The sequence below is a fragment of the Methanolobus tindarius DSM 2278 genome, assembly GCF_000504205.1.
Classification (GTDB): domain Archaea; phylum Halobacteriota; class Methanosarcinia; order Methanosarcinales; family Methanosarcinaceae; genus Methanolobus; species Methanolobus tindarius.
In genome coordinates, this window is record NZ_AZAJ01000001.1 from 1903160 (window position 1) to 1960830 (window position 57671).

The following is a 57671-nucleotide window of genomic DNA, read 5'->3' on the forward strand; positions in this document are numbered from 1 at the left end:
CAACCAGCGTGGACGCGGTATAATCTCAATCGAAGTTATCGGAAACGTTTATGTTTCACTCGAGAGAATCATTGAAATTATCGAAAAGTCAATGAGTGCAAGTGTCTTTGAGCTTCTTAAAAGGGCTGATGAGGCAAATGTTGTTCAGACTGCTCACAATAATCCAAAGTTTGTTGAGGACTGTGTCAGAACAATGGCAAAGAATGTTGTCAAAGACTTCGAACATCTTCCTGATGAAGCAGTTATCACTATCAAGCAGATAAATGAAGAAAGTATCCACAGGCACAACGCCTTTGCCGAAAGGGTTGCAACCATTGGTGATCTTCGTCTTGAGATCGCTCAGGATGCTTAACTATTAAATCTGTAAGGCTCATATATCTTCAAAGTAACGATTTAAGGAGTTATATTGTGGACGATTCAGAAAAGATCGAGGCTTTAAGTATGGATGGCAGTCCCATTGAAGTTGGTTCTGTTGTTAGATACCTGAACACAGGTACTGTGGGAATAGTTACCGATCTTACTAAAGATGAAGAAGGTGTCTGGGTATTACTTGACAGTACCGGCTTGTTCTATAAGCCGGAGGTACTTGTCATTACAGATGAAAGTGAACTAAAAGGTGAAATGAAAGAGCGCACCTCTGCAGAGGCTGCAGAATCTTATATGCGTTCTTATAATGCCGAAAATGAGGCTGGTTATGATATCGGCCAGGTAACAGGCGGTGGCTAAACCGCCTTTATGTCTTTTTTAAAATTTAAAATTAAAATTGGTTTCTAATTTTGTATCTCAAATAAATCTTTCTTTTTCAAGCAGTGTAAGTGAACGAATCCATTCGCCCTTTGGTTCCCTGGAAGTGCCAACTACAAGTCTTTTGATGTCTCCTACCTGTTCCACAACACCTTGAGCTTCAATGGTCTCTCCTTCAAGAGCTTGTCCTGCATAAGTGTGAGTATACGAAAGCACATGGTCAATTTCATCGTGGTCCACTTTGTAAACAGAAGGGGCATCAAATGCAAGATCGGCATTTGTAACTTTTGCTTCTATCTTCATTGTGCCAATGTCCTCGCCTCTCTGAGTAGGGTGCTTAATCTGTTCCCAGTCCCTGACAAAAAGAAGATCAAAATAAGTACCTTCTACCATTCCACGATTTCCTTTTCTCTTCTCGTGGACCATAAATTCTTCAAAAGATATCTCCGGGATGCGCTTATTGTATATACGTTTCCACATGTTCAAATCTATATCCTCTATAGGCCCATCTTCTGATTTTGCTTTTGCGATAGCATCCCTTGCAACGAACCACTGTTCACCGTAAACAACAAAATCAATGTCTGAACCTTCGTTCTGAAGTCCCGGCAGGAGTGATCCTGTTATTCCCATCATATCCCTGCTGATTCCGGCTTTTTCAAGGGTGTCCACAACAACTGTCACTCTGCTGTCAACACCGTACCACTTTTCGATGGCACTTGATGGGGGAAGTACTTTTTTGATTTTATCTTCAGGGACTACATGTACATCTTCTACCCATTCAGGGCGGTTCTGGCGCATAAAATCAAAAGCAACATCAAAATCATATTTCTTGTAGTGTTTCCCGTCAAGTTCGCGCTCTCCGTTTTCATCCGGCACGTACCTTAATGTGGACCTGACTCCATGTGGGTGGAAATAATCGGAAACTGCAAAGATCCAGTCATCTTCTGTTACAAGGAAATCCCTGAGTCTTGTTTTTGTCATATTTAGCCTTCCTGTTAGTATTCAACTCTGTACAGGTAACTGCCTTTTCACATAAAAATAGTACGACTTTTATTCTCCACGTTCTGCTCAGATAAAATCTAATATATACTTCAGCAACATGTCTATCTATGGTTTTATGTTGATAGTCTCTGAAGTGGTTTCTACAATGGTTTCTATATTTGTAATTTTTAAAAATATGTCTGCATGAATGGTGATAAAATTTGCAATCATTTGAAAAATGGGTACGTGAGATCCGAAGAGAGTTCCACCAAAATCCGGAGCTCAGTTTTCATGAGTACGGTACGCAGTCAAGGATAATGTCCGTACTGAGGGAACTCGGGATAGATTGCAGAAAGATCGCTGATACGGGTGTAATTGCAGAAGTTAGAGGCGCTTCTTCCGGTCCATGCATTGCCATACGTTCTGATATTGATGCCCTTGCGGCACACGAGGTGCCTTCTCCAGAAAACCATGAATATATTTCCCAGAATCCTGGTGTCATGCATGCTTGCGGTCATGACGGGCACATGGCTATTGTTCTGGGTGTTGCCCGCATGGTGAAAGAGAATCGAAAGAAAATATGCGGTACTGTCAGATTCATTTTTCAGCCAGCAGAAGAAGTCCCTCCAGGGGGCGCTATCAGGGTAATAGAGGAAGGCGGCCTGGAAGGTGTGGATGCTATAATCGGATTGCATATTTTTGGTGATGTGGATGTAGGTCAGATAAACGTGCGCTCCGGGCCTTTAATGGCAAGTTCCAACCGGTTCACTTTAAAGATATTCGGAAAAGGCGGTCACCATGCAACACCCGATATGTGCATCGACCCGATTCAGATTGCTGCTGAGTTTATTTCTGCTTTAAAGCCTGCTGTTTCCCGGAAAGTGGATATTTCCGATCATGTACTCGGATTTGGTACTGTGAACAGTGGTAAGCAATTCAACAGAACCCCTGATGAACTTGAACTTGTTGGTAGTTTCAGGACGTTTGATGATAATGACATTGATATTATAGAACAGATAATGTACGATTTGCTTGATTCGCTAATGCATTCGTATACAATGGCGGATCTGGAAGGAGTTCCTTCATATGACCTGAATGTTTATCGTGGTTATCCTGTACTTTTTAATGATCCGCTTTTCACAGAAAGAGCCTCTTTACTTCTTAAAAGTAAATTTGAACAAGTAAACACCCATGCAAAACCAATATTCGGTGCAGAAGATTTTGCTTACTACCTGCAGGAAGTTCCAGGTATGTATGCAATAATAGGCACAAGAAATATTGAAAAAGGAATCGTGGAAGGGAATCATTCTTCAAGTTTTGATATTGATGAAGACGTGTTGCTACATGGTGTGGAATTGTTGTATTCTGTGGCAATGGATTTCCTTAAAAACTCCGGGGAATATCTTGAATGATTGTTTTGCCGTTCTCAAATGAATATTCTTCAATGGTAAAGTCATTTGTAATAGCTGTACTTGCCGGAGAAGGTTTTGATTATGATCCGGTTAAGGATTTTGATCTCGATGATATTCAGGGAATATATCTTGAAAAAGGCGGTGCTTTTTTTATGTGTCTTTCAGATGATGAAATTGTAGGGACATCTGCAGTAAAGAATATTGGCTCAGATGTATGTGAGATTAAAAGACTTTATGTAAAAAAAGAGTGCAGGGGTGAAGGTCTCGGTTTTACTCTTTTTCAGAAAGCCCTGAATTATGCTGAGATTAATTATACTAAGGTTAAGCTGAAAACAGATTCTTCTCTGAAAAAAGCCATATCTATCTACCTTAAAAATGGTTTTTCAGTAGTAAAAGAAGAGAGTGGGACGGTTTATTTTGAAAAGTCCCTGCAATCAGATAAAAGTGAATGATGTTTCATACTTCTTTCATCATTGCTACTTCATCGCAGTTCGGGAATTTGGGACACTTGATGCATCCGGTCCATACTTTATGTGGAAGCATCTGCTTGTCTATTATCTCAAATCCCTGTTTTTCAAAGAAAGGAACTGCATAAGTTAGTGTGAACACTTTGTTTATTCCAAGTTCATCTGATTCTTCCAGACAGGCTTTGACAAGTTTTGTTCCGATGCCTTTGTCTCTGTATTCCTTCTTAACTGCAAATGATAAAACTTCTGCCATGTCCTCCCAGCTAACCTGAAGGGCACAGCACCCGATTATTTCCCCGTCAATCTCGCAGACGTGAAAACTGCGAGTAAATTCATACAGCTCGCTCAATGAACGGGGGAGCATCATCTCCTGTTTTGCGTAGATGTCTATGATGCTTTTAATTGCAGGAATATCATTAACTTTAGCCTTTCTTATTATCAACTATCAATCTCCGGTAATTGTTAAAAAGAGAAATAGCGAGCGTGAAGGGATTTGAACCCCCGGCTTGCAGCTTAGGAGGCTGCCGCCATATCCTGACTAGGCCACACGCTCATGTTGTGCTACTCACGTAATAACATTCAATATCTTAAAGTTATTGGTGAAAAACCTTTCTCGCAGGGAAACCAATTGATTTTTATTGTATATTTTCTAAAATCAGGAATCAAGAATTGTTATAGGATTCTATGATTCTATCCGGGAGTCCAGAAGTTCCATGAGTTTCCTGTTCTTTTCAATGCCCGTGTCAATTCCAAGCAGTTCGGGGGGCAATCCAAGTGCAATTCCAAGAAGTTGTGTGTAGTGGAGTACTGGTATTTCAAATTCAGTTCCTGTTAGCTCCTTGATTTCATCCTGGCCGCTGTCAAGCTGCATGTGGCAGAAAGGGCATGAGTTTACTATACAGTCCACACCTGCTTCCTGTATTTTTGCAAGTTTTGCCTCTGTCATTTTCAGAGATCTTTCTTTCATAGCAGAACGAACACCTCCGCCAGCTCCACAGCATGCCATCTTGTCCGGGTATTCCACACTTGTTGCACCAAGTGCAGTTATAAGTTCATCAAAGAATGCAGGCCTTTCAGAACCTCCAAGCCCTCTTTCTTTTGTAGGCTTAATCAAGTGACAACCATAATGGACTGCAATTCTGATGTCCAGCGGCCTTTGCACAAATGAACTGATCTTTTCTGTCCCAAACTCCTGATAAAGATACTCTATTATATGTCTGACATCAATATTGCCTTTAACTTCCCTGCCTATCTTTTGCAGATGAGAATTCACCTCATCTTTTGCCAGTTCATCTTTCTGGATAATGTGGTTTGCATCAGCAAGTGTGCTAAAACACCCGTTGCATATTGTGAGGATATCTCTTTCCATTTCTTCTGAAAGGACTATATTGCGACTTGCAAGTGTGAGCCAGGAACTTTTATCGAAAGAACGGAACACTCCCGGGGCAGGACAACAGGATGCACCTGGAAGATCGCTGCAGTCAATGTCTAATGTGGCAAGACATAATTTGGTGGCAAGTTCAATGCCGGGATACCTGTTGGGCACAAGGCATCCGAGGAAAAGTGACAATCCTTTCATGCTGTTTTCTCCGTATTCTCATTATAGTCTGTATTCTTTTCAGTGAATATCTCAAAACCACATGACGTAAGAAGTTTTTTTACTTCGTTAAGTGAATCTGTGTATTTATGTACGGTTTCCGGCAGTTCTTCCAGACCTATCTCTGTTCTTTTAATTTTGTTTTGATCATTAATGGGGACTGCATGCCCGTATTTGATAAGCATCTGGCAGACTTCTCTGTGTTCGGGAAAAATAATTCCATGCTGGGCTGAAATTGATCTTATGTTCAGTAATGTATCTACGATATCAATTCCACGTGGACATCTTTCCTGGCAGTTGTAGCAGGTCGTGCACATCCATACTTCTTCATTTTTTATTATGTCCGGATTTCTGCCTGCAATTTTCACAAGTTTGCGGATATTAAGACTGGTATGCCTTCCGGACGGGCAACTACTGCTGCAAACTCCACATTGCATGCAACGGAGAGCGTTAGTAGATGCTTCTCTCAATTGTTTTTTTATATTTGAGTACTCCTCTGGTATTTCGTCCATGTTTGCTCCTGCCTGTTAAAATTATTATTTTTGCAATGCTGATAAAGTTTCCGAAGCTTGGCAATAGTTGCGGCAACCTGTGGCATAAATGTCCTTATTTCTATCTTTTAACTTTTATCAGTCGTATTTTAAGGGATCAACATATTATCTTTCAATGCGATTCATTATTTTCCGGAAATTTGTTCACGCATATTTTTATATCAATTAATGGATAAGATTTTAATAATATTCGCTTTTTTTATTTTTTGGAGAGTGGTGTGTTTAGTTCATACCAAATAGTAATTTATATATATGACCTGATAGGTAATGGGTTACTCACACCCCTTAGTGAATAGAGGAGTAGTCAAAATGGTAATAGCAAATCCAGCAACAAAGGAAGAAGTTTTACAGACTGTAAAAGAGTGCGATGTTAAATTCATTAGAATCCAGTTTACCGACACAATGGGTATGATCAAAAGCTGGGCAATCCCTGCAGAAGATCTCGAAGGTGCATTTGAGAACGGTGTAATGTTCGATGGTTCATCAATCGAAGGTTTCACAAGGATCGAAGAATCCGATATGATTCTCATGCCAGACCCAACAACCTTCAGGATTCTCCCATGGAGACCACAGGAAGGCGCAGTCGCTCGTATCATTGGTGATGTATACAGGCCAAACGGTAAGCCATTCGAAGGTGATCCTAGGTATGTCCTCAAACAGGCAATTGAAAAGGCAGCCGAAAAAGGATACACAATGAATATCGGTCCAGAACTTGAGTTCTTCCTCTTCGAGCTCGATGAGAAAGGTCACCCAACCACAAACCTCACAGACCAGGGAGGATATTTCGACTTTGCACCTCTTGACAAAGCACAGGATGTCAGGAGAGCAATCGACTTCGCTCTTGAGGAAATGGGATTCAAGATTGAAGCATCCCACCACGAGGTAGCTCCATCACAGCACGAGATCAATTTCAGATTCGGTGATGTACTTACCACATGTGACAACATTGTAACATTCAAGTATGTTGTAAAATCCATTGCAGCACACATGGGCTACTACGCAACATTCATGCCCAAACCACTCTTTGGTGTAAACGGTTCAGGTATGCACTCCAACCAGTCCCTCATGAAGGACGGAGAGAACGCATTCTATGACCCAAGCACATCTGACCAGCTCTCAATAACTGCAAAGCAGTACATTGCAGGTCTTCTTACTCACATCCGTGAATTTGCAGCTATCACAAACTCAACTGTCAATTCATACAAGAGGCTTGTACCAGGATATGAGGCACCTATTTACTGTACATGGTCTGCATCAAACCGCAGTTCCCTTATCAGAATACCTGCATCTAGGGGTAAGGGTACAAGGGTAGAGCTCAGATGCCCAGACCCAGCATGTAATCCATACCTTGCATTCGCTGCAATGCTCAGTGCAGGTCTTGACGGTATTGAGAAGGGAATGGAAGCACCAGCATCAACTGATGTTAACATCTTCAAGCTCACCGAGGAAGACAGAGAAGCAAGAGGAATTGAGTCCCTCCCAGGCAACCTTAAGGAAGCTATCGACCTCATGGCAGCTAGCGAATTCGTAAAGGGTGTAATTGGAGAACACGTCTTTGAGAACTACATTGAGTCAAAGAAAGCTCAGTGGGATGACTACAAGGCTCAGGTCCACCAGTGGGAACTTGACACATACCTAAGCATACTGTAAGGGGAATCTTTTCCCTTACTTTCACTTTATTTAAACGATATTTCCATATACTTCGGTCAGCTGCTTTTCAGGCTGATAAAACGTGAATATAAGTTGTTCACGAAAAACCGGGCTTTTCCTGAACGAATTTTTGCATGGTTAAGTTCATATCAGGTAAATACTATCTCATAGCCCCAAGACTAAATACTCATAGTGATCAACATGTGCGGAATTATAGGCGTAATCGATCGGACCATGTCCAGAATGGACGGCTCACATATTAAGAGAGCTCTAAGTCTGATGGATGAAAGAGGAAGTGGAGAAGGCGCAGGATATGTAGCATATGGCATTTATCCTGATTATGCTGACTGCTATGCCATCCACGTATTTTTTGATAATCTGTTAGAACCAAAGACCAAGGTTGACGCAATACTTAAACAGTGGGGAAGGATAGTTCATCAGGAAGAGATCCCAACCTATGAACAGCCAGGTCTCAAGAAAGAACACATACCATGGAGATATTTCTTCAAACCTTATGCTGACCTTATGGTTGGAACCACAAATCCTGATGATGATAATGTCACAAATCTTGTGATGAAGATCAATTCAGAGATTGAAGGTGCTCTTGTTTTCTCATCTGGTAAGAACCTTGGAGTCTTTAAAGCTTCAGGATGGCCTGAGGATGTAGCAAACTTTTACAGAATTGAGGATTATGAAGGTTACATATGGCTCGCTCACAACCGCTATCCAACAAATACATCCGGTTGGTGGGGAGGGGCTCACCCGTTCAATCTGCTTGACTGGTCAGTTGTTCACAATGGTGAAATTACATCATATGGTACAAATCGTAGATACGTTGAAGGTCATGGTTACCAGTGTACAATGTTAACTGACACAGAAGTAGTAGCTTATCTTTTTGACCTTCTTGGCAGAAAACACGGTCTTCCATCAGAAATGGTAGTTGAGGCACTTGCTCCTCCATTCTGGGATGAGATAGACGAGATGCCAGAAAAGAAGGAAGAATTCATGAAGGCACTTCGCCTTACATACGGCCCTGCTCTGATGAATGGTCCTTTTGCAATTGTTGTTGCAACAAAGGACGGAATTGTAGGCTTCACAGACAGGATTAAGCTGCGCCCTCTTATTGTAGGAGAGAACGGCTCAAAACTTTACATCTCAAGTGAAGAGGCAGCAATTCGTACAATGGACCCCGATGTAGATACAATATACATGCCAAGGGCAGGAGAACCTGTTATCGGGAGGGTTGTAGAATGAGTCTCGGTAGTGTACCACTCAAGTACAAGATCAACATCGATCGCGATCAGTGTATGAAATGTATGCGCTGTGTCGATAACTGTTCCTATGGTGTTTACAGAGTAGAGGATGACAAGATCCTCATAGACTCACGCAAATGTACTGCATGCCACCGCTGTATTTCCATGTGTCCAAGGGACGCAATTATGCTCAAGGAGAGGCCAGTTGACTACCGCAGTCATCCGCTCTGGACAGTTGAAGCACGTGAAGATGTTATTAACCAGGCACGTACAGGAAAGATTATCCTTGCGGGAATGGGTAATGCAGTTGATTATCCTATTATATTTGACAGGCTGTTACTTGACGCATGTCAGGTAACAAACCCAAGTATCGATCCTCTGAGAGAACCAATGGAACTGAGGACATACATTGGAAAGAAGCCTGCAAAACTCGAATTTACAAAGAACAATGGAGACATTGATCTTAAGACCAAACTGACTCCGAATCTTAAACTCGACACCCCTATTATGGTCGGTCACATGAGCTATGGTGCTATCAGTCTTCCAGCCCAGCTCAGTATTGCAAAGGCAGTAAAGAAGACTGGAACCTTCATGGGAACAGGTGAAGGAGGAATGCACGAGGCGATCTATCCATATCAGGATCATTCAATAGTTCAGATCGCATCAGGACGTTTTGGTGTGGATATTGACTATCTGGAGCGCGGCGCAGCAATTGAGATCAAGGTGGGTCAGGGTGCAAAACCAGGTATTGGCGGTCACCTTCCAGGAGAAAAGGTCTGTGCAGATGTATCATGCACACGTATGATTCCACTGGGTTCTGACGCAATCAGTCCTGCTCCTCATCATGATATTTACAGTATAGAAGACCTTGCCCAACTTGTGCGCAGTCTTAAGGAAGCCACAAACTGGGAAAAGCCTGTCTTCGTAAAGATAGCTGCAGTACACAATGTAGCCGCAATTGCAGCAGGTATCGCAAGATCATCTGCAGATGCTGTTGTAATTGATGGTTTTAAGGGTGGTACAGGTGCAGCACCAAAGGTATTCAGGGACAACGTAGGTATCCCGATTGAAGCAGCAGTTGCTGCAGTAGACCAGAAGCTCAACGACCAGGGTATCAGGAACGAGGTTTCCATCATAGCCAGTGGTGGTATACGCAACAGTGGTGACCTTGCAAAGTCCATAGCACTTGGTGCTGATGCAGTCTATATCGGAACTGCTTCACTTATAGCACTGGGATGTCGTGTTTGTGGTAACTGCTACCGTGGACTCTGTCCATGGGGTATTGCAACCCAGAAGCCGGAACTTGTCAGCCGTATTGATTCTGATGTTGGTGCAGAGAATATTGCAAACCTTATCCACGCATGGACACTTGAACTGAGTGAACTCATGGGTGCAGCAGGTCTTAACAGCATTGAGAGTCTGCGCGGCAACCGTGAACGTCTGAGAGGATACATGCTTGATCAGGGATTACTTGATGTACTCCAGATAGAATCCATGGGGGCCTGAAGATGGCGGAACCTTTGGTTATAGATGTAAAGGGTATGCACTACTCTCCATTGAATAAACAGATCCGTGCAGCAGTAGCTTCCGGAGTAAAGGAGATAGTGCTCAATAATGTTCTTGGACAGCGTTTCATAGGAAACGGCGTAAGAGGCGACGCAAAAATTACCATTAATGGTGTTCCTGGTGGGGACCTCGGAATGTTCATGAGTGGTCCTGAATGCGAAGTATTCGGAAATGCAGAACATGCTCCCGGTAACACAATGGATAGAGGCTCATTGATAATCCACGGAAGTGCCGGGGATGCTGTTGCACACAGCATGCGTGGCGGAAAGGTATTCGTGGAAGGAAACATCGGCTACCGTGGAGGAATTCACATGAAGGAGTATGAGGGTAAACGTCCGATTCTCGTAATAGGCGGTACATCACATGCATTCCTTGGTGAATACATGGCTGGCGGGCTGATCCTTGTTCTTGGTATAGATAATGAACCGGCAGTACAGGACCGCGGTATCGGCAGTGGTATACACGGCGGAGAGATCGTCATAAGGGGCGATGTGGATGATAATCTGCTTGGTGTCGGAGCCAAGAAAGTCGAGTTTACCGATGATGACCTGGTAAGGCTGTCTCCTGTGATAGAAGAGTTCTGTGGTAGGTTCGATATAGACCCTACTCCTTTCTTAGACACGAACTATTCAAGAATTATCCCTGCAAGCGCCAGGCCATTTGCAGGTAAATACACATGGGAGTGATCACAATGGCAGGTAAAAATTATCTTGATCTTAAGGCAGAAATCTGGGAAACAGATAAATGTGCAGCATGTGGTGCATGTGTAGCTGTATGCCCGGCAGATGCAATTTACTTTAAATTAGGAGAAGACTCCACACATCCACTTAACAGTGGTTACTGCAAGGATGTCAATGACGGAGTTCCATGCGGTGCATGCTATGAAGTATGCCCAAGGAATAAAAAAGCGCCATCTGAGGTTCTTGGAGAATACCTTGAAATCAAGACCGCAAAGGCTGAGATGAATGTTCCAAGAAAACAGAGTGGTGGTGCTGTAACAGCAATACTTACCAATGCTCTTGAAGAAGGCATGATCGATGCGGTCGTCACTGTTGCTGAAGACCAGTGGACCCTTAAACCTTCATCTGCTGTGATTACTTCCACAGATGTACTGGTTCACCAGGCAGGAAGCCGTTACAACTGGTGGGTTCCACTTGTAGCCTCCCTTAAGGAAGCTGTTATGACACGCAAGTTCACAAACATAGCAGTTGTCGGTGTTCCTTGTGTTACACAGGCTATGAGGCAGATGAGACAGAGCGACCTTGACCTGTTGCGTCCATTCAGGAAAAATATCCGTTTTGTAATGGGACTTTTCTGTACAGAGACTTTTGACTATGAGAAACTCGTGCAGGACAAGCTCATCACAGAACGCCAGATAAATCCTCTGGATATCATACACTTTGATGTCAAGGGTAAACTTGAGATTACCTTAAAAGACGGAAGTATGACAGTGATCTCCCTGAAAGATGTAGATGATTGTGTACGTCCCGGATGTCATATCTGTACTGATTTCACAGCTCTTGATGCTGATGTATCTGCAGGTTCAGTTGGCAGTTCCAAGGGTTATACAACCCTTATAATACGCAACCCCGTTGGTAAGCAATTTGTAGAAAGTGCAGTAAACAACGGAAAACTGTCACTTAACGATGATGTAAATCTGGAATTGGTTGAAAAGCTCTCCAAAAAGAAGCTTGAACGAATGCCAGAGGAGTAAATAAAAACGAAAAATGATGTTTATGGACACGGTGCCTATCCACTTCCTCTATTCTTCCTAACCATGCAATAGGCACTCGTGTCCTGTCTTTTTTCAATCAAAGCGGTCTGACTTCCAGATATTAATCTGTCAGGTTTTCCGCGATGATAAGGATTTCAGGAAGAGCCCTCTTATCGAGACTCTGATGATATATTATTGTTTTGCATCATAACTGCATCTTAAATTTTTTTCTTATAGTAAATAGTATCAACTCCCTTTCCTCTATGATTCAACACAACAGAATAGGCGCTGTATCCCAGTTTTTCATAGAAATTCATTGCAGCAGGATTGCTTGACCATGTGCAAAGATAGATTCTGTTAAATCCTTGTTTTCCTAGTAACAATTCAAGTTCTCTGTTTAGTGCTTTACCGACTCCATTTATTCTATATTCCTGATGAACCGCAAGGAAATTCACATAGGCACTGCTTTCATCTTTCCAGTTCTTTGTACATCCTATCATTCCTATAATTCCACCAGGTAGATCGGAAAGATCTTTCTCATTTAATCTGGCAATCAGGTAGTTCGCTTCAGGAGTGTCCAGGCATCTCCGGACTCTTTCGGGAATACCTCCTCCCCTTTGGCTCAGGGGAGGATAAAAATCATGGTCGACAAGTTCAATGAATCTTTGAACATGCAAATTGTCTGATTTTTTTGCTTCCCGAATGGAATAAATATGCTTCATACGTTTTTCATATTGTATTCAGGTAACGCTGAATCTCCCAGTCATGCACTTGGGTTCTGTACGCATCCCATTCTGCCCTTGCAATACGCAGAATGTTATCATGGACATGCGCACCAAGAGTCTCTTTCAGGAGTTCGTTTTTTTCCAGGTAGTCTGCACTTTCATTGATAGTTGAGGGAAGAGTCTCAATTCCTCTTTCAACACGCTCTTGCTTTGTCAGGTCAAAAACATTGTAATCCATCATTTTTCCAGGATCAATCTTGTTCTTGATACCGTCAAGTCCTGCCGCAAGAATTGCTGCAAAAGTCAGGTATGGATTGCATGAAGGGTCCGGACTTCTCAGTTCGACACGGGTACTTTTTCCCCTTGCGGAAGGGATACGTATCAGGGAGCTTCGATTTGCACCTGACCATGTAATATATACAGGAGCCTCGTATCCGGGGATGAGTCTCTTGTATGAATTCACAAGTGGATTTGAGATGCAGGATATGGCTTTGATATGTTTCAAAACACCTGCAATAAACTGTTTTGTGGTATCACTTATTTCCATTTCACCGTCCGGATCATAAAATGCATTTTCTTCTCCCTTTGAAAGTGAGAGGTTTACATGCATTCCTGACCCGTTCTCCGATGCAATTGGTTTTGGCATGAATGTGGCATGAAGGCCGTGTAACTTTGCGATTGTCCTTGTAACATACTTGAAAGTCATCACATTGTCTGCTGTTGTCAGGGCATCACCATATTTAAAGTCAATTTCATGCTGCCCAAAAGCAACTTCATGGTGGGATGCTTCAATATCAAAATTAAGGTCAGTGAGTGTCAGAACAATTTCTCTTCTGATATCCTCTGCAAGATCAGTTGGTGCAAATTCAAAATACGTACCATAATCATGAGGGATTGTTGTTGCTTTTCCATCGACCTTTTCAAAAAGGAAAAATTCCAGTTCAGGGCCTACATTCAGGGAAAATCCCATCTTTTCAGCTTCTTTCATTACCTTTTTGAGAACATAGCGTGGGTCAGCTTTGAACTGGCTTCCATCTGGCATCTCTATATCGCATATTATCCTTGCCACTCCACCTTTATCTTTACTCCAGGGAAGTATTGCAAAAGTTTTAATGTCTGGTTTTAAGACCATGTCCGATTCATCGATCCTGACAAAACCTTCTATTGATGATCCGTCAAAGGATATTCCTGTGGTTAATGCTTTTTCTATCTGGGTAACAGGGATTTCAACATCCTTGACAACTCCCTGTATGTCCGTAAACTGCAAACGTATAAACTTCACGTTATTAGTTTCAATGGCTTTGATAACGTCTTCCTTATTGCAAATTATCATTTGATCGCCTGCTATTCTTCCTCTATATCTTGCACATGCAATGCAAAATTATTTTAGGCTATCTAAGTTCATGAAGTTATAGTTTGCTGTATGAATATTTGTTTTATATGGAATATTGTTTGTAGTTTTCAAAATAACATAAGTTTTAGTTCAACAAGAATATGTTATTTTACTACTTGAGGCATAATATATATGCTAACTTTATATTTTCTGGTAATTATACATAGGTATTTGTATATATGAGAAGTCAGCAAGCAGTTGCTGGATGGTGATATCCTCCTGGTAAACACTCATGGAAATAAAAATCTTTATATATTTGCACAAGCCAACCGTAATCCTACTATTAGTTTTCCAGGATGGTTAGGAAAGGGTCGGAGGTAGGAAGACCGGCTTGATAATAGTATCGTAAAAATAGAGGAAGTGACTAAAACATGGGTAACCTTAGGAGACCAAACTCTAATGACGCTACTCAGACCTTCAACAGGTCAAAAAGCGTGGTACCGATGTCAGGACTCTGTACACGTTGTGTTGATGGATGTCGTGGCAACTGTGAAATATTTAAATCATCTTTCAGGGGACGTGAAGTCCTGTACCCCGGACCTTTCGGAGAGGTCACAGCTGGTGCAGATAAAGACTATCCTATAGACTACTCCCACATAAATATCCAGGGATATGCTGTTGGAGCCATAGGTATGCCAGATGATATGGTGCCAGGTCCTGAAACTGCACGATTCCCAAACGTCAGTACTGAAACTGAATACGGATGGGACAAAAAAGTAAAGATGAAGGTTCCGATATTTACCGGGGCACTTGGTTCTACTGAAATTGCAAGAAAGAACTGGGAACACTTTGCAATTGGTGCGGCAATTTCAGGTGTCACCATAGTTTGTGGTGAAAATGTTTGTGGTATAGATCCTGGTCTTAAAAGAGGCAGTGATGGGCTTGTCACAGAATCTCCGGAGATGGATCGCAGGATTGAGCTTTACAGGAAGTTCTACGATGGCTACGGTGAAATGCTGGTGCAGATGAATGTGGAAGATACAAATCTTGGTGTTGCAGAATACCTTTCCGGCAAACATGAAATGGACACCATTGAACTCAAATGGGGACAGGGTGCAAAATGTATTGGTGGAGAAATAAAGGTCAAAGAACTTGACCGTGCAATCGAGCTTAAGAAAAGAGGTTATATTGTCACTCCTGATCCTGAACTTGCATCAGTACAGGAAGCCTACAAGGTAGGTGCAATAAGAGAATTTGAAAGACATTCAAGGCTTGGTTTTGTAACTGAAGAAGGATTCCATGCTGAGTGTGACAGGCTAAGAGATCTTGGATTTAAGCGCATTACTTTAAAGACCGGTGCTTATTCAATGGCAGAAACTGCAATGGCACTCAAGTACAGTTCCGATGCAAAGATTGACCTGCTGACATATGACGGTGCACCAGGTGGAACCGGAATGAGCCCATGGCCTATGATGGAAGAATGGGGAACACCAACATTCTACCTGCAGTCGCTTGTATATGAGTTTGCAGAAAAACTTAATTCCAGGGGCAAGAGAGTACCAGACCTTGCAATGGCCGGTGGATTCTCAACAGAGGATGGGATTTATAAGGTAATGGCAATGGGAGCTCCATATTTCAAAGCCGTATGTATGGGACGTGGCCTGATGATTCCTGGAATGGTTGGTAAGAACATCGGTAAATGGCTTGAAGATGGAGATCTTCCAAAGACGGTATCCGAGTTTGGACACAGGAAGGAAGAGATCTTTGTTCACTATGAAGAACTCGAGGAACGTTATGGAAGCGACATAGATGAGATCCCACTGGGTGCTATTGGTATTTACTCATACGCCCAGAAAACAAAGGTAGGACTCCAGCAGCTAATGGCAGGTTCCAGAAGGTTCAATACCAACACACTCTCACGCAAAGACCTCATGGCACTTACTGAAGAGGCAGCAAAGGTTTCCGGCATAGATTATGTCATGGAGGCATACAGGGATATTGCAGAAGAGATTCTTGACGGATAATTAAGTAAGCTTAATGCTTACTTTTTCTTTTTTAATCTTGCATGATAAGTTCACTTCCTCATTCGATTTCAGTTTTCTCCGGGAAGTGATTGATTAAAAAATGAAAAAAATCAGAACCACAATCAGATGAATTTCAGACTAACATCCTTCATCTCATTTCTTGCGGCAACGTTGATAAGCAGTGGTGTAAGGGACTCAATCATTCCTGCAGTTTCAAGAGGTCCGATGTCAAGTGGCCTCATGTTGGAAATATCATTTACAAGGCCAAAAACAATTTCCTTTGCATGCATGGAGTTACCACATACTCCAATATCATAATCAAGTTCCATGTCAAGGTTTGCCAGTTTTCTTGCAGGTACTGTGTGGAAAGCTGCCACAAGCTCAGTGTTATCAGGTATCATGGTAAAAATTTCCTGAGCGGCACTACCAAGTTCAGGCATTGAGAAACAGAAATACTCAGTATTGAAATCCTTGCTCTCTATGGGAGCTCTTGGATAACTGCTTCCCGGACTTATGTAACACATATTCCTCTCCATGGGAACAACGACACTGATGACGATCTTGTTCTCTATGACAGGTCTTATAAGGTCCATTACAGGAGCAAGCTGGTTATACCTAATGGCAACAACGATTATCTCTGCTTTTTCGGCAGCTGTTTTGTTATCAGTACCTGTAATACTTGTTTTATGACCATATTTTTCAAGTATTTCATTGTATTCTGATGCAACCGCTTTGGCTTTATCCTGTTCTCTGGAACCAATGATTATCTCATGTTTCTGGCCCCATCGCAGTGCAAAACCCTTGCCTATATTACCTGTGCCTCCAAGTATTGCAATTTTCATGACATTTCTCCTGCTGTAAGTGGAATATTACCATAATCTATTGTATGTTAATGTTTTTGGTATTATCCTTAGAGAGTAATAGACTGTGTTAATCAGTGTCATGGTATTTATAGTAACTCCTGTTAATTTCGTTCTAACAACAGAAATTCAAAGCTCCTTCAAATTTTCCATCAGCACCATATATCAAACAAATAATAGTTAAATCTCAGTCAGTTAGTATATGTTATATTATATATGATACTGCATTATATAACTTATCAGAGCAAGATATCAATCAGAAAACCAATATCATTTGACATGTTGTAATATTGTCAATGTAAGTTTAGTTATGAACATTATCTAAGTCTTAATGGGCAGTTTAAAAAGAACTTATTTGTATATATTTTCACTCAAAATAAATTAAGAAACTCTTTTTAAAAATAGAATATTATGAAAAAAGGTCTGCCTGATCAATGATATCAGGAGAATATAGTAAATATCAGGCAAACCCGGATTATATAAAAGTCATTGTTTCAGAACAATGACTTAAGCATGTTGATCAGACCACTGAGAAGTCCTGTACTTTCTTCAGTTGAGTCTGTAGTGGAATCTGAACTGCCGGAATCATCTTCTGCAGATTCTCTGTCCGGCCTTTCCATCTGAGTTCCATCATCCATGCTTCCATTACCAGGGAATTCTCCATCTGGTGCTCCTTCAGGTGCCTGCATGGTTCCGTTACCCATCATTCCTTCACCGTCCATGCCTCCCATGCCGCCTTCGCCGCCAGGCCCATTCTGCACCAGGGATTCACGTACTTCATCAGGTGCATCTTCCATCAATGATCTGAAATCTTCCATTATGTCCTCAACAGCATCTTCGTCATCTGTATCTTCAAGTTCTGTTTTCAGTGATTCCATCTGTTCAAGAAGACTGTCTATGGCTTCTAATGTGTCATCATCGTCTGTTTCAGACTGAAGGGTGGTAAGTGCATCTATATTGTTCTCTATCATTTCAAGTGTCATTTCTTTCATTTGTGCAGCATCCATTTCCGGCCTTTCCATGCTGTCGCTGTCTTCCAGTGCATAAACACCTGGTATGGCGGTGCTGAACATTATCATTAGTAAAGCAAATGATATCGTTAACTCTCTTCTCATGTTAAAACTCCTTTAAGAATAGTATATGAGATAGGAATAAATCCTATCTCATAGAGGTTGGTGGTAGTGATTATATCACAGACTATTCCTTTTCTTCTTACTCTTCGCTTACCTCTTCCTCAAGTTCAGGAGCATGGCTCATAGGTCCGTGTTCTCCTCCATGTCCATGTGGCTGAGGGTTGTTTTCCCTGTATTCTTCCAGAATCTCTTTGAGCTCGTCAAGTGTTGTTGCACTTTCGATATCTGCAAGAAGATCTTCAAGCTCAGTCATTTGCTCTTCTATTGAGTCTGATGTGATGTTCTCATCTTCTATCTCATCGATATTGTCAAGCATTTCCTGAAGCATTTCAAGTCTCTTGTTTATCGATTCTGTTTGTCTTTCTACAAGGAACTCCATTTCCTCTTCGTCTGAATCAAATTCCATTTTCTCCATTTCCGGTTTTTCACCCTTTTCAGGCTTGTTTTCCATCATGGATTCTCTGGCTGCTTCCAGAACTTCTTTGAGCTCATCAAGAGTTGTTGCACTTTCGATGTTTTCAAGAAGCTCCTCAAGTCCGGCTATCTGCTCTTCTATTTCTGCCTGCTCCTCTTCATCTTCAGTTTCTGCAAGCTTTTCGTCAAGCATTTCTATTCTTTTAGTGATGTGTTCAGTTTCTCTTTCTACAAGATATGCCATTTCTTCATCATCTGAAGCGAACTCCATATCTTCCATTTCCGGTCTTTCACCCTTTACCGGATTCTCCGTCATCATAGATTCTCTGGCTGTTTCCAGTATTTCTTTTAGTTCATCAAGTGTTTCTGCACTTTCAATGTCTTCAAGAAGCTCCTCGAGTTCAGCTATCTGCTCTTCTATTTCTGCCTGCTCTTCTTCATCTTCAGTTTCTGCAAGCTTTTCATTTAGCATTTCGATTCTTTTGGTGATGTGTTCAGTCTCTTTTTCTACAAGGAACTCCATCTCTTCTTCTTCGCTGTCAAAGACTGGTGCTTCCATGTCCTCGTCTCCCATTTCAGGAGCTCCTCCAGGACCGTGCATCATCTTATGATCACCGAATTCTTTCGCTTCATCGGCTGTTCCTGTTTCATCGGCAAAGGCACCTGGTGTTATAGCACCTAACACCATTGCTGCCAATGAAATACAGGCCAGTACTTTCAGGATTTTGTGTTTCATTGTTTCTGATTCTCCTTTTTTCTCTGCCCTGCCAGATAATTTCCTCAATTATTGGCGTGCTTCTGACATTTTCCAGATTTGCAGGCTTAAATATAAGGATACTTAATAAAAAGAAGCTCAATTATGGCTTTAAATTGAAAAATAAAACTTCCATAAAGGTTTATTATCAAAGAGAACCTTTGAAACACTTAAAATTAATAAGTATGTTTAATTTTTTCTATAGGACATAGCTAATGTGTCTGCAGGAATCTGTATGATAGAATTCTCTGGCAGAAAAAAGAATTTCTGTATTTCCCAGATATTATCAGTTTTTTCTGTCAGTCCATGTTTGTTCAATCTCAATTGGGATAGGGTAATAAGTTTTTGAAATTTTCAGATAATCAATAAAATGCCAGGTTCATTTCATAATTATTTCTATCATTATTTCGATATGGTTCTTTTATTCATTTCTCTTCAGAAATTATTATATCAAGCAATTTCACAATATCTCTAAAATATCTCTGTTCTGATTAAAAAGATAATTTATTAGCTATTATCTATTTTTAGCTATTAATATAGTTTTAAATTTGTTTTTCATTGTCAAAAAAGCTTCATAAAGCTTAAAATGCCACTTTATTGCTTACTATTTTTCAGAAAATCTCTTTCCTTTTAAGTATGTTTATATTTTAATCTCCCAATTCAGAGTGTAATTCAAAAAACGTCAAGGTGCATTATACTATGTTAAATATGCTATATAGAATACCACAACAGGAGAATAACCAGATGAGGTGATATCCGTGAAGAAGTTACCACTTATAATACTGGGTATTCTCATACTGATGGTATTGATATCAGGTCTGTCAGATTCTGACAGGCATTCAGGCAAGGAAGGTCCCAAAATGTCTTCCGGCCAGCCAGGATATATCAATAAAGAATTATATGAAGAGGTGCCCTCTTCTATTTCAGAAGAAAAACTGAAGCCACAGGATGAAAATGAATTTCTGGAAGATAATATACAGAAATCCGATGAAATAATTCTTCGTCTTGAAGACTCAATAGAACGTCTGGAAACGGAAGGAAATGATGTGAGCGATCTTGAGGAAATGGTAGCAGATTATTCATCACTTGTTTCAGATGCCGGTTCATATCTTGAAAAGGCAGACAGTGCTGATTCAGTTTCAGAGGAAAGGAAATACGTTGAATTATCCAAAGAAAATATGGTTCAGTCAGATATCTTATTGAAAAAGATATTTGTGGCAATGCATAACTATATGCCGGGACCTGTTGAACTTGAAGGAAATGAAAGTCTGGACGCAAGTGGAAGCGGAGTAATGATTCTCACCGGTGATCTGGATGTAAATCTCAGCATGTCTTCAGGAAAGTTCTCTGTAGTAGACTTTGAAGGAGATATGTCCGTAGACACAGATGGCTTAATGAATCTGAATATGGTAACCGAATCCGCAGTATCAACTTCAGTGAGTGAGGATCTTCATCATATGATATCATATGTGGATGTTCAGGGCAACGTTAGCCTCTCAGGTTCAGGAATGACAATCGCTGTGATGGGTGACAATACCACTCTCCATGTAACAGGTGTTGGAGAAATCCAGCTCTATGGTAATGGTAATTATTATCTGGATGATTCCGGTTCAATAAAGGAAGGAGTCTGGTTAGCACCTATATTTGAAACCGTATGACAATGAAATAAAACCACCTCTGGATGGTAGTGTAACATGAAAGTGACATCCTGTGCAGGTTGCATCACCATCCTTCTTCTTCTTCTTTTGTCTCCAATCGCTGCTGCAGAGGACACTGCAACAGTTCACGGAGTGGCTTATGACTGGAGTACTCTTGCTCCTCTTGATAACGTTGTAATTGAAGTAAATTCCACACCTGTGCAATCTATGGTTGCAAAATACGGGATGTATTCTTTTGAGCTTCCACAAGGGAGTTATTGTGTCACTGCAAGTTATTACGTAAATGGCGATCTCATCTGCTATGATGAGGAAAACATTACGATTGCAGACGAAGGAAATTATGTTGTTGACCTTCTTCTTGTTCCTTCATATTCGGATGAAACTAATGACACAGAAGAAACCGTTAGCTCCACTCCTTCACTTTCTTCCTCTAGCCTTTTGATAGTATTTGGTATCATCATTTTGATACTGCTTCTTTCAATCATTTTCAAGATACGAAGTCCCGAGGAAAAAGATATTGTAAAGAAAAAACCGGATGATGTTTTTAATATTCATGTAAACAAGACAGATAAAGCTCATTCAGCTCCTGTCACTTCAAAAGATAAAGTTCCATACAATAAAATGCCGTCACAGCAAGCATTAGTAAATTTGAGTTCTGAGCACCTGGAAATACTGGATATTATTCGTTCAGCCGGTGGAACTATGCCGCAAAAAGAATTACGTAAACACCTGAGTTACTCTGAAGGTAAGGCAAGTGTAATGATTTTGGAACTCGAAAAAAAAGGTCTTATAAAGAAAGTGAAAAAAGGCCGTGGTAATCTCCTCTTTCTAACAGGAATGGAAGTTTGATCTGGGTGATACAATGGACAAATACCTGTTTCTTTGCGTTTTTTGGCTATTTTTAAGTAATCACCTCCTTTTGGGCAGGATATATCTGAATCAATGTCAGAATATTGAATGATATTACCACTATTAAAGAGGGGGTATGTGCTCTTTGAAGGTTTCAGGTAGCTCTGATAAGTGTTAAAAGCTCTATTTACATTTTTTTTTCAATTAGATGTGGCTATAAAGTATTAATGTCCATATTTTATGAATAATCCTTTTTCTTGTAAGTATGCTTTTATTTAAAATTACCAATTGGTGAATTGCCCGACAACTAATACGTTGGAGGGTACCACCCCACTTAGGTGGCACCTAACCCCCAACCACATCCAGCCTAAGGTGCCACCACTGTACCAACAACCCCCTCCTCGCTTAAGAGGTGCCCATCCTATCCGGGGCATCTCTTAATCGATATGAGTAAAAAGGTGAATATTTTGTCTGATATGAAAGATACCTTAAAGGAATTCATTGACTCAAGGCTTCAGGAAGCAACCCGTGCCCAGGCCATTTATCCCGACAGGGTATATGTTGCATCCGGTTTTATAAGGCAGCTTAATTCTGAAAAGCTCCGCAAGTCTTCTGAGCCATCCTCATGTGATCCTGGCTTTAAGGACAATGATGCTTTCAGATCCCACTCCGACAGTGTGTCAGCAAAAAAGGATTTCATGTGGTGATTTATTTCTTCTTTGCTTTGCTTAATCCTTGCTTGTTTTTTATTGTCTTGCGGCCATTTTCTGCTTTGTCGGCCCGAGGCATATTTTCTTTTAAAAATTTTAGTACTTCATATGCTTTGTTTTGTCCTTCTTTCGTCTGTTTATTCAATTTCTCTGGCAATTGGTTCACAACTATTTATTTATATAAATAAAATCAATTAAAACAGAGAAAACGTTTAAGGCACATGATATCTGTTACCTTTGTAAAATCGGAGATACGTAGTTATAGTTAATTGCTCCTGAAGATGTGATCATCAATGAAAAAAATGCCTCTTACAGTATTAATTATCCTTATGTTAATGGTTGTAATTTCAGGTTTGGCTGATTCTGATGATGTTTTTCCATATCCGGACAACAGGCCGGATTCAGATTACAGGCCAGATGATCACAGAGATGGTCCCATGCCTCCTTTGGACAGGGATTCTTCTCCTGTAGAAGTTTTCATGGTAACGCATATGTTTTCTTCATATCAGGTAGTGGACGAAGAAAGCTTCCTAGAAGATAATATAGATAAATCCGAGTCAATGGTCCGAAGGCTTGAAAATGCAAGCAAGGAACTGGAAACAAAAGGAGAAAATGTTTCCCGGCTTAAAAGTATGATTGGCAGCTATTCTGATCTTGTATCTGAATCCAGGTCTTCTCTTGAAATGGCAAAGACTTCCTCTTCAGAATCTGAAAAGCAGGAATATCTGGCAGAGTCCCGAAAAAGTATCATAAAGGCAAATTCAGAGCTTAAACCAATACTGGATGAAATTAAGAAATATCTGCAAGGTCCGGTTGTTTTTACAAACGCAACACTGAGTTCACAAGGAAGTGGTGCTGCTATTCTATCAGGCGACCTTGACCTGAGTTTCTTCCTGTCAGACGGTAAATTCTCAGTAGTTGACTTTAGTGGTGACCTTGTAATAGATACAGAGGCTGATTACAAGCAGGAGTTTGCTCCTGAAAGAGATGGGTCACCTGATCTGATAATGCCGCATTCAATGGTATCATATCGTGATGTAACCGGAAATGTTTCGATGTCCGGTTCAGCTTACACGGTTGCTATTATGGCAGACAGGATAGTTCTGACCGCAAACGGTAATGGTGAAGCAGAACTTGTAGGAAATGGTACTTATTATCTTGATAGTGATGTCTTTGAAGGAAAAGAAAATGTATGGATGACTCCAATATTTGAGAGTGATTAATATTGGGGAAAGGTTCAGGAATGACAGGGTTGCGTAACATGAAACCAGTATATCTAATTTGCTTTATTGCAATTATCCTGATGCTGACAGGTGTTGGATCTGCAGCTAATATTGCAACTGTGCATGGCGTAGCCTATGAATGGAGTACATTTGAACCTCTTGATAATGCTATTATTGAGGTGAATTCAACACCAACACAATCAATGGTGGCTCAGTATGGAGTCTACTCCTTTGAACTTGCAAATGGTACATACATGATTACTGCAAGTTATTATGAGGACGATCAGCTTACTTATTATGCAGAGGATATAATCACAGTTTCTGAGGAAGGAAGCTATGTTCTTGATCTGTTACTGGTGCCTTCCTATTCAAGTTCCAATGAAACCGAGTCTGAAGTTTCCAATATCGAAAGTTCATCAGGTACCAACAGTAATTCTCTTGTTTATGGTTCTATACTGGTAATTGTTATTCTTCTTGTTCTTCTTATATCCCAGATGAAACAAAAGCCTCAGTCTACCAAACATGCCGTAAAGAAGGAACAAGCTCATCAAGTTACTGCAGAAGTTCCTTCAGAAATTGAAGTAAAACCTGTTCAACAAGAGGAAAAAGCAGCGGCATTTGAAATCGAAACTTCAAGTCCGACAGTTGTAGTACAGGAAACACGTGAATTTGCAGAACTTTTGCCAGAGGCTGAGGAACCAGTGGAAGAAGTAACTTCTTCTGCCATAAAAACTGAATCAGTTCCTGAAGAGCCCGAATCTGTGTCCGCACCAACTCAGGAACCGGATATTTCTAACGAACCCGTTCCCGCTGACCTTCAGGAAATACTGGATATACTGAAATCCCAGGGTGGAAGAATGACGCAGAAAGATATGCGTAAGCGCCTGAAGTACTCAGAAGGAAAGGTAAGTCTTATGCTTCTTGATCTTGAGAAGAGGGGCAAGATCCAGAAATTCAAGAAAGGACGTGGAAATGTTCTTTTCCTTGTGGAATCTGAAAAATAATATCATTTTATCAGGGTAATCTAAAGGATAGTTTTAAGGATATAATTATCCTCACTTATTACTCTGATATCTCATGTTTTTTGTAATTTTAATCCTAACTATCTTTTATGTGTAATATTCATTTTTATCTCTTTTAAACAGGATTAATGGCGTTATATATTTGTGATAAGTTTTTTAATATTCTATAAATCGTTTATTTTCTATTATAATCTCTATAAAGCTTCATTGGTTAATTATGGGGATTTTCGACTCTTTTTGAAATAAGTATGCTTTTATTTAAAACTGCTAATTTGGGGATTGCTTGTCAGCAGTGAGCTGACAGGTAACCACCCAAGCTAAGGTGGCACCAACCCCAACCACATCCAGCCTGGTGCCACCAATGTACCAACAACCAACAACCCCCACTCGTGTAAGAGACACCTGCTACCTATCCGTCAGGTGTCTCTTATCCGATACAGAGGCATGAATTATGAACACCAATAACATGCAGATTATGTTTGAAGAGAAAACTACCGGCGGTTCTGCTGAACAGAAAGGAACAAACGGACATGAAAATGCAGTTGATTCTCTGTGCAGAAAACTGAATCCAGAACAGATGAGCCGTTTGATCAGAATCTCCCCCATAATCCATATGGGGAAAAGGTAAGTTGTCACTTTAGAGTAAATTTAAGTAAGCACAATTATATTCAATTGTTGATATTTATTGTACAATATAAAAACAAAAACGGGAATGATTTGAGGTATATCATGGACGAGAATCTCAATAATACTGAACAAGAAAAACAGCCGCAAAATGGCACTCCTGACACTCTCATGCGTCTGACAGACGTGTGGAAGATCTACAAAATGGGAGAAGTCGAGTTTGCGGCATTAAAAGGTATTGATCTGGAGATCCTGCATGGTGAATTTGTAGTCATACTTGGTCCAAGTGGAAGCGGTAAGAGTACAATGATGAACCTGCTGGGCTGCCTTGATCTTCCAAGCAAGGGAGTTGTTGAACTCAACAACAAGGATATTTCCAAAATGAAAGAATCCGAACTTGCCCAGATCAGAGGTCAGCTAATTGGATTCATTTTCCAGACTTTCAACCTGCTTCCTACATTGAACACCATCGAAAATGTGATGCTACCTCTTGAATTCCAGGAAGCAAATCCGGATGAATCGTGGAAAAGAGCAGAGCAGCTTCTTGATATAGTGAGTCTTGGAAATAAAAAATACAATCTTCCTTCACAGTTATCAGGAGGACAAAGGCAGAGGGTTGCTATTGCAAGATCTCTTGCAGTAGACCCTAAAGTAATACTTGCTGACGAACCAACTGGTAATCTCGATAGTGAAACGGGAAATTATATTCTTGAGTTCCTAAGTGATCTTCACAAGAGAGAAGGTAAGACTATCATTATGATAACCCACGATCCTGAATTAACGAAATATGCAGATCGTGTTGTTCACATCAAAGACGGATTGGTCGATAATATAGAGATAATAAAGCATGAAGCAATGTGATAAAAATGAAAAAAATCCTATTATTAATGTTAGTTTTGCTGTTGCCATTAACAAATATAGCAGCAGCAGGTATGAACGCCGGGGCTTCAGGGGTGAATGTAGACCTTATGTCACAGAGTCCCTATCCTGCAAGACCTGGTGAAACAGTAGAATTAACAGTAAGCCTCCAGAACGAGGGAAGCAATGATCTTTCTGATGTAACAGTTACTATCGATGCCGACTATCCTTTTTCACAGGTATCCGGTGAATCATTGTCCAAGACAGTATCCTACATGGAAGCCCGTCAGGACGAGGATGATGCAACTTATCTTAAATTCAAGTTGAAAGTTGATTCTGATGTTTCAGATGGAACTTATGATGTAGATGTAATAGTAAAGGACAGTGAGTCCGATTCAAGTTCAGTAACAACCCTTGAAGTTGAAGTACAGGGTAAGGAATACGCACAGATTGTTACAATAAGTGATTCCAGCATAGATGTTGCAACTGTGGAACCCCTTGAGTTTGTCATAACCAACACAGGTTCATCTCCACTCAAGAATATGGAAATCTCATGGGATGAATCCACAGGTGTAATACTTCCGGTATACTCATCCAACACCAAGTACATAACTTACCTAGGAGTCAACGATTCAGCCACAGTTGTTTATTCTGTAATGGCTGATGTGAATGCGGATCCGGGACTTTACCAGCTCGATATTACTCTTGAATTCCAGGATTACAACTCTAACACTACAACAATAGAAACAAAGGCCGGAATGTTTGTGGGAGGAACCACTGACTTTGACCTGAGTTACTCAGAAAGTGATGAAGGAGAAGTTTCACTATCCCTTGCAAATGTGGGTAATAATGAGGCTTACTCTGTGAAGGTATCCATACCGGAACAGGACAATTTCCAGGCATCAGGAAGTACATCTACAATTGTAGGTAACCTTGAGAAAGGTGACTATACAATCACGTCATTCACTATAAGCCAGACCAGTTCAATGCCGTCTATGGGTGAAGATTCTGATGATGGAACTGCCAGTGCAGAACCAGGTGAGATGACAGAAGAAGACATGGCAGCCATGCAGGAAGAAATGGAAGCAAAGACTGAGCTTCTTGTCAACATCGAATACACAGACTCTGCAGGTCAGAGACACACTGTGGAAAAGGCAGTTCAGATCGAGGAATTGACCGGTGGCACAATGGCAGCTGGAATGTCCGGTGGACCAGGAGGTCAGAGTTCATCATCTAACAGCTACCTGTTGTACGGTGCAGTTGTACTTATAGTAGTATTTGTAGGATTCAATTACAGAAAGAAGAAGATGATGAAAGAAGGCAACTATGTTCCACTCAACGTAGAGCTTAAGAATCTCAAGGCTAAGATATTGAAGAAGGAAAAGCAATGAGGCGCAGTACCTATATCAAGCTCGCTACTAACATCCTGGTTCACAGTAAGATCAGAAGCTGGCTCACTATAATAGGTATCGTCATAGGTGTAGGATCAGTTGTCACAATCATGGCACTGAGTGATAGTATGGCTGCAGATATGGAAGAACAATTTGCAGATATGGACCTTACATTGATTCAGGTAACTCCTGGTTATTCCCATGCATCTGCAGGAGGGCCAGGAGGAGGTCCGCCTGGATCCGGTGGTTCAACTAGCTCATCTTCCTCATCTGATGACGATGATCCCGAGTTGACCAAAAAGGACATACAGGCCCTGAAAGCGGTTAGCAACATAGATTACATCTATGGAGAGATATCCGGTAGTGACCTGGAAGTGTATTTCATGGGTGAAACTGCGGATCTTTCGGTGACAGGAGTCGATAGTCAGGTATGGCAGTACACCGTAACCTATGACCTGGAATCCGGCAGATTGCTGGATGCCTCTGATGCTAACGTTGTGGTCATAGGATATGGTATAGCTCATGACATGTTTGACGATGAAGTAGGCCTTAACCGTGTGCTAACCATTGAAGGCAAATCTTACAGGGTCGTAGGTATACTGGCAGAAGATGAAGATGACAATTCAATTTTCATGCCGATAGATGCAGCAGTCGAAATCGTTGAAGACGCAGAAGATGATGTATATGATACCATTGTAGTCAAGGCATCTGATGTAGATTACGTTGAAACAGTTGTTGATGACATCGAAGAACGCCTGATGTTGTCAAGAGGTATCATGGACGAAGATGACAGGGACTTCTCTGTTTCAGATTCATTATCACGGGCAGAATCTGCCAGTGAGATGATGGAGTCCATGACAATATTCCTGGGAGCCATAGCAGGAGTTTCACTTCTTGTAGGTTCTGTGGGTATTGCAAATACGATGTTCACATCAGTAATGGAAAAAACCAAGGAAATAGGAACAATGAAGGCTATAGGTGCTAAGAACAGAGATATTCTAATGATATTCCTGTTCAACTCTGCACTGGTAGGCTTTGTAGGAGGTGTGCTGGGCATATTGCTAAGTCTTGTGCTGACCATGCTGATGCCGTACCTTGGAATTTCCATGATGCGTTCATCCATGGGTATGACCGTTGCTCCATATCTGATGGTGCTGGGTGTATCCATTGCGATATTCATTGGAGTGTTGTCAGGTATCATACCGGCATACAATGCTTCGAAGATGAAGCCGGTTGACGCGCTGAGATACGAATAAGCCAGTAAGTTAAAGCAAAAACAAAACTTAAGATTTCTCTCCTGAAGGGAATCGATGGGTTTCATATGAGGCTTTTGCTTCATATGATGCCTTTACTATATTCAGGAACAAGTGGGGTAAGTAAGGAAAAATAAACATGAATGAATAGAGAATCGTATGGAAAAGTAAGGTGAAATGCTATGAAGAAAATGATATTGTCTACACTTGTGGCACTTATACTAATGTTTTCAGCCTATGCAGTGGCTGTTGAGAATGACGATGCGACTCTATCCCTTTCTTCTGTTTCCATTGAGGATGGTGTTTCAGGTCGCATGCAGGCAAAAGCCCAGCAGATATATTATGCGACAAGCCAGCAGTTTTTTAATTCCAATATGGCCCAGAGATTAGGATTTAGTCAGGGTCAGATGCAGAGTGCTCAAAACATGCAGACTCCGCAATCGACCCTAACTCCACAGAACAATATGCAAAACCAGAACCAGAACCCTCAGACCATGAGGCAGCAGGGTCAGCAGGGAGGAATGAATACAGCTCCTTCAAATGTGCCTGCCCAGAATGCCCCTATGCAGCAGCCAGTTCCAAGGATGCAGCAGGAAATGATGGACAGGGAAGAGTTGATGGATTTCCTGCAGGAGAATACTTTTTCAGTAACAGATGTCTCTGAATTACAGGAATATGTAACTCCATATGCAGATGCGGTTCAGGATTATCTTGATGATGAATACCTCGATGACGAGGATGAAATATATGAGACGGCAGTTGAATGGATATGGGTATCTGACAGTACCTTGAACGGCCAGCAGGAATTATGGTTAACTCCAACTGAGTTCCTTGAGGAAACTCCTGACTATGATTCAAACCCGGTTCCCGGTGAGATAGTAAGCGACTGTGAAGACCAGGCCAACACTCTGGCATCACTGCTTATAGGCTCCGGCGAATATGACGAGAGCGAAGTAAGGGTTGCCATAGGTCTTGTGAACTTCGATGGTAGTACCGGCGGACACGCATGGGTAGAGGTCTACGAGGACGGAGAATGGTTCCCTGTGGACGCTACAGTTGGTCCATACTATGACGACGACGAGGAAGAAGTGATCTATCCTGATGACTATGAGGATATAGATTTCGATTACTTCCTGGACGAGGATTACTCTGTCATAGAAATATGGTACTATTACAACAACGAATACTTCATGGACTTGAGTTCAGGAACAGAAGATGCTCCGGATAACTGGGACGAGACACCGTCCAGTTATAACTGAGCATTTTCTTCTTTTTTTATTTTATTAAATACTATCTTTGAAATTCAAATATGTTTATATGCTATCGAATATATTTTGAGTAGTGTAAATTCATGTGTTTATCTCCAAACTTTATGGAACTGGGCATATATTTGTAGCATTTGTCAGCATGTTCGTTGTATCAATCATGCTTATATTTTTGTGGTGGCATAATGGTTGTAACTAATAAAATATGGAAAAGCTTACTGATTCTATTCTTAAGTACATTACTCATAATAAACTATTCAAGTGCTGCAACTGAATTATTTCAAGAATTTACAGAAGATTCTCATTTCATAGCTAGTAGAGGAAGCTTACCCGATACTATTGATCAAGAATGGAATAATACAATACAAGATTGCTGGTTAAATATCACAAGTCCTTCATATTACAAATTTGATGAATCCATAAATAGCATTGGGAATAGAAACGAGGTATTAACTGTATATCTCGGTTCTGCTTATGAAGGGCAAATCAATGATTCGCGAATTGATGAAATATACAGTAAAATTGGATCATATTGTGAAGAAAATAGTGGCATAAGTGATGTACCAGTAGTTTTTTTGTGGGATGAAGATGAAGAAGATTTGACATATGAGTATGATCCGGATGCTTTTGAAAACATCAAAAATGACCCTGATTTTGTGGCAGCCCGTGGAATAGTGCCCATATTTGAAGATGAAAATGAATGGAGTAACTGGTCAGATTCTGTTTTCGAGGCACGACAAATTGATGAATTGGATCAATATTACACTCATAACGGTGGTCCGATATTGTCATATGGATTTAATAGATATAGCGGCTATATAAGAATTGGAGTTGACAAAACCTCGCCGGAAAAAGTAACTGATTCCTCCATAAATGAAATATATCAAATTGTAAAAGATCATTTTGAAGAAGAAGGTGTCAGTGACATTCCAGTAGTCTTTATGTGGTTTGAACCACCTACTGAAGATAGTTCTGGTTTCTCTTCTATTATGTTAGTCATGTGCATCCTTATATTGACAAGATTTAGAAAATAAGGAGGAATTGCATGTGTAAATGGCATAAATATGGAACATGGTTTTTGCTATCATTAGCTTTATTGTTAATGTTGGTAGGTTTTGCAAGCGCGGAAACTGACACATTTGAAGAATACGCCGAAGACTCTCATTTTATAACAAGCAAAGGTACTTTTGCAGACACAATTGACCAGGAATGGAGAAATATAATTGGCAATTGCTGTAGAAGTCTCCCCGATTCGTATTCTTATTATAGATTTGATAAAGCCATAAGAACATTTGCATGCAGTGAGTTCATAATAGTTGAGTTAAAATCTGAATACAAAGGAGAGATTAATGATTCCAGAATCGACCAGTTGTATCAAAAAATTGAAGCTCATTGTGAAGAACATACAGGTTTAAGTGAAGTTCCCGTTGTTTTCATGTGGGCAGAAGATGAAGAGGATTTGAAATTTGAATACGATCCAGATGCATTTGAAAAAGCAAAAAATAGTTCCTGGTTTGTAGCTGCTATGGGAAATGTCCCGGTATTTGCTGATGAAACAGAATGGCTGGAGTGGTCTGAGAAAGTTCATGAAGGTAGATTTCTTGATTTGGAATCTTATACTCCCGCAAACGGTGGCCCTCTTTTGTCATATGGATTCAAAAAGTACAGTGGATACATTGAAGTTGGAGTTAATAAAGGGACACCAGATAAAGTCAATGATACATCTTTAAACGAAATATATCAAACAATTGATGAACATTTTGGAGATGAAGGTATTAGTAATATTTCAGTCGTTTTTGTGTGGGAATTTCCAGCACAAACAGACGAGGCTTTCTTAGAGGAAATCCCTCCCACTGAAGAAGAATCTCCTCAAACAATGGAGGAATCTATTGAAAATGAATCTGCTGAAGATGGAGAAGAAACTTCACAAACCACGCCTGGTTTCACTTCAATTATGCTCATTCTCTGTTTGTTGATAATATCCCGGTTCACTAAATAACTTTGAAGCATAGTCATTCAGATTGTCTATATTTTCGGCTTTGTAGAAATCCTCATTTTGACAACAATTATAACCTTGACATACCTGTCAAGGTTATGTACAAGCAGCTTGAATTTGACTTCTTTTAGTTGATTCCAATACCTTTTTGCCCTAATTTCTTCACCATATTTCCTTTTCAGGACTGAGAACATCGTTTCAACCAGATTTCTGTTATGATACAATTCTCTGTCAAATTCCCGTACCATTTTTCTGCGGTACAATCCTTTGATTCTCTTCCTTTTTCTTTGTCTCAAAGGAATCATAGCTATGGATTCAAGTTGTTCTCTTGTTAGTGAATGTATGTCTTCTGAATCGTATCCTTTGTCCATTACATAATACTTGGATTTACGATTCTTATGACATTGCTTTAGCAATGTCATTGCATGCTTCGCATCATGAACAGGTTTACCTGAAATCTTGAAACCTGTAATTATGAACTTTTCCGTATCAACAGAGATACTTGTTTTCAGGAAAGATCTTCGTTTCTTTCCTGTTCTCCAAGAGTAATAGTAACTACAATGACCACTAGTAAACCCACTTGAATCAATAGCAGTAATCTCTATCTGTTCCCCATATGAATAAAACAGTTTTAATGTTTGTTGCAGTAGTCCATTGAAGTAGATCGATCTTAATCTTGTAATGAATTTATGGAGTGTAGTAAAGTGTGGAACTTGTTTAAGTCCAATTCTTGCTTTAACTTTATCCATTAATTCTACAACTTCTACTATGTCCCTATAATCTTCATCAAGATATTCTTTCAACAAAACCAATGTCAGTAGTTGGTGTTGAGTATATTTCCTTTTAGAATATTTACAACTATAAATCTGAAGGTGTGAGTTTCCTGATACAGCTAGCGCTGTATCAACAAACTTTAAATACTTATTAGACAAAACACAATCATCCCCTATGTGTTTTCTGTTGCAAGTAATACTTAGGGGACTAATTCTTTTTAAATTATGATGCTGAAATAAAATTCAAAGAAGGTTTTCTACAGAGCCATATTTTCTTCTTTTTTTATTTTTCATATAGATTAGCTTTATATATTAGTTTCACATTAAACTAATTAGTTTCACACGGAACTAATTAAAACGGGAACTTTACAAAACATGAAACAGTCTGAAAGAATCGGTGCTAAGATCGCTTGTATCTTTTCACATAATCATCGTTACATCGAGAATGCGCTTGAATCATACAAGCTGAAAGGTCCGATGTTTGCATTCCTGCTGACACTCTCACATAAAGACGGGTGTTCTCAGGAAAGTCTGGCACGTTATCTTAAGTTTAGCAAAGCTACGGCAACCAGGGTCATTACAGCACTTGAAAAAGAAGGCTATGTCTATCGTGAAAAGGACGAGAATGACAGGCGTATATATCGTGTTTTCATTTCCGACAAAGGCATGGGAGTTGTTCCGGCGATAAACGCTGCTCTTCAGGAATGGAATGACATTCTGCTTTCAGATCTGTCAGATGACGAGGAACAAATATTCAGAAAGCTCCTCGATAAAACAAAAAATACCCTTGAGGAATATGACAGAAATTCCTCTAATTGAATGAAAAACAAATATTGATATCAGGATAACATCATGAATGAAAAAAGTGAGTTTTTAGGTACTGAGAAGATCAACAAACTTCTCTGGCAGCTTGCCACACCGGCAATAATCGGACTTCTTGTCCAGGCATTCTACAATCTAGTAGACACCTTCTTTGTAGGAAGAGCACTCGGAGACCAGAGTGTGCTTGGAATTGCAGGAGTTGCTGTTGCTTTCCCACTCCAGATGCTCATGATAGCACTCTCCATCGGAATAGGAGTAGGCGGTTCCTCGGTAATTTCCAGGATGCTGGGTTCAAAGGATGTAAAAAAGGCAGAAAGGACACTTGGTAATGTCTTTACCTTTACACTGGTACTCAGTATTATATTCCAGATTTTGTTCTTCTTCAATGTAGATGCGATACTGAATCTTTTCGGTGCAACCGCTGATAATCTTGTTTATGCAAAGGAATATGCTGTTGTCATATTGCAGGGAACACTGGCATTCACCTTTGGTTTCGTCCTGAACAACCTTGTGAGGGCTGAAGGTAATCCGAAGATTGCAATGAACAACATGATATTCTCAGGTGTTCTGAACATCTTCCTTGATGCCATTCTTATGTTCGGATTTGGCATGGGTGTAAAAGGTGCGGCTCTTGCAACCGTACTTGCACAACTTGCAGGAACTATCTATCTATTATATTACTACATTGGCGGAAAAAGTCCTCTCAGGCTTGAACTGGCAAATTTCAAACCACAATTTGAGCTTATAAAAGAAATATCAGTAATTGGTTTCGGTTCATTTATCATGGGAGCATCCAACAGTTTCATGATGCTGGTACTGAACAACGTACTTGCAGTTTATGGAGGAGACCTCTCAATAGCTGTATTTGGTGTAGCAATCAAACTGTTAATGCTGATATTAATGCCGATAATAGGTATATCCCATGGACTTCAACCAATTGTCGGGTATAACTACGGGGCAGAGAATTACGAAAGAGTCAATGAATCAGTTAAGAAATCATTGATGATTACAACTCTCTTCGGACTGGCAGGTTTTATTCTGCTGTCGGCGTTTCCGGGAACATTCTTCAGCATGTTCAGCACAGATGCAGATCTCATAAACAGCGGAGCATCAGCTCTGAGAATAATGGTACTGGCAAGTCCTTTGATAGGTCTTAATGTTATCGGAACAACGTTTTTCCAGTCACTTGGCAGGGCAAGACCATCATTCTTCCTTTCAATGTGCCGCCAGATTCTGTTCCTGATTCCTCTGGTAATACTTTTGCCATATTACTTTGACCTTTCAGGAGTATGGATGGCATTTCCGATATCAGACCTCATGGCTGCCATCATAAGTTTATTCCTTGTCTGGAAAGAATATCGTTATTTCCAGGACAGAAGTAGTAGCAAGGCATAATTCTTGCTACATTATTTTATTTCACGACAACTATTTATATTTTTGAATCCCTGAATATTTATGGGAGATATAAATGCCGGAAAAATCATGGTTCTTTGCTATAAAAGCCGATGACCTTAAAGAAGGCAGTATGGAGTTTGCAAGGGTAAAAGGGACGCCTGTACTTCTTATCAGGAAGAATGACACTGTATATTCCCTTTTCGGAAAATGTAAACATATGGGCTGTCGTTTATCAAAAGGAACTTTCAGTGAAGAATATGTGCTCAAATGTCCGTGCCATGGTTGGGAATATGATATAAGGTCCGGTAAGTATCTCGGAGATAAGGATGAAGAACTTTCTGTCTTTGAGAACAAGGTTGAAGACGGGGAAATACTTGTCCTTCTTTAAATCCGTATAAGCGGAGAGTACAAATGACTTCATGGACGATAGCTGCAAGCGAAACTGATGTGAAAGAAGGCAAAATGAAACCCGTAGAACTTGGAGGTACCAGAATCCTCCTGGTTCGAGTTGACGGGGAAATATTTGCTATTGAGAATCGTTGTCCCCATATGAATTGCCCTCTCCAGGGAGGCATCCTTGTGGACCATTCTATAAAATGTCCGTGTCATAGCTGGACTTTTGATCTTCGCACCGGGGCATATGTAGCATCAGACAAGATTAAAGTCAATGTATATGAAACACAGCTTAAGGACGGAAATATATCTGTCCTCGTGTGATAGCGGGAATATATCTATGAAACAGGAAGATAACTGGGTATTTGCACTAAAGGCAGATGAACTTGGTAACGGCGAAAAGAAGCCTTTACTTATAGAAGGTAATAAAGTGCTTGTCCTGAAGGTCGACGATGACTTTTTTGCAATGTCCAACAAGTGTCCGCATATGGAGTGTCCTCTGTCAAAGGGAACTCTTGAACAATACGTGATCAAATGTCCCTGTCATGACTGGAGATTTGATGTCCGTGAAGGCAAATTCCTTGATGCAGAAGAGATCAGGGTACCTATCTATGAAACCAAGGTTATGGAAGAAGGTGTTTTTGTAAATTTAAGTAAGGAAGGTGCAGGTAAATGAAGAAAGTGGTAATGTATACCCTGAGCACCTGTCCCTGGTGCATGAGGGCAAAGAAATTCTTCAGGGAACATGAAGTTCCTTTTGAATATACTGATTATGACAAAGCGGATGCTAAGACAAAGGAAGCCATAAAGGAAGATTGTCTTGCACATGGGGCTGAAATGTCTTTCCCGTTTGTTAAAATTGATGATGAGGTTGTAGTCGGTTACAATCCTGACAAATACGCTACATTACTGGATCTCTGATCTACTATGGATGAAAAAAAGCGTAAAGAGCAACTGAGAACCATGTTCTCAAAAGTTGTAGACCCTCTGGGATACAAGTTCAGTCCCGATGAGGAATTAGTTGAATTCCTGCTTGAACAGGAAGTCAACATCGAAAAGGAAAAAGGAAGTCCGTTCTGTCCTTGCCAGGGACTTACGGACGAAAGGGAACATGACATGAAACTTGTGTGTCCGTGTATTCCCTTCCACCGGGAACACTATGATGCAATGAAGCGTTGCTGGTGTGGTCTCTACGTCCATAAGGATGTTGAAGATCCCGACAGCTTGATGCAGATTTCTTTCAAGGAGTTTCTGGAATCAAAAAATAAAAGTTGAAACAGAATAAAGGGGAAACAGGGAGTGAATTTATGGGAGTGGCAGAAAATACAGTAATTGAAAATATAAAGACCAGAAGAAGTGTCCGTGAATATACGGATAAAGAGGTAAGTGATGAGGACATCAATACAATAATTGATGCAGGTATCCATGCTCCGTCAGCTTTTAACAGTCAGCCATGGTTTTTTGTTGTAATTAAAAATCGTGAAATGATGACACGTATCTCTGATCATTGTAAACCACGTCTTCTGGCAAAACTGGAAGAGGCTACCGGTGAAACGATAGAAGACTTCAAGAAATATCTTTCTCAGGAAGAATTCAATATTTTTTATGATGCTCCGGTACTTGTCATAATCCTTGGTAACAATGCAGCTATAACTGCGGACTATGATTGTTCCCTTTGTGCTGAAAATATGATGCTTGCAGCCCATTCAATGGGAATTGGCAGTTGCTGGATAGGTTCTGCATGTTTTGTACAGGAAAGTGCTGAACTGCTTGAAGAGCTTGGAATTACACCTGATTACAGGGTGATTGCACCTATTGTATTCGGTTATGAACTAAGGGTGACTGAAGAACCACCTAAAAAAGAACCACCGATTGTGTGGGTTGACTGAATACACATATCAATTATTTTTAATTTTTTAGTATAAGAATAAACACTTATATATGGTGTGTGAATTACCTTTTATTTAAGGTGGTTCGGTGCACACTAGTTTTACTACTCTGTTTAATGATATAGCATCAGGACCATTCCGTCTATTGTGTTTGTTCTTTTCTGAAACAAAGTTCGATTGGCTTTTTATACATAACTTTTTATATATAACTCCATTCTTATATTGAGAAGGTGGCACCAGATGAAGAATATTTTTTTTCAGGTACTTTTAGTTATAACTTTACTATCAGCTCAGTTCTATCCGGCTGTTGCAGCAAACAATGAAGACATTTTCAACGAGGAAGATTCAGCCTATATTCCTCAGGATACCGTCACGGCTCTTTCGATGGTTTCCCAGATAAAAATGCAGAATCCTGCAGCTAACGGGTTAGACGTTCTTGAACTAATAAACGTAACAACTGATCCTACCGACACTGACGGTGATGGTTTGCCGGACACTGTTGAAGTTATCCTTGGAACTGATATTAACTCAACTGATTCTGATTTTGACCAGCTTGACGATTATAACGAAACCATTCTCTATTTTTCCGATCCTCTTGAAATGGATTCCAACTTTGACGGTCTTGCTGATAACTTTGAAGTAACTGATGTACTTTCGCTTGACATTGATTCAGATGGTGTCTCCAATATCTGGGACTTTGATAACGATGATGACGGTGTGGAAGACAACGTCGACTCATCACCTTTTGCAGTGTCAACAAAATATGATTATTTCAATTTTGATATTAGCACTAATGGAAATCCTGTTTACATTGATTTTCAGATTGTTCCTGAAAGTTCCAGTCATGTAAGACTTGCCAACCAAAAACTGGACTGGCCATTTGATAATAAAAGTGCTATGCAGGATCTTGATGGTTCTACGGAGGACCTGACAATCGTGCCCCTTCTTGAATTGACAATGGACTCTGTACCTGCTCAGGCAGATATTGATGATTATGGCCTTGGTGTTTCCGGTGACAGAGTATATGTTCCACTTTTCCAGGTAAATGGAATAGGTGGAGAGACAGCTCTTGCAGGAAAGATGTTCTATCCTGAATCAAGTAACAATGACATCAATATGAACGCAAGCCTTCTGTGGCTAGTTCAGGCAAAAACAGATACTCTGGATGAGGCCAATAGTACAATAAGTACAGAATCCACAACTCTCATAACATACAGGGAAGATTTCACTCTCACAGGTTTAAGCATTGAGGAGAGCTATGGAAGTGATGTTGGTATTTTCTATACGGATGACATCAACCAGAGCATTGGCAGCAACTTCATGATGGCTTATTCATTTTTGAGAGACAACCAGTCAACAATACAGGATATGCCACAGGAACTGGCTGCTCACAATATAACTATATCATCTGACATCGATAATTTTGCACACCGTGACCTTGGATTGCAGTCACTTACAACTGAAATGACGCCTGATGCGCTGAATTCACTTCCTGATGACCGAGTTCTTCCGGTAGTATCTGCTATCCAGAGTAATTTTACAATAGCAGACCTTTCTGATTTTGGTTCCGGTTCATACGTTATTGGCAATGATATTTCCATAGATATGAGTGCTGAATCTGTAATTTCCTTAAAGACAATTCAGACCAACTGGTACAATACTAAGGATAATTCTGCTGCGGATTCTGAGTCTATGCTCGGAGAACTGGAGGACTGGGGTTCTGCAGTGAGTATTGATGCAGACTCTCTTGAGTCAGTAATGGCACTGTCGCTTGTCTGGTCTGTGGGTGAATCAAAGGTCACAAGCATTGGCGGGGATCTTCAATCATTTGAATTCCCAGTTGAAATGGAGATTCTAAATGAGATCCAGTCGTGGGTTGGAAATGTTGTTTTTGTAAGCTTCGCGTTCATTGACCTTGTATCCAATGCAACTGAAATAGCTTACAGGGCTTTCTTTGCTACTAAATATGTTCTTGAAGCAGTACAGGGATTTCTGGGAATTTTGCTGACAAGCAGCCAGTCGCTGAGTAAGACTCTTGGGGTGGTGGGAACCATTGCCAAAGGCCTGAACGGTTTAGGAGAAGTGCTTGGTGTTATTGGTATAGTAACAATGATAGCCGGTTTTGTCCTTGATGTTGGTTTTGCACTATGGGGATTCTTTAACATTGCCATGAGTGAGGGCTGGTCAAACACCGGTACTTTCCAGGGCGCTGTTTATGCTTCTATTATGATCGCATACGCTGCTGTAATGCTAACTATTGGTGTGATACTTCTGGCATGTGCAACCATACCTACAGTGGGATGGATAATTGCTCTTGTTGGTGGTATCATTATGGGACTAATTGGTTTAACTGATTTTATCCTCGGAATCTTTGGAATAGGTTTCTCAGACCTGGTCTCATGGATTGTCGGTACATTCCATCAGACGTATCCGAACACGGAATGTTCACTGGGAATTATAAACACATCACTTGACCTTCAGGACGGCGAAGGCAATGGGCTGGATCTTGGAGATCGGATAATTTTCAGGAGTTATATCAACGGAACAATTGCGAAAACATCTTCTGGCACCTGTTCGGATGTACAGAACAGCTACATCATTCCTCATTACAAGAACTATAGGGTTGGATACGCAGAGACCCCACTGTCTTACTGGCTCTCTGATTATGGCGATTATACCAACACCATTTCAATACACAATACGTATCCTGACGTACAGAACACCACCTATGAGGCGGTAGCATGGATAGAGCCGGAATCTGCCGTTATCAATTTCCCGGTTCCAACGATGTTCATAGCTGAATACAATATAGTGTATACAGATCGCAAAATAGAGTGGGATTTCTGGAATGGTTACAAATACACCATATTGAATGAAACCGACTCCTCCTATAGTATACTGGACACTCTCTACTTTGATGTCCTCCCTAACAATATAGATGACCTTGTAAGATGGAGTCCGCTCTCTGCGCTGGATTATGACCATGACGGACTTGCAAACGGTGATGATCCGTATCCACGTTCATGGGATGCAGATGGTGATGGTCTTAGTGATGTTTTTGAAATAAATACCACTGGTACTGATCCTTCAAAGTCAGATGCCGATGGCGACGGCCTGAATGACAGGATGGAACTCATCTATGGTACAAATGCTTCCGCTTATGATACTGATAACGATAACATGTCCGATTATCTTGAGATAAGCGGATGGCAGATAAGTTTCAACTACTGTAACCATACTTTCAACATGACAGTCTACTCCGACCCACTCTCACCTGATAGTGACAGGGATGGTCTTGGTGATGAAGAAGAATACCTGAACAATCTTAACCCGATGGCACCGACCAATACTACAGATACTGACGATGATGGCCTGATGGATGTTATCGAAACAGCCGGATGGGATGTGACCTTTACCAATGAGTCCGGAACTTACACGGTCCATGTTGGTAGTGAAACTCTTAATGAAGACACAGATTATGACGGCTTGAGTGACCTGGCAGAATATAGTAATTCAACCAATCCAAGGGATACAGATTCTGATGATGATGGCCTGAGCGATCTTGTGGAGCTAAGTCTGGGTACAAACCTTCTTGACTATGATAGCGATGGAGAAAGATTGGATGATAACGCCGAGATTATTTTCGGCACAGATCCATGGGATACTGACACAGATGGTGATTTTTTAAGCGATTGGGAAGAAATACGTGATGGTACGGATCCACTTAACGAAGACACCGATAATGACGGTCTTTCCGATGGTTTGGAACTTGAGAGCTGTACAAGTGCAACAGACGCAGATTCCGATGATGACCTGATACCAGATGGTCAGGAATTTAGTTGGGACACTAATCATGCATGTAATCCTGATATTGATGGTGATGGGGTGCTTGACGGTTACGAAGTGTTCTATAATACCAGCATGTATCTCAATGATACGGATGGTGACGGGCTGCTTGATGGTATGGAGATAAGCAACAGGACTGATCCAAAGAACAATGATACCGATGGTGACGGACTTTCTGATATGTTCGAAATCATGAATGGTACTGATCCTAATGATGGCGACACTGATGGAAATGGCCTGAATGATTCAGAGGACCCGTATTCATTTGCTGACAATGTTGAAAGAATATGGGCCAGCTATGATGAGGATGAAGCTACCCTTGAGCTGATAGAGAATCTTGAAAAGTACACTAATGTAATTGTCTTCAATCCTGAAAACATCAGTAATTATTCTGCCAGGGAAAACATCCTGTTTGTAGGAAGGCCGGGAACTGTTGATGATACGGCTGGTAATATTACAATGAATATTCTTGCTTCAGTAGCTCCTGATACACTTTCAGAAATGCAGGAGTCTGATTATGACAGGTTTGCAGTTGAGTACGATGTATGGTCTGAAAACCAGACTGTTGTCATGCTCTCAAGTCCATATCCAAACGACCACTATAAAATACTTGAGCTGTTCAAGACCGGTTCTGAACTGGAATATCCAACTGCTGTAAGCCAGTTCAGGACAGATTCAATCAGCAAAATGGGACTTTATGTGATGGTTGAGCTTAAAGAACCGGTTCAGCCTTCCATTGAACTGACTCAATATAATGAAGATGAACTTCCTCACAACTTAAGTTTCGGACTATCCTCAGGTGACCTTGGAGTAAGGTACCTTGACATTAATGTCAGTGAAAATGTCATGAACGAAACATCCAATAATATCCAGCGTGCTTTGCTTGTGATATATTACAAAGGCCGCGATCTTGACAGGACAGGTGACCTTGATGGCAACGATGCCGGTGACATTGACGAATCCAGTCTTTCCATGATCTGGTATAACGAGACCAGCGGTCTGTGGGAAAAGATGAGCACTGATATGGATTGGGTTTATGAACTTGGAATAAACACCGACAATGATGTTATAAACGGAAAAGAGTATGAAGGTTACATGTGGGCGAATGTTTCCCACTTCAGCACTTACGGACTTTCCGGAGGAGCAAGGGCTGAATCTGTTGTATCGGCTGATGGCAGTGACGATGACAGTCCTCTTGATTCGGACCGTGACGGACTTTTTGATTTCGTAGAAAGAAGAATGGGTACTGATCCTTTCAACCCGGATACTGATGGTGACGGCATTATAGATTCAAAAGATGATACTCCGGCGGGGGCAGATATTTCTGATGAAAATGCAATTGACACTATTACATCTGAAGAAACAGCAGTTACTCTGGATAACACACCGGAATCTTCAGGAGATGACAGTCCTACTTCAGATAAAGGAGGTACCTCTGGTTCCTCAGCTTTACTCGGGATGCTGGCTCTTGTTACGGTGGCACTTCTGGCCGGTATTGTAGTTCTGAAAAGAAAAGAATAAGAGGAAGCCTGTAATCTATTATACGAAGGTGGTTTGATTGTCATCAGAAAAAAAAGGAACAGATAACAAACAGCTTTATGCTGGTATTGTTATCGTTTCCATCTTGATATTGTCAGGCGTTTTTTATTATGCAGAGTACAGGGAAATTAATGACCCTTACGAACTGGCAGGAAGAGTTATACATGTCTCGGAGGATATCAAATCCTACCGGTTTAACATGAGCAGTAACATAACAATTCTGGGGGAGACAGTTTCTCCTCTGCAGGGAAATGGATATGTCGGTTATGTTGACCATGAGATGGATATCACTTTTTTCTCTCCTGAAAAGTCAATTGATATGGTAGTTGTTGATGAGACAGCATACATGAGAGAGGATGATGGAACATGGGAATCCAGAAATCTTGATGAAGACACCTGGCAAAGCAATGACCAGTTATCCCAGAATGAATATCTTCTTAAAGAATCTACAAATCTCAGTATGGAAAGAACTGATGCAGGCATAATTCTTACAGCAATTCCTGACAAGACAACATTGATTGAAGAAGCTGACAGGACAGGTCTGGATCTTCAGGGCAGTGAGCAGTTAAATGATTATTATGTGAACTATCTCATTGATGAAAATAATTATCACGTGCTCTCTATTGAAACTTATATCGATATACAGATGAAAGTTCAGGGGATGAGCTCACCTGTTATTATTGACAATACAATCAACATCTATGATTATGACCAGGAGACAGATGTTGAAGCTCCTCTTTAGAAAGAAAAAAGAAAAAAAGATTTAATGCAGGATGGAATTTACGTTTTTAATCCTGCATCGTTTTTTACACATTCTTGGTTTCGTCCTCACGCTTCTGCGGAGTGAAAGCTACTTTCGCCGAGCGGAACGTAGCTTTCCGGTTCAGACCATTTCGCAGCTAATTCAGTATCCTCGACTTCAAGGATTGTATTGGTAATTCTGTCAAGCATGCGCATTGCTCCCTTGTATCCAAGTGTCAGTAACCTCTGGGCACCGACTCTGTCATGGATTGGGAACCCGAATCTAATTAACGGGATGTTCATCTCCTTTGCAATATACTTTCCGTTGGAGTTGCCTATCATCATCTGTGGCTTTGCCTTCTGAACAGCATCGTTGAATGTATCAAAGTCAACATCCTCAAGGATTGTAACATCGCAATCTGGCTTTACCTGCTTTACTCTTTCCATAGCCTGTTCAGCAAATCTTGGTGACTTGCTGGAAGCAACCACAAGTATTGGGTGCATTCCGTTCTCAAGCACAAGTGAAAGCATACCAAGCACGTTGTTTGGGTCACCATAGATAGCAACCTTTGTACCATAAACGTACTTGTGAGAGTCTACCATGGCATCAATAAGCCTTCCGCGTTCCTTCTGGAACTCATCTGGTATTTCTGCCCCGGATATATTAGACAATGCGGCCAAAACCCTGTCAGTGTACTCAAGTCCTATCGGGAGGGGCAGATTCTGCGAAGGGATATCAAAAGTCTGCTCAAGGTAGTTGACCGCTTTGTTATCATTGGTAATTCCCAGTCCGATTGTTGCAGCACTGTTCTTCATGTCTGCAATATCAGCATGAGTTGTTCCTCCCGGAGGGATCTTGTGAAGATCTCCTGTCATAGGAGCATCAAAGGTTTCAGAGATGTCAGGGAGAAGTATGTATGAGTTCTGTCCCACAATACTGTCAAATACGTGCTTAAGTTCCCTTGTGTCTTCAGGTGAGATATTCTCTGAAAGCACGACATTGAGCTTATTGTTGAATATCTCCTTCTTTGAATCATCAAGGGTAAATGTCTTGACAATAGCTTCAACAGCCTTAATGTATCCGCTGTTGTGGCTCTCTTCATAGCTTGGTGTCGGGACAGGAATTATTATTCTCTCATCTCCAACGCCCTCTTCTTCTCTGAATTCACTGATGATACGTGAAATGTCATCTCCGATTGTCTCTGCGAGACATGTTGTGGAGACACCGATCACCTTTGGATTGTAACGTGATATCAGGTTCTTAAGTCCCTTCTTCAGGTTCTCGCTTCCACCGTACACAGCTCCCTTTTCGCTAAGTGAGCTTGAACCAATGTCCACAGGTTCCCTGAAATGGTGTGCAAGGTGCAGTCTCATATAGGTGCTGCAACCCTGGGACCCATGTAAAAGAACCATTGAATCTTCTATTCCCTTAAAAGCCATTACACTGCCAATTGGCTGGCACATGATACATGGATTGACTGTAGTATAATTGCGTTCGCTCATGCCACTGGCTCCTGTTGAAGTGTAATGGGATCAATCTTCTGCATACTTCTCTCCCCAGTTATCTTGTTGGATGTCTTTGTCTCATCTTCAGTTTCGCAGTCTGCCCCACTGCTTTCTGAATAAGCTCCTTCTATCTTACTACCAACGTACTTCCAGACAGGACTGTTAACTGAAGTGTCAAGTTCCCTTGCAAAGTTCAGGAAACCGTCGTAACCTTCAAATTCAATTGTTCTGTCGTGGTTAAAATCACAGAAAGAAACACCAAGCTTGTAAGCCAGGAACCTTTCCTTGACACCTGCTACCATAAGGTCTGCCTTCTGGTTGACAATAAGGTCTGCAAGTTCCAGAGGGTTTGCATCATCCACAATGACGGTTCCGTCCTTTACCTGATAACTTATCTGCTTGTAGTCATCACGCTTTCCTGTCTGTGTTCCTATTATAACGACTTCCATTCCAAGTTCCCGGAAGCCCTTTATCAATGTTAATGCCTTGGCCGCCCCGCCCATGTAAATTGCTGCAGTCTTCCCTTCAAGTCTGCTTCTTATTTCCTGAATTTCAGGCATTATCCTGTTTGTTTCCTGCTCGATTATTTCTTCTGCAATGTTCATCATTTCTTCAGAACCGAAGAATTCAGCAGTTGTTCTAAGTGCAATTGCAAGATCCTCTATTCCAAAATAGCTGACCTTTCTGAAAGGAATCCCGAATTCCTTATTCATCCACTTCGCGAGATATGTCATGGAACCAGAACACTGAACAAGATTCAGCTGTGCTCCATGTGCCTTTGAGATGCTATCTGCCGTCGCATCCCCTGTCATAGAAGTGATCACCTGTATTCCCATCTTCTCAAAGAGGGGCTTTACTAACCAGACGTCTCCTGCCACATTGTAATCGCCAAGAATGTTTATCCTGTACTCAGATGTGATCTCAGGTTCCTTTGTTCCGACAAGCTCCATAAGTGCATGACATGCAGCCTTGTATCCATCGGACTTTGTACCCTTGAATCCTTCTGACTTAACAGGTATAACAGGTATTCCTACCCTTTCAGTTGCTTCCTTACAAATGGCTTCGAGATCATCGCCGATTATACCGACAATACAGGTTGAATAGACAAAGATGACAGGTGGGTTATATAACTCGACCAGTTCGTCAATGCTCTTTGAAAGTTTTTTCTCGCCACCGAATATAACATCGAGTTCCTTCATATCAGTTGAGAAACTGGTACGGAAGGTCTCCTTGTCACTTGACAGGCTGCCTCTGATATCCCAGGTGTAACTTGCACAACCAATGGGACCGTGCACGAGGTGAACTGCATCGGTTACGGGGTTAAGTGCCACACGTGCTCCTGAATATACACAGGCTCTCTGGCTCATAGAACCTGCGATAGATGTACTATCACATGAAAGTTCACCTGCCTTGTTTGCCTGCTTCAGTTCTATGTATGGCTTTCTTTCATCCAGCGTGTTAACCACGCTTGTAATGTCTGGCATGTTCTCACTCCAAAATAAATTATTCAGAGGCCGTTTTGCGACCTCTGGCTTTTCTTCAAATATGAAGAGGTCGTTACTGTACGACCTCTAGCTCTTCTTCAGGAACTGTCTTGTCCTTGATGTCAAGGAAAGTGTTTCCTATCCACTCAATCAAGCGAGCTGCTCCTGCGTATCCCATGACCGGGAAGTGGTGCAGGTTTGCCCTGTCCATGATTGGGAATCCTACCCTGATCAGTGGGATATCCTCGGCAAGAGCAATGTGCTTACCATAGGTGTTACCGATCAGCATGTCTACAGGCTCGTTCTTTATGATCTGGTGGAGTGTGAAAAGGTCAGCTTCGTCAAGAATCTGTGCGTCAGGGTACAGTGGATGTACCATTTCAGAGACTCTTTCAACGTAAGCCTTGCTAATTGATCCTGAAAGTACTACAACAGGCTCCATTCCCATTTCAAGCACAAGGCTTGTGACACCTTCTATTATGTCCGGGTCACCGAAAATGGCTACCTTCTTTCCATAGAAGTGTGGATGAGCATCTGTCATCATGTCAACAACCCTTGCCCTTTCCTGTTCAAGTTCAGGTGGGATTGCTACATTTGCAAGCTCAGCTGCCTTCATAACGAACCTGTCTGTAAAGCGTACGCCTATTGGTACAGGACCGATCTGGACTGGCATCTTGAACTTGTTCTGGAATACCTTTGCTGCTGCGCCTCCTGCCATTCCACAGAGTGCGATTGTACCCATGGAGTTTGCACTGTCTTCCACGTCACCGATTGGTGTTCCGCCATTTGCGAACAGTCCTCTTTCCATTCCAATTCCGTTGTCCAGAACATCTGTCTGGTCAGGGAAGACAATTGAAGGGATATTCATGATGGAGAGTATTCTCTTGATCTCACGAATGTCTCCCGGGTCTACAAAACCAGGGATTACGTTCAGCTTTCCGTTTGGCTTTGTCTTCTGTGCAAAGGTTGTGACAAATGACTTTACCATGTTGTCGTAACCTGTTACGTGGGAACCCACGTAACTTGGGGTTGATGCTGCACAGAGCTTGATTGATGGGTCTATGAGTTCTTCTTCTTTTACATCTTCAATCATTGAACCTACATCGTCACCAATTGTCTCTGAGAGACATGTTGTGTGAATTGCAACTACTTCCGGTGTGTATACAGCTTCGATGTTTTCAAGTGACTTCTTGAGGTTTGATGCACCACCGAATACAGCAGTACCTTCATAGAAACTGCTGGTTGTACCGATGGTTGGTTCCCTGAAGTGTCTTGTAAGGCACATTCTCAGGTATGAAAGACATCCCTGTGAACCATGGCTGTGAGGCATACAGTTGCGTATACCCAATGCAGCGTAAGTTGCACCAATTGGCTGGCAAATCTTTGCAGGATTAACAACCAGTGCATTTCTTTCCACTTCTTCCTTTGGTGTATAATCTAACATTTTTCAGTCCTCCTTTATTCTCCCTTCCATGGAGTCTTCTGGAGCTTCCAGCTTGGGTTGTTCACTGCCATGTCTACATCTCTTGCAAAGTTCAGCACACCAGTAAATCCGGTGTAACGTCCACTGTAGTCATATGAGTGTATCTGTCTGGATGGGACACCCATCTTCTGTGCCCAGTACTTGTCCTTGATACCTGAACAGAACAGGTCTGGCTTGAGTTCCTTGATGAGGAATTCTGTTTCGTGGTGGTTAAGATCATCCACAGCGATTGTACCATCCTTCATTTCAGGAAGCATTCCTTCATATTGCATAAGACCAAGCTTTTCCTTGAGTTCTTCCATACGTTCCGGACTGATAGCAGGTTCGAAATCCGGATCTCTTTCATAGTGGAGATCTTCAAGAATTCCACTGGATGCCTTTTCCTTCAGCCCGTCAAGAATCTGTCTACCTTCGTAGTCATCACGGTGAGCGAACTGATATCCTGCAACAAGTACCTTCATTCCGAGATCCTCAAAGAGGTTCTGGTAGTGGTGGGATCTTGATCCACCAGCATAGATGAATGCTGTCTTGCCCTGGAGTTTGTTCTTATACTTCTCAAGTTCTGGCTGTATCTTTGCCATTTCTTCTTCAATTACTTCCTCAGTCTTCTTTGTGAGTTCTTCATTGTCGAAGTATTCAGCCATCTTTCTGAGTGTCTTCTTTGTTCCTTCGACACCAACGTAATTGACCTTGAGCCATGGAACTCCATACTTCTCTTCCATCATACGGTTAGTGTAGTTAACTGACCTGTGACAGAGAAGAATACTGAGCTTTGCCAGGTGTGCCTTTGATATATTGTGGTATGAACCGTCTCCAGTGAAGCTTGATACGATTCGGTATCCGATCTTCTCAAAGAGCGTCTTGATTTCCCATAGGTCACCACCAATGTTGTATTCACCAAAGATGTTGATGTCAAATGGTGTTGGGTTCTCAAGTTCTTCAGTACCGATGAGCTGTTCCATAATTACGTTACTTGCAACGTGGTGCCCTGCTGACTGGCTTACACCTCTGTACCCTTCACAGCGAAGAGCCAGTACTTTTAATCCTGGATAATCCTTTTCTGCGTTACGTGCAACGTCTTCAATATCATCACCGATAAGTCCTACCGGACATGTTGCATTGATGGAGATAGCTCCAGGCTTGAAGATTCTCATTGCATCATCAATTGCATCCCTGAGCTTCTTTTCACCACCGAATACGATATCTGTTTCTTTCATATCTGTTGAGAAACAGTATTGCAGGTAGTTGTCGCCGCCATCTTCTGCCTTTGCCATGTTTCTCCTGGTTCCCCAGGTGTAGTATCCACAGCCAATTGGTCCGTGTGTGATGTGAACCATATCCTTGATAGGTCCCATTACCACACCCTTTCCACCGGCATATGCACAACCACGGTTTGTCATTATACCTGGTACGGTCTTAGCGTTGGCTTCGATGTGCTGCTCTGTTTCGCAGGAGTCCTTTACTGTAAAGTGCTTCCTTCTGTCCTTTTCAGTCTTCTTTGGATAGACCTTCATCATCTCGTCGATGACGCTCTGTGACTTCTCTACTTCAGAACTCATTCTACATTCCTCCCTACAGTATCTTCTCCAGATTCTCCTGTCCTTACTCTGATAACTTCAGGTATGTCTGTGACGAAGATCTTTCCATCTCCTGCATGGCCTGTCTGGTTGATGTCGATTATTTTCTGTATTACCTTCTCAGCTGCATTGTCACTCACAACGATGGTAAACATACGCTTTGGGACAAAAGGTATGTGAGTCATTTCTGGCTCTGGCTGTTCTGGAAGTGGAGGATTGAATTCAAAGCACAATCCCTTTTGCTTACCACGGCCCATCACCTTTTCTACGGTGAAAGAGGGGTAACCGCATCCATCAAGGGCATCAAGTGTCTTGTGCACCTTGTTCATGCGGATGATTGCCGTTATTTCCTTCATTTAAAAATCCCTCCGGATTTAAAGTCCGCTTGCGCCTGTACGGATTGTGTATGCGTTTTCTACTGGGTTCACGAAGACCTTACCGTCTCCGTACTTTCCTGTGTGAGCTGATGACTTGATTATCTCAAGGACCTTGTCCTTGTCAGCATCTTCAACTACTAACATAAGCATTGTTTTTGGAAGTTCATTGAACTGTAAATCTGCTGTGTGGATACCTCTCTGCTTTCCTCTTCCGAATACATCGGTCTTAGTAAGGGATACAAAGTCTTCCTTTTCAAGTGCGTCTACAACATCAACTACCTTTTCCGGTCTGATTATTGCACGAATCATCTGCATAGTTTTTCACCTCAGATATTGTAATTATACTTCAATTATTCCGAATTCTACCATCATTGCTTCGAGGTCTTCCATATCGAGTGGTGTTGGAACTACAAACAACTCGTTGTTGTCAATGTTCTGAGCAAGTGTCATGTATTCCTTTGCCTGCTGGCTCTCCGGGTCAAATTCGATGACAACCTTTCTGTTGATCTCAGCACGCTGTACAATGTTGTCTCTTGGTACGAAGTGAATGAGTTGACTTCCAAGCCTTTCTGCAAATGCTTCGAGAAGTTCACGTTCTCCATCTACATTCCTACTGTTACAGATAATTCCACCAAGACGTGCGCCTCCCTTTGCATACTTCTGGATACCCTTGCAGATGTTGTTTGCTGCATAGATTGCCATAAGTTCACCACTGGCTACAATGTAGATTTCCTGTGCCTTTCCTTCTCTGATTGGCATTGCGAAACCTCCACATACTACGTCACCGAGTACGTCATAGAAAACGTAGTCGAGTTCATCTTCGTATGCACCAAGGTTTTCAAGGAGTCCGATTGAGGTGATAATACCTCTACCTGCACAACCGACACCTGGTTCTGGTCCTCCTGATTCTACACACTTGATTCCGCCAAATCCTGGCTGGATAAGCTTGTCGAGTTCGATGGATTCGTCGCCTTCTGATCTGAGGGTGTCGAGTACTGTCTTCTGGTTAAGACCTCCGAGAAGCATTCTTGTAGAGTCTGCCTTTGGGTCACATCCTACTAACAGTATCTTTTTGCCCATGGTGGCGAGTGCTCCGGTCAAATTCTGAGTTGTTGTTGACTTTCCGATTCCGCCCTTTCCGTATATTGCTACTTGTCGCATGGTCTTTTCCTTCTGTACTTATTTGATGTGTTTTTTTGTTGTGTTTGTTGTACGACTGTGTTAATTATTGGAGCTGCGTTGTTTTGTATCGTACAACGGAATCCTATGTACTATGTTCCAATATATAAAACTATTGCTACTTTACTTTTATTTATTTTTCATACATTAGTTAAAAACAGTATCAGTGGCGCAAGTCCACTCGCATTTTATTTTTTATTAGTAAGTGCAGGTTATTTGTCCATTTCAGGGAATATTCGTATTTTTTGGCCCATTTTGGCAAACACTTATATATTGTAATATCTGACCTTTTCAATAAAGACCATAAACTGAAGAGTTAAGGCAATATTCTTTCTGTATTATATATTTATATTTCAAAAAAGCCAGGTACCGCTCTGATTTTCCGGAGCTGCGTTCAAAGCGGACCTGTCACCTAAGAGGTAGTTAGTACCATTTCCCTGCGAACGTTTTTCTCATGGCTGGTCTACCATGATTACAGGGTATGTGTTTCGTTTTTGTTTGCTTTAGGAAGCAGGTTCTATGCTTGTTAGGATACTAACGGAATCCTATGTACTAGGTCTTTATATTTAAACCTATTTCTACATAGATTCTGTTAAGTTAAGGAGTATGAAAAATGAAAGGAACTAACTCAAAAAATATGGAAACAAATTTAAATGTTAAAAATGATGTGAAAAGTTGGATGAGGACTTTAATTCAAGGAATTAGTTTACTTATTTTTGCTTTCTTATTGCTAATACTAACAAGCATTGATAATATGGTAGGTTTTAGCACATTTTCAAAACAATTAACAACATTTGTAACCTTAATTTATCTTATTATTTTTTTACTATTGATAATCGATCCTAATCAAGTAAGAATATTTACACTTGGTCATTTTGAACCATATAAAAAGCTGTTGATTTTAATTGCGATGTTGCTGCTGACATATGTTTTTTTGGTACCTGCAATATTATATATGGTTGGGATGGTGTGAATGGACCTATATGAGCTTCCACCCTACATGGATGCATTATCAACTAGTGTATGGAACACCATCTTGGGTCTAGAGATTTTGAAAACTTTGCAGTACACTGGAATTTACATTTTATTTGGGCTAATAATGAGTGTGTTTGTGATTGTGTATTTTGATGAGAGATTAATTGATAGTTTCCTTTCATCAGATAGTAAGACATATAGCTATCCCTTAGTGTTTTATTTAACAATCTTACTTATCATTCAATTAGTAAATGCAAAAACAAACATAACAGCAATATTTGTAGAGGTTCTATTTATTCTTTTTATTGTAAAATTGATAGGGTTAATAAATGCCAACGCTGGAAAAAATATATTGGAAATTCTGGGCGGATTTGCTTTAATAGAAATTATTTTATCACCGAATGGTAACTTAGATAACTTAGATTATATACTAATAACTCCACTTTTTTTAATATCAATTATACTATTGTCTACAATTAAGTGTAAATGGAGTAAAGAGTTAATAGTGAACTTTTATACATGGGCTACAAATTACATTTTAATGAAGCTAATTAAAGATGAGTCAGTTAAAGAAAAAGACTAATCTTCCAAATCTTCAAATTTGGTTAAGCCCTTGACCTCATCCAACTTTTCACGCAACTTGTTTTCCCACTCTTCATACTCGATTACCCCTTTTTCTTCTAAGAGTTCAACCAAGGATGTTATCATTTTATCCAAATGATAAATTTCACCTTCAATGTCTTTTGTCATTGTTTCACGACCTTAAGAACGAGATTGCTATTATCCATCGTCCACATCAGCTTATCACCTTTATGAATATCAAGAAGGTTAATAAGTGCTGTGGGAATCGGTGTCGTATATTTCCCACTTGACTCCTGCACCGTTGTTTTTAGTCCTTTCGTCATATCATCACGCTCCGTTTATAGATGCTTGCCATTTTGTAGCCTGATCAATCAGTGATTCCCATTTATTAGAAGTATCAATGTCAACTCCTGCAGCTTCTGCTGGAGTTTTGCCTTTAAGTGCGCTGTGTGGTCTAAGGAAATTGTAATGAACAAACCAACCCTCAAGAAGCAGTCTTGTTTTATCCATTGAATCAAGTCCACGTCTTGCCCTAAGCATGTCTTTAAGGCTTCCGTGCAGTCTTTCAACAATATTATTTGTTCTTCTGCTATTGATGCCTACATTCTGTATAAGCTTTGTATCCTTTGTACGCCTGTCATAGAATACCTTGTTAAATGGCTTTCTGTATGCGAAACAACCATCTGCAAAGATAAACTTAGGCTTATTCATTGCCCTATTTGCTGCATCCTCAAAAAGAATTGTACAATCCTTGTTTGTACGGGTATTAGATAGATGTCCTGCGACCATGAACCGAGTATCTTCATCTATAATCTCCCAGAACCATTTTTGTTCGCCCTTGATCTTAATAGCTGTTTCATCAACGTGCCAGTTGTCACCAAATTCTACTTTGAGGCTAGAAACGTAATCATAAACGAGATTGGAGTATTTTGTAATCCAATTGTGAATTGTGACCTGTGAGACATCGACTTTAAAGATATACCTTATCTGCTCTTGGATTTTCCTTACGCTCATTCCGTCAAAGTAAAAACCAATTGCAACAGCAATGATATGCTTCTGACTTCTCATGCGCCCGAAGTTATCATTTTCAAGGAATCTAAAGTTACATTCCTTGCACTTGTATCTCTGGATTCCATCTCTCTTGCCTATTTTGACAACTTTTGATGAATCACATTTCTTACAGTTCATAATTTAGCCTCTACTTAATATTAAGGCACCATATTATATATACTTATTCTTACCTAAAAAGGTACCTTTATTTTACAGTGTTGGCGTAAACAATATTTATTAGTAATTCCACATATAGTTCATATATAGAGCATATATGGTACAAAAATGTCTATAGAAACTACAACCTATAGCAAAGTAAGTATCCCAAATCATATGAGAGATGAGATAGAAAGGATAATTGAAAATGACAAAAGGCTTGGTTTTGTTTCAATTCAAGAATTTGTGAAAGAAGCTATCAGGAGAAGTATTATACAATATGGGGGGATTTCTGATCAAAACCCTGATGAACTCGATGAATAGTTTCACCATGCAAATTTAGTCTATATATAGCACAAAAAACAAAATGGATATTAGGTAGACAAATGGAAAACAACTCTAATAATTATGAAGGGGAGCATCCCGAAATTATAAAGCAAAAGGGACTTGAAAGTTTAATATTACTAATAATAGGTGCAGATAAATCTCCTATCTCGTTACTTCATCTCCAAAAAGAAACTTTTTTGTTATGGAACTTTCACCCATATATGAAAGAGTTTATCCACTTTGTTGGACATTACAGAGGTCCATTTTCATCAGAAGTAGAAAAGACTGTACTTTATCCACGTTATCTTGAAGACTGCTGGTCATACATTCCACCACGTGCAAAACCATCGCGGGATATACTTAGTGGTGGATATGTGCAGATAACTCAAAAAGGACAAAATAAGTATGATGAAATATACTCAAGAGCCGTTAAATTAGATAACTTAAGAGTATTGTTATCTGGGATTAAGGCAGTTCGTGAATTATATGATAAACTGAACGAAGAAGAGCTTCTCCTTTTGATTTATGATACTTATCCCGAATATAAACTAAAATCGAATGTTTCAAATATGATATTTGATAAAAAAAATATGTTAGCGAAACAAATTTATGAAAAAGGCTTCATTGATAAAGAAAGAATGGAAAATCTGATAGGGTAGAGTCAAATGTGTGATAATGTTGTTGCTGATAGTTCTTTTTATATTTGCTATTGTGATGACATAAAAAAACACGATTTTTTATCTGACATTTTATCTTTGTATTCATTTCATGTAGGTCCGATAATAAAAGGTGAATTGCCAGAAGATTTAATTGATTCTAATTATTTTCAATCATCTGTTGCAGTCAATGATGCATCTTTTTTTGAGCTTGTAAAACCATATTTCGGCAGAATAGATAGTCATAAAAATGATGGTGAATATGAAGCAATTGGATTAGCATACGATTTAAATACTACATCAAATTTAAAATGTTTAATCATAGATGAAAGAAGGGCATATAATTTTGTAAATAGTAATTTTCCCTCGTTGAAAAGCAAGTTAACTCGGAACATCGGCTTTATTCTGAATTGCTGCCAAACAGATAAAACAGTATCTGTTCACTTAGTGATTGATATTCTAGAAAGCATAAAAGAATGTATCATTGAAGCGGAAACCAATGGAAACCAAAAACGTCCATGTAGTTTTGATAAAAAAACATGTGAAGAGATTATTGTAAAATTAATTAAACAACTTAAGGATAAATATGTCTGTTCTTGAATATGATTCTCACATTACAATTGAAGAAGAGCCTATAGCAGAAGTCAGAAACCCTGATTACTGCGTTCGTTCTATTGAACTAGAAAATATAGGTAAGAAGCTGGATACTCCATTTAAGATATTATCAGGCGATGGAGTTACTGAAACAGAGCTAAACCATTATAGTACAGCTTTATCAAATCCAATATTTGAAAGTGCGAGGTTCTTACAGGCCCCTATAAGTTGGGCTGGATTAGAAAAATATCTTACTGAATACTCTTCTCACAAAAGAAACCAAAGCCTGAGAGATTTTTTTAAAATTAAAAACAAACAATTTTGGGATAAATCCTTAACAACGCTTTCGTTGTCATTTCCAAGAAATCCATTTGAAAAACAGTCATTTAAAACAGTTGAATTTGGTGGGCTTGACGATGATAGTTATCTCTATTTATTGAATTTTATACATGCTAATTCTTCCGCTTTTGTTTTAGTTCCTGATATAAAAATTGAAACCAATGATTTTGTTTCAACCTATCTTGAAAAAATAGATTTTAGTGTAAAGATACTTTCTGATATAAACAGTAAACCTATTTTTGTTCCTTTGCCGCTAACTGCATCTGAAAATGTAACGGTAAAGATATTACAACACTATAAACAAAATAAGTATTCTAATATATGGATCAATTTTAATGATAAGCCATGTGATTCTAATTTTTCTGCAGATCTTCGATCAACAAAACAATTGATTAACAAATATATGGATGGCTTGAGTGTTGTTCTTCACTGTTCTCATATAAAAAGAGGGATACTACCACATTTACAAGATACGCAAGTGGCTTCATCTGATGTTTTGACACAGTTTTTTGGTGCAGACTTTATAGGCGTTAAGCGATTTGGTGCTGGAAGAAATCCATATGCTGATGATCCAGAACACTTAGCACAAGAAGCACTTAAAAATAATTTTGACACTATAGAACAATACCAGCAAGCAAAAGAAGATAGTGCAACAAGAATGTTTGATCCAACCACTTATTATTATCACAATTTGGATGAATATTCATATAGCACTGATTTTGACATGACACTACTGCGGGATCGAACACACAACAAAATAGTAAATGATTTGTTAATACATGGTGAAGTTGAGTCAGTAAAAAAGTATGTTGAAGAAAATGCAGATACGTCTATAACTAGCCGCCCACTTAAAAAGTATCTTCAACAAAAGAAAATGATTCAAGAAAACCTATTGATTAAGGATGCACTTATTCCAAAAACAATTGCTCCTACACTATCTGATCTTGCAGATATATTAGGCATTTAAGTTTTTACCGTTATTCTCTTAGAATCACACATATTGCTATCATTGAAGTATAGTTGTTCAACGCTTCTTATTAGCAGTGAAAATAATAGTAAATGCTAAATACCAGAACTCAATTACAAACCTTTTTATACTACTTTTTAGCGCACTGAAACTGATTTTTTAGCAACATTTTGAAGCCAGAGCATTGCGTTTTTTCTGCGTACTCCTTAACTTAACAGAATCTTCTACATATGGTTTACTTTTGCTTATTCTTGGAATTGTCCAATTTAATATGCCTTTTTTAAGGTAAACCAGAAGATACTACCATGCCCTTCCTGATTGTCGAAAACTCCAACCTTTTCTCCATGAAGATCCATGATTCGTTTTACAATAGCAAGTCCTATCCCACTGCCTTTGATATTTTCTTTGTGCAGCCTGTTAAAACGTGTGAATACAGCCTCTTTGTCAGCGTCAGGGATGCCATCACCCTGGTCAGCAACAGAGACCTTCCATTTGTCCGCAAAGTCTTCTATTTTCACAGTAATAGTGGTGTTATCGGGGCTGTATTTGATTGCATTTGATATGAGGTTTGTAAATACACCTTCAATCATGGGATTGGCAAATGCAAAGCATGTTTCGCTTTTTTCAAATACTAATTTCATTTTGTGGCTATTCAGACTCTGTTCGAAGGAACATAATGTAGTTTCTGCCATGGAAGCAATATCGGTTCTGACAAATGCCATCTCATCAATTGATTCAAGTTTAGCGAGTTTGGCTGCATTCTCTATAAGATCTGTAAGTTTGAGATTTGATTTTTTAATGTTCTCGATGAGAAGTTTCTGTTTTTCACTTGTTGCTGTCTCCTCAAGAAGCTCTGTAAATGATTTAATAAGTCCTGCAGGGTTTAGCAGGTCATGGCGAAGAACATCGGTAAAAAGGTCTTTTATTTCATTGGATTTCTGGAGTTTTTTTGCATATTCTATGAGTTTAATCTCATCCTTTCTCTTTTCGGTAA

60 protein-coding genes and 1 tRNA gene (2 of these 61 running past the window's edge) are annotated in these 57671 nt (G+C 40.4%); 38 read left to right on the top strand and 23 right to left on the bottom strand.

Going from position 1 to position 57671, the window contains the following annotated elements; translation table 11 throughout:
• Positions 1 to 352: the 3' end of a GTP cyclohydrolase MptA gene (gene mptA, locus METTI_RS09190; protein WP_023845541.1), read on the top strand. It extends 605 nt beyond the left edge of the window; the window shows 352 of its 957 coding nt (coding positions 606-957); its start codon lies beyond the left edge, outside the window; the stop codon is at positions 350 to 352.
• Positions 353 to 408: 56 nt separating this feature from the next.
• Positions 409 to 726 (top strand): DUF2098 domain-containing protein, encoded by a 318-nt coding sequence (locus METTI_RS09195; protein ID WP_023845542.1) that lies wholly within the window; start codon positions 409 to 411, stop codon positions 724 to 726.
• Between the two features lie 57 nt (positions 727 to 783).
• Here the strand turns inward: METTI_RS09195 and METTI_RS09200 are convergent, their stop codons facing one another.
• Positions 784 to 1725, bottom strand: coding sequence for a nucleotidyltransferase domain-containing protein (locus METTI_RS09200; RefSeq protein WP_023845543.1), 942 nt, complete (start codon positions 1723 to 1725; stop codon positions 784 to 786).
• A gap of 221 nt (positions 1726 to 1946) precedes the next feature.
• Between METTI_RS09200 and METTI_RS09205 the strand changes: the two genes are divergently transcribed.
• Positions 1947 to 3137 carry a M20 metallopeptidase family protein gene (locus METTI_RS09205; protein ID WP_048135339.1) on the top strand — a complete coding sequence of 397 codons (1191 nt, stop codon included), beginning with the start codon at positions 1947 to 1949 and terminating at the stop codon, positions 3135 to 3137.
• The gene (locus METTI_RS09210) at positions 3134 to 3589 is read left to right on the top strand and encodes a GNAT family N-acetyltransferase (protein ID WP_023845544.1); all 456 of its coding nucleotides are present in this window, start codon (positions 3134 to 3136) and stop codon (positions 3587 to 3589) included. Before METTI_RS09205 ends, METTI_RS09210 begins: the two co-directional genes overlap by 4 nt.
• A 4-nt stretch (positions 3590 to 3593) precedes the next feature.
• Here METTI_RS09210 and METTI_RS09215 read toward each other — a convergent pair whose 3' ends face one another.
• The 4 genes from METTI_RS09215 to hdrC all read right to left on the bottom strand — a co-directional run bounded on the left by METTI_RS09215 (position 3594) and on the right by hdrC (position 5713).
• On the bottom strand, positions 3594 to 4046 hold the full coding sequence (locus METTI_RS09215; protein ID WP_023845545.1) for an N-acetyltransferase: 453 nt from the start codon (positions 4044 to 4046) through the stop codon (positions 3594 to 3596).
• Between the two features lie 36 nt (positions 4047 to 4082).
• A tRNA-Arg gene (locus METTI_RS09220) sits at positions 4083 to 4157 on the bottom strand.
• A 129-nt stretch (positions 4158 to 4286) separates the two neighbouring features.
• Positions 4287 to 5183 (bottom strand): CoB--CoM heterodisulfide reductase subunit B, encoded by an 897-nt coding sequence (hdrB, locus tag METTI_RS09225; RefSeq protein ID WP_023845546.1) that lies wholly within the window; start codon positions 5181 to 5183, stop codon positions 4287 to 4289.
• Positions 5180 to 5713 (bottom strand): CoB--CoM heterodisulfide reductase subunit C, encoded by a 534-nt coding sequence (hdrC, locus tag METTI_RS09230; RefSeq protein WP_023845547.1) that lies wholly within the window; start codon positions 5711 to 5713, stop codon positions 5180 to 5182. Before hdrC ends, hdrB begins: the two co-directional genes overlap by 4 nt.
• 348 nt (positions 5714 to 6061) lie before the next feature.
• Between hdrC and glnA (METTI_RS09235) the strand changes: the two genes are divergently transcribed.
• The 5 genes from glnA (METTI_RS09235) to METTI_RS09255 all read left to right on the top strand — a co-directional run bounded on the left by glnA (METTI_RS09235) (position 6062) and on the right by METTI_RS09255 (position 11935).
• The gene (gene glnA, locus METTI_RS09235; RefSeq protein WP_023845548.1) at positions 6062 to 7402 is read left to right on the top strand and encodes a type I glutamate--ammonia ligase; all 1341 of its coding nucleotides are present in this window, start codon (positions 6062 to 6064) and stop codon (positions 7400 to 7402) included.
• A 201-nt stretch (positions 7403 to 7603) separates the two neighbouring features.
• Positions 7604 to 8656 carry a class II glutamine amidotransferase gene (locus METTI_RS09240; protein WP_023845549.1) on the top strand — a complete coding sequence of 351 codons (1053 nt, stop codon included), beginning with the start codon at positions 7604 to 7606 and terminating at the stop codon, positions 8654 to 8656.
• Positions 8653 to 10161: a glutamate synthase-related protein gene (locus METTI_RS09245; RefSeq protein WP_023845550.1), complete on the top strand. Its 1509-nt coding sequence runs from the start codon at positions 8653 to 8655 to the stop codon at positions 10159 to 10161. Before METTI_RS09240 ends, METTI_RS09245 begins: the two co-directional genes overlap by 4 nt.
• 2 nt (positions 10162 to 10163) lie before the next feature.
• Positions 10164 to 10907, top strand: coding sequence for a GltB/FmdC/FwdC-like GXGXG domain-containing protein (locus tag METTI_RS09250; protein WP_023845551.1), 744 nt, complete (start codon positions 10164 to 10166; stop codon positions 10905 to 10907).
• Positions 10908 to 10912: 5 nt separating this feature from the next.
• Positions 10913 to 11935, top strand: coding sequence for a Coenzyme F420 hydrogenase/dehydrogenase, beta subunit C-terminal domain (locus METTI_RS09255; protein WP_023845552.1), 1023 nt, complete (start codon positions 10913 to 10915; stop codon positions 11933 to 11935).
• A 218-nt stretch (positions 11936 to 12153) separates the two neighbouring features.
• On the opposite strand, the gene METTI_RS09260 is transcribed toward METTI_RS09255, so the two are convergent.
• Both METTI_RS09260 and glnA (METTI_RS09265) read right to left on the bottom strand, forming a co-directional pair.
• Positions 12154 to 12657: a GNAT family N-acetyltransferase gene (locus METTI_RS09260; RefSeq protein WP_023845553.1), complete on the bottom strand. Its 504-nt coding sequence runs from the start codon at positions 12655 to 12657 to the stop codon at positions 12154 to 12156.
• 7 nt (positions 12658 to 12664) lie between these two features.
• Entirely contained in the window at positions 12665 to 13993 is a 1329-nt protein-coding gene (glnA, locus tag METTI_RS09265; RefSeq protein ID WP_023845554.1) for a type I glutamate--ammonia ligase, read from the bottom strand.
• A 431-nt stretch (positions 13994 to 14424) separates the two neighbouring features.
• On the opposite strand from glnA (METTI_RS09265), the gene METTI_RS09270 reads away from it, so the two are divergent.
• A complete protein-coding gene (locus METTI_RS09270) occupies positions 14425 to 16017 on the top strand; it encodes a glutamate synthase-related protein (RefSeq protein WP_023845555.1) in 1593 nt (530 codons plus the stop codon).
• Positions 16018 to 16139: 122 nt separating this feature from the next.
• Here the strand turns inward: METTI_RS09270 and METTI_RS09275 are convergent, their stop codons facing one another.
• The 3 genes from METTI_RS09275 to METTI_RS09285 all read right to left on the bottom strand — a co-directional run bounded on the left by METTI_RS09275 (position 16140) and on the right by METTI_RS09285 (position 19160).
• Entirely contained in the window at positions 16140 to 16859 is a 720-nt protein-coding gene (locus METTI_RS09275; protein WP_023845556.1) for an NAD(P)-binding domain-containing protein, read from the bottom strand.
• 512 nt (positions 16860 to 17371) lie between these two features.
• Positions 17372 to 17992, bottom strand: coding sequence for a hypothetical protein (locus METTI_RS09280; protein WP_023845557.1), 621 nt, complete (start codon positions 17990 to 17992; stop codon positions 17372 to 17374).
• A 97-nt stretch (positions 17993 to 18089) separates the two neighbouring features.
• Positions 18090 to 19160 (bottom strand): hypothetical protein, encoded by a 1071-nt coding sequence (locus tag METTI_RS09285; RefSeq protein WP_023845558.1) that lies wholly within the window; start codon positions 19158 to 19160, stop codon positions 18090 to 18092.
• Positions 19161 to 19936: 776 nt separating this feature from the next.
• Between METTI_RS09285 and METTI_RS09290 the strand changes: the two genes are divergently transcribed.
• From METTI_RS09290 to METTI_RS09300, 3 genes are all read left to right on the top strand, one after another.
• Entirely contained in the window at positions 19937 to 20836 is a 900-nt protein-coding gene (locus METTI_RS09290; protein WP_023845559.1) for a hypothetical protein, read from the top strand.
• A gap of 36 nt (positions 20837 to 20872) precedes the next feature.
• On the top strand, positions 20873 to 21685 hold the full coding sequence (locus tag METTI_RS09295; RefSeq protein ID WP_023845560.1) for a helix-turn-helix transcriptional regulator: 813 nt from the start codon (positions 20873 to 20875) through the stop codon (positions 21683 to 21685).
• A 467-nt stretch (positions 21686 to 22152) separates the two neighbouring features.
• On the top strand, positions 22153 to 22392 hold the full coding sequence (locus METTI_RS09300; protein ID WP_048135343.1) for a hypothetical protein: 240 nt from the start codon (positions 22153 to 22155) through the stop codon (positions 22390 to 22392).
• A 1-nt stretch (position 22393) separates the two neighbouring features.
• Here the strand turns inward: METTI_RS09300 and METTI_RS15960 are convergent, their stop codons facing one another.
• Positions 22394 to 22540: a hypothetical protein gene (locus tag METTI_RS15960; RefSeq protein ID WP_211232189.1), complete on the bottom strand. Its 147-nt coding sequence runs from the start codon at positions 22538 to 22540 to the stop codon at positions 22394 to 22396.
• 148 nt (positions 22541 to 22688) lie between these two features.
• Between METTI_RS15960 and METTI_RS09305 the strand changes: the two genes are divergently transcribed.
• The 9 genes from METTI_RS09305 (at position 22689) to METTI_RS09340 (ending at position 32030) form a co-directional block, all read left to right on the top strand.
• The gene (locus METTI_RS09305) at positions 22689 to 23618 is read left to right on the top strand and encodes a hypothetical protein (RefSeq protein ID WP_023845562.1); all 930 of its coding nucleotides are present in this window, start codon (positions 22689 to 22691) and stop codon (positions 23616 to 23618) included.
• A 38-nt stretch (positions 23619 to 23656) separates the two neighbouring features.
• Complete coding sequence (locus METTI_RS09310) at positions 23657 to 24622, top strand: helix-turn-helix transcriptional regulator (protein WP_023845563.1); 966 nt, start codon at positions 23657 to 23659, stop codon at positions 24620 to 24622.
• 469 nt (positions 24623 to 25091) lie between these two features.
• Positions 25092 to 25268 (top strand): hypothetical protein, encoded by a 177-nt coding sequence (locus tag METTI_RS15805; RefSeq protein WP_023845564.1) that lies wholly within the window; start codon positions 25092 to 25094, stop codon positions 25266 to 25268.
• A gap of 101 nt (positions 25269 to 25369) precedes the next feature.
• Positions 25370 to 26125 (top strand): ABC transporter ATP-binding protein, encoded by a 756-nt coding sequence (locus METTI_RS09315; protein WP_023845565.1) that lies wholly within the window; start codon positions 25370 to 25372, stop codon positions 26123 to 26125.
• A 41-nt stretch (positions 26126 to 26166) separates the two neighbouring features.
• On the top strand, positions 26167 to 27513 hold the full coding sequence (locus METTI_RS09320; RefSeq protein WP_245596106.1) for a COG1361 S-layer family protein: 1347 nt from the start codon (positions 26167 to 26169) through the stop codon (positions 27511 to 27513).
• Positions 27510 to 28769, top strand: a complete 1260-nt coding sequence (locus tag METTI_RS09325; RefSeq protein ID WP_023845567.1) for an ABC transporter permease — start codon at positions 27510 to 27512, stop codon at positions 28767 to 28769. Before METTI_RS09320 ends, METTI_RS09325 begins: the two co-directional genes overlap by 4 nt.
• A gap of 179 nt (positions 28770 to 28948) precedes the next feature.
• Complete coding sequence (locus METTI_RS15165; RefSeq protein WP_023845568.1) at positions 28949 to 30025, top strand: transglutaminase domain-containing protein; 1077 nt, start codon at positions 28949 to 28951, stop codon at positions 30023 to 30025.
• A 191-nt stretch (positions 30026 to 30216) separates the two neighbouring features.
• Entirely contained in the window at positions 30217 to 31065 is an 849-nt protein-coding gene (locus METTI_RS09335; RefSeq protein WP_023845569.1) for a hypothetical protein, read from the top strand.
• Positions 31066 to 31076: 11 nt separating this feature from the next.
• Positions 31077 to 32030, top strand: coding sequence for a hypothetical protein (locus tag METTI_RS09340; RefSeq protein ID WP_023845570.1), 954 nt, complete (start codon positions 31077 to 31079; stop codon positions 32028 to 32030).
• A gap of 26 nt (positions 32031 to 32056) precedes the next feature.
• Here the strand turns inward: METTI_RS09340 and METTI_RS09345 are convergent, their stop codons facing one another.
• Positions 32057 to 32959, bottom strand: a complete 903-nt coding sequence (locus METTI_RS09345; protein WP_023845571.1) for an IS5 family transposase — start codon at positions 32957 to 32959, stop codon at positions 32057 to 32059.
• A gap of 216 nt (positions 32960 to 33175) precedes the next feature.
• Here METTI_RS09345 and METTI_RS09350 point away from each other — a divergent pair, with 216 nt between their 5' ends.
• The 10 genes from METTI_RS09350 to METTI_RS09395 all read left to right on the top strand — a co-directional run bounded on the left by METTI_RS09350 (position 33176) and on the right by METTI_RS09395 (position 43426).
• Entirely contained in the window at positions 33176 to 33619 is a 444-nt protein-coding gene (locus tag METTI_RS09350) for a MarR family winged helix-turn-helix transcriptional regulator (protein WP_023845572.1), read from the top strand.
• A 33-nt stretch (positions 33620 to 33652) separates the two neighbouring features.
• Entirely contained in the window at positions 33653 to 35017 is a 1365-nt protein-coding gene (locus METTI_RS09355) for an MATE family efflux transporter (protein WP_023845573.1), read from the top strand.
• 73 nt (positions 35018 to 35090) lie between these two features.
• Positions 35091 to 35405: a Rieske (2Fe-2S) protein gene (locus METTI_RS09360; RefSeq protein WP_023845574.1), complete on the top strand. Its 315-nt coding sequence runs from the start codon at positions 35091 to 35093 to the stop codon at positions 35403 to 35405.
• Between the two features lie 23 nt (positions 35406 to 35428).
• The gene (locus METTI_RS09365; protein ID WP_023845575.1) at positions 35429 to 35734 is read left to right on the top strand and encodes a Rieske (2Fe-2S) protein; all 306 of its coding nucleotides are present in this window, start codon (positions 35429 to 35431) and stop codon (positions 35732 to 35734) included.
• Positions 35735 to 35750: 16 nt separating this feature from the next.
• Complete coding sequence (locus tag METTI_RS09370) at positions 35751 to 36086, top strand: Rieske (2Fe-2S) protein (RefSeq protein ID WP_023845576.1); 336 nt, start codon at positions 35751 to 35753, stop codon at positions 36084 to 36086.
• On the top strand, positions 36083 to 36331 hold the full coding sequence (locus tag METTI_RS09375) for a glutaredoxin family protein (protein WP_023845577.1): 249 nt from the start codon (positions 36083 to 36085) through the stop codon (positions 36329 to 36331). The genes METTI_RS09370 and METTI_RS09375 overlap by 4 nt, the downstream gene beginning before the upstream one ends.
• A 6-nt stretch (positions 36332 to 36337) precedes the next feature.
• On the top strand, positions 36338 to 36685 hold the full coding sequence (locus METTI_RS09380; protein WP_023845578.1) for a ferredoxin-thioredoxin reductase catalytic domain-containing protein: 348 nt from the start codon (positions 36338 to 36340) through the stop codon (positions 36683 to 36685).
• 32 nt (positions 36686 to 36717) lie between these two features.
• Complete coding sequence (locus METTI_RS09385) at positions 36718 to 37299, top strand: nitroreductase family protein (RefSeq protein ID WP_023845579.1); 582 nt, start codon at positions 36718 to 36720, stop codon at positions 37297 to 37299.
• A 240-nt stretch (positions 37300 to 37539) separates the two neighbouring features.
• A complete protein-coding gene (locus METTI_RS15170) occupies positions 37540 to 42666 on the top strand; it encodes an APC family permease (RefSeq protein ID WP_023845580.1) in 5127 nt (1708 codons plus the stop codon).
• A 37-nt stretch (positions 42667 to 42703) separates the two neighbouring features.
• Complete coding sequence (locus METTI_RS09395; protein WP_023845581.1) at positions 42704 to 43426, top strand: hypothetical protein; 723 nt, start codon at positions 42704 to 42706, stop codon at positions 43424 to 43426.
• A gap of 86 nt (positions 43427 to 43512) precedes the next feature.
• On the opposite strand, the gene METTI_RS09400 is transcribed toward METTI_RS09395, so the two are convergent.
• From METTI_RS09400 to nifH, 7 genes are all read right to left on the bottom strand, one after another.
• The gene (locus METTI_RS09400; protein ID WP_023845582.1) at positions 43513 to 44928 is read right to left on the bottom strand and encodes a nitrogenase component 1; all 1416 of its coding nucleotides are present in this window, start codon (positions 44926 to 44928) and stop codon (positions 43513 to 43515) included.
• On the bottom strand, positions 44925 to 46415 hold the full coding sequence (gene nifE, locus METTI_RS09405) for a nitrogenase iron-molybdenum cofactor biosynthesis protein NifE (protein WP_023845583.1): 1491 nt from the start codon (positions 46413 to 46415) through the stop codon (positions 44925 to 44927). Before nifE ends, METTI_RS09400 begins: the two co-directional genes overlap by 4 nt.
• Before the next feature lie 73 nt (positions 46416 to 46488).
• Positions 46489 to 47859: a nitrogenase molybdenum-iron protein subunit beta gene (nifK, locus tag METTI_RS09410; protein WP_023845584.1), complete on the bottom strand. Its 1371-nt coding sequence runs from the start codon at positions 47857 to 47859 to the stop codon at positions 46489 to 46491.
• Positions 47860 to 47873: 14 nt separating this feature from the next.
• Positions 47874 to 49457 carry a nitrogenase molybdenum-iron protein alpha chain gene (gene nifD / locus METTI_RS09415; RefSeq protein WP_023845585.1) on the bottom strand — a complete coding sequence of 528 codons (1584 nt, stop codon included), beginning with the start codon at positions 49455 to 49457 and terminating at the stop codon, positions 47874 to 47876.
• Complete coding sequence (locus METTI_RS09420) at positions 49454 to 49831, bottom strand: P-II family nitrogen regulator (protein ID WP_023845586.1); 378 nt, start codon at positions 49829 to 49831, stop codon at positions 49454 to 49456. Before METTI_RS09420 ends, nifD begins: the two co-directional genes overlap by 4 nt.
• Before the next feature lie 18 nt (positions 49832 to 49849).
• Positions 49850 to 50167 carry a P-II family nitrogen regulator gene (locus tag METTI_RS09425; RefSeq protein WP_023845587.1) on the bottom strand — a complete coding sequence of 106 codons (318 nt, stop codon included), beginning with the start codon at positions 50165 to 50167 and terminating at the stop codon, positions 49850 to 49852.
• Between the two features lie 24 nt (positions 50168 to 50191).
• Positions 50192 to 51013: a nitrogenase iron protein gene (gene nifH / locus METTI_RS09430; protein ID WP_023845588.1), complete on the bottom strand. Its 822-nt coding sequence runs from the start codon at positions 51011 to 51013 to the stop codon at positions 50192 to 50194.
• A 631-nt stretch (positions 51014 to 51644) separates the two neighbouring features.
• On the opposite strand from nifH, the gene METTI_RS09435 reads away from it, so the two are divergent.
• Both METTI_RS09435 and METTI_RS09440 read left to right on the top strand, forming a co-directional pair.
• On the top strand, positions 51645 to 52004 hold the full coding sequence (locus METTI_RS09435; protein WP_023845589.1) for a hypothetical protein: 360 nt from the start codon (positions 51645 to 51647) through the stop codon (positions 52002 to 52004).
• Complete coding sequence (locus METTI_RS09440; protein WP_023845590.1) at positions 52005 to 52589, top strand: hypothetical protein; 585 nt, start codon at positions 52005 to 52007, stop codon at positions 52587 to 52589. It abuts the gene before it with no gap.
• On the opposite strand, the gene METTI_RS15810 is transcribed toward METTI_RS09440, so the two are convergent.
• From METTI_RS15810 to METTI_RS09445, 3 genes are read right to left on the bottom strand one after another with little or no spacing between them, the layout of a single operon-like run.
• Positions 52586 to 52756, bottom strand: a complete 171-nt coding sequence (locus tag METTI_RS15810; protein ID WP_023845591.1) for a hypothetical protein — start codon at positions 52754 to 52756, stop codon at positions 52586 to 52588. The genes METTI_RS09440 and METTI_RS15810 overlap by 4 nt on opposite strands.
• Entirely contained in the window at positions 52753 to 52911 is a 159-nt protein-coding gene (locus METTI_RS15815) for a hypothetical protein (protein ID WP_023845592.1), read from the bottom strand. The genes METTI_RS15810 and METTI_RS15815 overlap by 4 nt, the downstream gene beginning before the upstream one ends.
• Positions 52912 to 52915: 4 nt before the next feature.
• Positions 52916 to 53776: an IS6 family transposase gene (locus tag METTI_RS09445; protein ID WP_023845593.1), complete on the bottom strand. Its 861-nt coding sequence runs from the start codon at positions 53774 to 53776 to the stop codon at positions 52916 to 52918.
• 147 nt (positions 53777 to 53923) lie between these two features.
• Between METTI_RS09445 and METTI_RS09450 the strand changes: the two genes are divergently transcribed.
• The 4 genes from METTI_RS09450 (at position 53924) to METTI_RS09465 (ending at position 56677) form a co-directional block, all read left to right on the top strand.
• Positions 53924 to 54118 (top strand): ribbon-helix-helix domain-containing protein, encoded by a 195-nt coding sequence (locus METTI_RS09450; protein ID WP_023845594.1) that lies wholly within the window; start codon positions 53924 to 53926, stop codon positions 54116 to 54118.
• Positions 54119 to 54180: 62 nt separating this feature from the next.
• Positions 54181 to 54780 (top strand): hypothetical protein, encoded by a 600-nt coding sequence (locus tag METTI_RS09455; protein ID WP_023845595.1) that lies wholly within the window; start codon positions 54181 to 54183, stop codon positions 54778 to 54780.
• Between the two features lie 6 nt (positions 54781 to 54786).
• Complete coding sequence (locus tag METTI_RS09460; protein ID WP_023845596.1) at positions 54787 to 55377, top strand: hypothetical protein; 591 nt, start codon at positions 54787 to 54789, stop codon at positions 55375 to 55377.
• Positions 55364 to 56677, top strand: a complete 1314-nt coding sequence (locus METTI_RS09465; RefSeq protein ID WP_023845597.1) for a hypothetical protein — start codon at positions 55364 to 55366, stop codon at positions 56675 to 56677. Before METTI_RS09460 ends, METTI_RS09465 begins: the two co-directional genes overlap by 14 nt.
• Positions 56678 to 56943: 266 nt before the next feature.
• On the opposite strand, the gene METTI_RS09470 is transcribed toward METTI_RS09465, so the two are convergent.
• Positions 56944 to 57671 carry the final stretch of a sensor histidine kinase gene (locus METTI_RS09470; RefSeq protein ID WP_245596108.1) on the bottom strand. It continues 745 nt past the right edge of the window, so 728 of the gene's 1473 nt are visible here — the last part of the coding sequence; its start codon lies off the right edge, out of view; the stop codon is at positions 56944 to 56946.

Coding starts and splice junctions, on each gene's coding strand:
- METTI_RS09325 (WP_023845567.1), top strand. CDS start 27,510: ATGAGGCGCAGTACCTATATCAAGCTCGCTACTAACATCCTGGTTCAC.
- METTI_RS09355 (WP_023845573.1), top strand. CDS start 33,653: ATGAATGAAAAAAGTGAGTTTTTAGGTACTGAGAAGATCAACAAACTT.
- METTI_RS09400 (WP_023845582.1), bottom strand. CDS start 44,928: ATGAGCGAACGCAATTATACTACAGTCAATCCATGTATCATGTGCCAG.
- METTI_RS09460 (WP_023845596.1), top strand. CDS start 54,787: ATGTGTGATAATGTTGTTGCTGATAGTTCTTTTTATATTTGCTATTGT.
- METTI_RS09200 (WP_023845543.1), bottom strand. CDS start 1,725: ATGACAAAAACAAGACTCAGGGATTTCCTTGTAACAGAAGATGACTGG.
- METTI_RS09435 (WP_023845589.1), top strand. CDS start 51,645: ATGAAAGGAACTAACTCAAAAAATATGGAAACAAATTTAAATGTTAAA.
- METTI_RS09335 (WP_023845569.1), top strand. CDS start 30,217: ATGGTTGTAACTAATAAAATATGGAAAAGCTTACTGATTCTATTCTTA.
- METTI_RS15805 (WP_023845564.1), top strand. CDS start 25,092: ATGAACACCAATAACATGCAGATTATGTTTGAAGAGAAAACTACCGGC.
- METTI_RS15815 (WP_023845592.1), bottom strand. CDS start 52,911: ATGACGAAAGGACTAAAAACAACGGTGCAGGAGTCAAGTGGGAAATAT.
- glnA (WP_023845548.1), top strand. CDS start 6,062: ATGGTAATAGCAAATCCAGCAACAAAGGAAGAAGTTTTACAGACTGTA.
- METTI_RS09370 (WP_023845576.1), top strand. CDS start 35,751: ATGAAACAGGAAGATAACTGGGTATTTGCACTAAAGGCAGATGAACTT.
- METTI_RS09465 (WP_023845597.1), top strand. CDS start 55,364: ATGTCTGTTCTTGAATATGATTCTCACATTACAATTGAAGAAGAGCCT.
- METTI_RS09425 (WP_023845587.1), bottom strand. CDS start 50,167: ATGCAGATGATTCGTGCAATAATCAGACCGGAAAAGGTAGTTGATGTT.
- METTI_RS09420 (WP_023845586.1), bottom strand. CDS start 49,831: ATGAAGGAAATAACGGCAATCATCCGCATGAACAAGGTGCACAAGACA.
- METTI_RS09285 (WP_023845558.1), bottom strand. CDS start 19,160: ATGAAACACAAAATCCTGAAAGTACTGGCCTGTATTTCATTGGCAGCA.
- METTI_RS09315 (WP_023845565.1), top strand. CDS start 25,370: ATGGACGAGAATCTCAATAATACTGAACAAGAAAAACAGCCGCAAAAT.
- METTI_RS09275 (WP_023845556.1), bottom strand. CDS start 16,859: ATGAAAATTGCAATACTTGGAGGCACAGGTAATATAGGCAAGGGTTTT.
- METTI_RS09250 (WP_023845551.1), top strand. CDS start 10,164: ATGGCGGAACCTTTGGTTATAGATGTAAAGGGTATGCACTACTCTCCA.
- METTI_RS09350 (WP_023845572.1), top strand. CDS start 33,176: ATGAAACAGTCTGAAAGAATCGGTGCTAAGATCGCTTGTATCTTTTCA.
- METTI_RS09305 (WP_023845562.1), top strand. CDS start 22,689: ATGAAAAAAATGCCTCTTACAGTATTAATTATCCTTATGTTAATGGTT.
- METTI_RS09445 (WP_023845593.1), bottom strand. CDS start 53,776: ATGAACTGTAAGAAATGTGATTCATCAAAAGTTGTCAAAATAGGCAAG.
- METTI_RS15170 (WP_023845580.1), top strand. CDS start 37,540: ATGAAGAATATTTTTTTTCAGGTACTTTTAGTTATAACTTTACTATCA.
- glnA (WP_023845554.1), bottom strand. CDS start 13,993: ATGATAATTTGCAATAAGGAAGACGTTATCAAAGCCATTGAAACTAAT.
- METTI_RS09375 (WP_023845577.1), top strand. CDS start 36,083: ATGAAGAAAGTGGTAATGTATACCCTGAGCACCTGTCCCTGGTGCATG.
- METTI_RS09280 (WP_023845557.1), bottom strand. CDS start 17,992: ATGAGAAGAGAGTTAACGATATCATTTGCTTTACTAATGATAATGTTC.
- METTI_RS09270 (WP_023845555.1), top strand. CDS start 14,425: ATGGGTAACCTTAGGAGACCAAACTCTAATGACGCTACTCAGACCTTC.
- nifK (WP_023845584.1), bottom strand. CDS start 47,859: ATGTTAGATTATACACCAAAGGAAGAAGTGGAAAGAAATGCACTGGTT.
- METTI_RS09240 (WP_023845549.1), top strand. CDS start 7,604: ATGTGCGGAATTATAGGCGTAATCGATCGGACCATGTCCAGAATGGAC.
- METTI_RS09380 (WP_023845578.1), top strand. CDS start 36,338: ATGGATGAAAAAAAGCGTAAAGAGCAACTGAGAACCATGTTCTCAAAA.
- METTI_RS15810 (WP_023845591.1), bottom strand. CDS start 52,756: ATGACAAAAGACATTGAAGGTGAAATTTATCATTTGGATAAAATGATA.
- METTI_RS09295 (WP_023845560.1), top strand. CDS start 20,873: ATGAAAGTGACATCCTGTGCAGGTTGCATCACCATCCTTCTTCTTCTT.
- nifE (WP_023845583.1), bottom strand. CDS start 46,415: ATGCCAGACATTACAAGCGTGGTTAACACGCTGGATGAAAGAAAGCCA.
- METTI_RS09360 (WP_023845574.1), top strand. CDS start 35,091: ATGCCGGAAAAATCATGGTTCTTTGCTATAAAAGCCGATGACCTTAAA.
- METTI_RS09450 (WP_023845594.1), top strand. CDS start 53,924: ATGTCTATAGAAACTACAACCTATAGCAAAGTAAGTATCCCAAATCAT.
- METTI_RS15165 (WP_023845568.1), top strand. CDS start 28,949: ATGAAGAAAATGATATTGTCTACACTTGTGGCACTTATACTAATGTTT.
- METTI_RS09260 (WP_023845553.1), bottom strand. CDS start 12,657: ATGAAGCATATTTATTCCATTCGGGAAGCAAAAAAATCAGACAATTTG.
- nifD (WP_023845585.1), bottom strand. CDS start 49,457: ATGAGTTCTGAAGTAGAGAAGTCACAGAGCGTCATCGACGAGATGATG.
- METTI_RS09245 (WP_023845550.1), top strand. CDS start 8,653: ATGAGTCTCGGTAGTGTACCACTCAAGTACAAGATCAACATCGATCGC.
- hdrB (WP_023845546.1), bottom strand. CDS start 5,183: ATGAAAGGATTGTCACTTTTCCTCGGATGCCTTGTGCCCAACAGGTAT.
- METTI_RS09210 (WP_023845544.1), top strand. CDS start 3,134: ATGATTGTTTTGCCGTTCTCAAATGAATATTCTTCAATGGTAAAGTCA.
- METTI_RS09255 (WP_023845552.1), top strand. CDS start 10,913: ATGGCAGGTAAAAATTATCTTGATCTTAAGGCAGAAATCTGGGAAACA.
- METTI_RS09340 (WP_023845570.1), top strand. CDS start 31,077: ATGTGTAAATGGCATAAATATGGAACATGGTTTTTGCTATCATTAGCT.
- METTI_RS09385 (WP_023845579.1), top strand. CDS start 36,718: ATGGGAGTGGCAGAAAATACAGTAATTGAAAATATAAAGACCAGAAGA.
- METTI_RS09455 (WP_023845595.1), top strand. CDS start 54,181: ATGGAAAACAACTCTAATAATTATGAAGGGGAGCATCCCGAAATTATA.
- METTI_RS09440 (WP_023845590.1), top strand. CDS start 52,005: ATGGACCTATATGAGCTTCCACCCTACATGGATGCATTATCAACTAGT.
- hdrC (WP_023845547.1), bottom strand. CDS start 5,713: ATGGACGAAATACCAGAGGAGTACTCAAATATAAAAAAACAATTGAGA.
- METTI_RS09310 (WP_023845563.1), top strand. CDS start 23,657: ATGAAACCAGTATATCTAATTTGCTTTATTGCAATTATCCTGATGCTG.
- METTI_RS09365 (WP_023845575.1), top strand. CDS start 35,429: ATGACTTCATGGACGATAGCTGCAAGCGAAACTGATGTGAAAGAAGGC.
- nifH (WP_023845588.1), bottom strand. CDS start 51,013: ATGCGACAAGTAGCAATATACGGAAAGGGCGGAATCGGAAAGTCAACA.